Source organism: Methyloceanibacter sp. (assembly GCF_035650995.1).
Lineage (GTDB): Bacteria > Pseudomonadota > Alphaproteobacteria > Rhizobiales > Methyloligellaceae > Methyloceanibacter.
Map to the genome: position 1 here is coordinate 1 of NZ_DASRGO010000142.1, position 40,961 is coordinate 40,961.

The 40,961-nt window shown below is 65.3% G+C and carries 41 protein-coding genes; 19 read left to right on the plus strand and 22 right to left on the minus strand.

Annotation, left to right across the window (positions count from 1 at the left end; all coding sequences use genetic code 11):
• From VFB18_RS10655 to VFB18_RS10695, 9 genes are all read right to left on the minus strand, one after another.
• A partial coding sequence (locus tag VFB18_RS10655) for a CoA ester lyase (protein ID WP_324974718.1) occupies positions 1 to 764 on the minus strand: 764 nt, incomplete at its 3' end.
• A 123-nt stretch (positions 765 to 887) separates the two neighbouring features.
• Entirely contained in the window at positions 888 to 3,653 is a 2,766-nt protein-coding gene (locus VFB18_RS10660) for a phosphoenolpyruvate carboxylase (RefSeq protein WP_324974827.1), read from the minus strand.
• 250 nt (positions 3,654 to 3,903) lie between these two features.
• Positions 3,904 to 4,812: a succinate--CoA ligase subunit alpha gene (gene sucD / locus VFB18_RS10665; RefSeq protein ID WP_324974720.1), complete on the minus strand. Its 909-nt coding sequence runs from the start codon at positions 4,810 to 4,812 to the stop codon at positions 3,904 to 3,906.
• A 21-nt stretch (positions 4,813 to 4,833) separates the two neighbouring features.
• Positions 4,834 to 6,015, minus strand: a complete 1,182-nt coding sequence (locus VFB18_RS10670) for a malate--CoA ligase subunit beta (RefSeq protein WP_324974722.1) — start codon at positions 6,013 to 6,015, stop codon at positions 4,834 to 4,836.
• A 43-nt stretch (positions 6,016 to 6,058) separates the two neighbouring features.
• On the minus strand, positions 6,059 to 6,691 hold the full coding sequence (gene fchA, locus VFB18_RS10675; protein WP_324974724.1) for a methenyltetrahydrofolate cyclohydrolase: 633 nt from the start codon (positions 6,689 to 6,691) through the stop codon (positions 6,059 to 6,061).
• Positions 6,691 to 7,548 carry an NADP-dependent methylenetetrahydromethanopterin/methylenetetrahydrofolate dehydrogenase gene (locus VFB18_RS10680; RefSeq protein WP_324974727.1) on the minus strand — a complete coding sequence of 286 codons (858 nt, stop codon included), beginning with the start codon at positions 7,546 to 7,548 and terminating at the stop codon, positions 6,691 to 6,693. Before VFB18_RS10680 ends, fchA begins: the two co-directional genes overlap by 1 nt.
• Before the next feature lie 15 nt (positions 7,549 to 7,563).
• Entirely contained in the window at positions 7,564 to 8,505 is a 942-nt protein-coding gene (locus VFB18_RS10685; RefSeq protein ID WP_324974729.1) for a D-2-hydroxyacid dehydrogenase, read from the minus strand.
• 145 nt (positions 8,506 to 8,650) lie between these two features.
• A complete protein-coding gene (locus VFB18_RS10690) occupies positions 8,651 to 9,862 on the minus strand; it encodes an aminotransferase class V-fold PLP-dependent enzyme (RefSeq protein ID WP_324974732.1) in 1,212 nt (403 codons plus the stop codon).
• A gap of 109 nt (positions 9,863 to 9,971) precedes the next feature.
• Positions 9,972 to 11,711 carry a formate--tetrahydrofolate ligase gene (locus VFB18_RS10695; protein ID WP_324974736.1) on the minus strand — a complete coding sequence of 580 codons (1,740 nt, stop codon included), beginning with the start codon at positions 11,709 to 11,711 and terminating at the stop codon, positions 9,972 to 9,974.
• A 142-nt stretch (positions 11,712 to 11,853) separates the two neighbouring features.
• Between VFB18_RS10695 and VFB18_RS10700 the strand changes: the two genes are divergently transcribed.
• Positions 11,854 to 13,113 (plus strand): glycerate kinase, encoded by a 1,260-nt coding sequence (locus VFB18_RS10700; protein WP_324974739.1) that lies wholly within the window; start codon positions 11,854 to 11,856, stop codon positions 13,111 to 13,113.
• A gap of 218 nt (positions 13,114 to 13,331) precedes the next feature.
• On the plus strand, positions 13,332 to 14,054 hold the full coding sequence (locus tag VFB18_RS10705) for an SDR family NAD(P)-dependent oxidoreductase (protein WP_324974742.1): 723 nt from the start codon (positions 13,332 to 13,334) through the stop codon (positions 14,052 to 14,054).
• 70 nt (positions 14,055 to 14,124) lie between these two features.
• Here the strand turns inward: VFB18_RS10705 and VFB18_RS10710 are convergent, their stop codons facing one another.
• Positions 14,125 to 14,532, minus strand: a complete 408-nt coding sequence (locus VFB18_RS10710) for a hypothetical protein (protein WP_324974745.1) — start codon at positions 14,530 to 14,532, stop codon at positions 14,125 to 14,127.
• 166 nt (positions 14,533 to 14,698) lie between these two features.
• Between VFB18_RS10710 and VFB18_RS10715 the strand changes: the two genes are divergently transcribed.
• Together VFB18_RS10715 and VFB18_RS10720 are read left to right on the plus strand one after the other, a co-directional pair.
• Positions 14,699 to 15,142, plus strand: a complete 444-nt coding sequence (locus VFB18_RS10715) for a hypothetical protein (protein ID WP_324974748.1) — start codon at positions 14,699 to 14,701, stop codon at positions 15,140 to 15,142.
• Between the two features lie 101 nt (positions 15,143 to 15,243).
• Positions 15,244 to 15,558, plus strand: coding sequence for a hypothetical protein (locus tag VFB18_RS10720; RefSeq protein ID WP_324974751.1), 315 nt, complete (start codon positions 15,244 to 15,246; stop codon positions 15,556 to 15,558).
• Between the two features lie 21 nt (positions 15,559 to 15,579).
• On the opposite strand, the gene VFB18_RS10725 is transcribed toward VFB18_RS10720, so the two are convergent.
• Positions 15,580 to 15,957, minus strand: a complete 378-nt coding sequence (locus tag VFB18_RS10725; protein WP_324974754.1) for a hypothetical protein — start codon at positions 15,955 to 15,957, stop codon at positions 15,580 to 15,582.
• A gap of 364 nt (positions 15,958 to 16,321) precedes the next feature.
• Here VFB18_RS10725 and VFB18_RS10730 point away from each other — a divergent pair, with 364 nt between their 5' ends.
• Positions 16,322 to 16,585 (plus strand): hypothetical protein, encoded by a 264-nt coding sequence (locus tag VFB18_RS10730; protein ID WP_324974757.1) that lies wholly within the window; start codon positions 16,322 to 16,324, stop codon positions 16,583 to 16,585.
• Here the strand turns inward: VFB18_RS10730 and VFB18_RS10735 are convergent.
• The 4 genes from VFB18_RS10735 to VFB18_RS10750 all read right to left on the minus strand — a co-directional run bounded on the left by VFB18_RS10735 (position 16,582) and on the right by VFB18_RS10750 (position 19,667).
• Positions 16,582 to 17,385 (minus strand): ion transporter, encoded by an 804-nt coding sequence (locus tag VFB18_RS10735; RefSeq protein WP_324974760.1) that lies wholly within the window; start codon positions 17,383 to 17,385, stop codon positions 16,582 to 16,584. The two genes, VFB18_RS10730 and VFB18_RS10735, sit on opposite strands and share 4 nt — an antisense overlap.
• Positions 17,386 to 17,582: 197 nt before the next feature.
• A complete protein-coding gene (locus VFB18_RS10740) occupies positions 17,583 to 18,155 on the minus strand; it encodes a fasciclin domain-containing protein (RefSeq protein WP_324974762.1) in 573 nt (190 codons plus the stop codon).
• 241 nt (positions 18,156 to 18,396) lie between these two features.
• A complete protein-coding gene (locus VFB18_RS10745; protein WP_324974764.1) occupies positions 18,397 to 19,113 on the minus strand; it encodes an anti-sigma factor in 717 nt (238 codons plus the stop codon).
• A complete protein-coding gene (locus VFB18_RS10750) occupies positions 19,110 to 19,667 on the minus strand; it encodes a sigma-70 family RNA polymerase sigma factor (RefSeq protein ID WP_324974766.1) in 558 nt (185 codons plus the stop codon). The genes VFB18_RS10745 and VFB18_RS10750 overlap by 4 nt, the downstream gene beginning before the upstream one ends.
• A gap of 372 nt (positions 19,668 to 20,039) precedes the next feature.
• On the opposite strand from VFB18_RS10750, the gene VFB18_RS10755 reads away from it, so the two are divergent.
• On the plus strand, positions 20,040 to 21,152 hold the full coding sequence (locus VFB18_RS10755) for a D-alanyl-D-alanine carboxypeptidase family protein (RefSeq protein ID WP_324974768.1): 1,113 nt from the start codon (positions 20,040 to 20,042) through the stop codon (positions 21,150 to 21,152).
• 38 nt (positions 21,153 to 21,190) lie between these two features.
• Entirely contained in the window at positions 21,191 to 21,634 is a 444-nt protein-coding gene (locus VFB18_RS10760) for a hypothetical protein (protein ID WP_324974770.1), read from the plus strand.
• Positions 21,635 to 21,643: 9 nt separating this feature from the next.
• Here the strand turns inward: VFB18_RS10760 and VFB18_RS10765 are convergent, their stop codons facing one another.
• On the minus strand, positions 21,644 to 22,114 hold the full coding sequence (locus tag VFB18_RS10765; RefSeq protein ID WP_324974772.1) for a TlpA disulfide reductase family protein: 471 nt from the start codon (positions 22,112 to 22,114) through the stop codon (positions 21,644 to 21,646).
• 269 nt (positions 22,115 to 22,383) lie between these two features.
• Here VFB18_RS10765 and argH point away from each other — a divergent pair, with 269 nt between their 5' ends.
• From argH to VFB18_RS10780, 4 genes are all read left to right on the plus strand, one after another.
• Complete coding sequence (argH, locus tag VFB18_RS10770) at positions 22,384 to 23,790, plus strand: argininosuccinate lyase (protein ID WP_324974775.1); 1,407 nt, start codon at positions 22,384 to 22,386, stop codon at positions 23,788 to 23,790.
• 43 nt (positions 23,791 to 23,833) lie between these two features.
• Positions 23,834 to 24,019, plus strand: coding sequence for an LPS translocon maturation chaperone LptM (gene lptM / locus VFB18_RS15810; protein WP_414675682.1), 186 nt, complete (start codon positions 23,834 to 23,836; stop codon positions 24,017 to 24,019).
• 15 nt (positions 24,020 to 24,034) lie between these two features.
• Positions 24,035 to 25,318 carry a diaminopimelate decarboxylase gene (lysA, locus tag VFB18_RS10775; RefSeq protein WP_324974778.1) on the plus strand — a complete coding sequence of 428 codons (1,284 nt, stop codon included), beginning with the start codon at positions 24,035 to 24,037 and terminating at the stop codon, positions 25,316 to 25,318.
• Between the two features lie 104 nt (positions 25,319 to 25,422).
• Positions 25,423 to 28,176, plus strand: coding sequence for a TIGR02302 family protein (locus VFB18_RS10780; protein ID WP_324974781.1), 2,754 nt, complete (start codon positions 25,423 to 25,425; stop codon positions 28,174 to 28,176).
• A 127-nt stretch (positions 28,177 to 28,303) separates the two neighbouring features.
• On the opposite strand, the gene VFB18_RS10785 is transcribed toward VFB18_RS10780, so the two are convergent.
• Positions 28,304 to 28,483, minus strand: a complete 180-nt coding sequence (locus VFB18_RS10785) for a hypothetical protein (protein ID WP_324974785.1) — start codon at positions 28,481 to 28,483, stop codon at positions 28,304 to 28,306.
• A 243-nt stretch (positions 28,484 to 28,726) separates the two neighbouring features.
• On the opposite strand from VFB18_RS10785, the gene VFB18_RS10790 reads away from it, so the two are divergent.
• A complete protein-coding gene (locus tag VFB18_RS10790) occupies positions 28,727 to 31,051 on the plus strand; it encodes a S8 family serine peptidase (protein WP_324974787.1) in 2,325 nt (774 codons plus the stop codon).
• Here the strand turns inward: VFB18_RS10790 and hpt are convergent.
• Both hpt and VFB18_RS10800 read right to left on the minus strand, forming a co-directional pair.
• Positions 31,048 to 31,584, minus strand: a complete 537-nt coding sequence (gene hpt / locus VFB18_RS10795; protein WP_324974792.1) for a hypoxanthine phosphoribosyltransferase — start codon at positions 31,582 to 31,584, stop codon at positions 31,048 to 31,050. The two genes, VFB18_RS10790 and hpt, sit on opposite strands and share 4 nt — an antisense overlap.
• A 2-nt stretch (positions 31,585 to 31,586) precedes the next feature.
• The gene (locus tag VFB18_RS10800; protein WP_324974795.1) at positions 31,587 to 32,651 is read right to left on the minus strand and encodes a zinc-ribbon domain-containing protein; all 1,065 of its coding nucleotides are present in this window, start codon (positions 32,649 to 32,651) and stop codon (positions 31,587 to 31,589) included.
• A 138-nt stretch (positions 32,652 to 32,789) separates the two neighbouring features.
• Between VFB18_RS10800 and ftsE the strand changes: the two genes are divergently transcribed.
• The 5 genes from ftsE to VFB18_RS10825 all read left to right on the plus strand — a co-directional run bounded on the left by ftsE (position 32,790) and on the right by VFB18_RS10825 (position 36,544).
• The gene (gene ftsE / locus VFB18_RS10805; RefSeq protein WP_324974798.1) at positions 32,790 to 33,446 is read left to right on the plus strand and encodes a cell division ATP-binding protein FtsE; all 657 of its coding nucleotides are present in this window, start codon (positions 32,790 to 32,792) and stop codon (positions 33,444 to 33,446) included.
• 10 nt (positions 33,447 to 33,456) lie between these two features.
• The gene (locus VFB18_RS10810; protein ID WP_324974801.1) at positions 33,457 to 34,461 is read left to right on the plus strand and encodes an ABC transporter permease; all 1,005 of its coding nucleotides are present in this window, start codon (positions 33,457 to 33,459) and stop codon (positions 34,459 to 34,461) included.
• Positions 34,462 to 34,558: 97 nt separating this feature from the next.
• A complete protein-coding gene (locus VFB18_RS10815; protein ID WP_324974803.1) occupies positions 34,559 to 35,251 on the plus strand; it encodes a YdcF family protein in 693 nt (230 codons plus the stop codon).
• Between the two features lie 12 nt (positions 35,252 to 35,263).
• Entirely contained in the window at positions 35,264 to 36,007 is a 744-nt protein-coding gene (locus VFB18_RS10820) for a lysophospholipid acyltransferase family protein (protein ID WP_324974806.1), read from the plus strand.
• Positions 36,008 to 36,133: 126 nt separating this feature from the next.
• A complete protein-coding gene (locus VFB18_RS10825) occupies positions 36,134 to 36,544 on the plus strand; it encodes a hypothetical protein (RefSeq protein WP_324974809.1) in 411 nt (136 codons plus the stop codon).
• A 123-nt stretch (positions 36,545 to 36,667) separates the two neighbouring features.
• Here the strand turns inward: VFB18_RS10825 and phaR are convergent, their stop codons facing one another.
• Entirely contained in the window at positions 36,668 to 37,282 is a 615-nt protein-coding gene (phaR, locus tag VFB18_RS10830; RefSeq protein WP_324974812.1) for a polyhydroxyalkanoate synthesis repressor PhaR, read from the minus strand.
• Between the two features lie 230 nt (positions 37,283 to 37,512).
• Between phaR and VFB18_RS10835 the strand changes: the two genes are divergently transcribed.
• Both VFB18_RS10835 and phbB read left to right on the plus strand, forming a co-directional pair.
• Entirely contained in the window at positions 37,513 to 38,694 is a 1,182-nt protein-coding gene (locus VFB18_RS10835) for an acetyl-CoA C-acetyltransferase (RefSeq protein WP_414675683.1), read from the plus strand.
• A gap of 149 nt (positions 38,695 to 38,843) precedes the next feature.
• Complete coding sequence (phbB, locus tag VFB18_RS10840) at positions 38,844 to 39,566, plus strand: acetoacetyl-CoA reductase (protein ID WP_324974818.1); 723 nt, start codon at positions 38,844 to 38,846, stop codon at positions 39,564 to 39,566.
• 98 nt (positions 39,567 to 39,664) lie between these two features.
• Here phbB and VFB18_RS10845 read toward each other — a convergent pair whose 3' ends face one another.
• Together VFB18_RS10845 and gloB are read right to left on the minus strand one after the other, a co-directional pair.
• Entirely contained in the window at positions 39,665 to 40,090 is a 426-nt protein-coding gene (locus tag VFB18_RS10845; RefSeq protein ID WP_324974821.1) for a cupin domain-containing protein, read from the minus strand.
• 130 nt (positions 40,091 to 40,220) lie between these two features.
• On the minus strand, positions 40,221 to 40,961 hold a 741-nt coding region (gloB, locus tag VFB18_RS10850; protein WP_324974824.1), incomplete at its 5' end, for a hydroxyacylglutathione hydrolase.

The following is a 40,961-nucleotide window of genomic DNA, read 5'->3' on the forward strand; positions in this document are numbered from 1 at the left end:
GCCCACTTGCCCTCGAAGCCGAGCACGGCGGCGCGCTTGGCCGCGGCCGTGTAGCCGTCGGGATCGGAGAAATCGCCGAACGGCCCGTCGATCGGGCGAAGCCCGTAGGCGCGGCAGGCGACCATCATGCGCGACAGCGCGAAGTGCCAGGGATCGTTCCAGTAGTAGTGGCGCTTGCCGTCAGCGTCCTTGTCGGTGAGCACGCCGTAATCGGGGTGCGGGCCGCCGATGCCGACGGTGCGCGCCCGCGTCGAGGCGGCATAGTCGGCGACGCCGAAGGACAGCGCCTCGAGCCGCTTCGAGCTTTGCGCGATGCGCTCGACATTGGCCATGCCGAGCGCGGTCTCGATCAGGCACTCGAAGCCGATCCGCTTGTCGCGCTTCTTGTATTGCTCGATCTGGGTGACCAGCATGTCGATGGCGTAGACGTCCTCGGGCACCCCGGTCTTGGGGATCAGGATCATGTCGAGCCGCGGGCAGTTTTCCACCACGTCGACCACGTCGCGATAGGCGTAATGGGTGTCGAGACCGTTGATGCGGATCATCATGGTCTTCGAGCCCCAGTCGATCTCGTTGAGGCCCTGAATGATGTTCTTGCGCGCCTGCTCCTTGTCGTCGGGCGCGACCGCGTCCTCGAGGTCGAGGAAGATGACGTCGGCGCCGCCCTTGGCCGCCTTTTCGAACAGCGAGGGGTTCGACCCCGGCACGGCAAGCTCGGAACGGTGAAGGCGGGGGGTCGCCTGTTGGATCAGGGTAAAGCTCATCTTCCTCTTCCTCTCTAATGGGCTGAACGAAAACAGGACGCGTCGTTGCCGGATCCGTCCTCGGGCTTGACCCGAGGATCGACCCGGTGATGACGTGAAATTTCCAGGAGTGCCAGCATCGTCTTAGCCTGTGGCGCCGAGACCGGCGGCGACGGTGTTGATGGATAAGAGCAGCGCGGATTTGAAGCCCTCGCGCTCGGCCTCGCTTTGAGCTCCGCGGAAACGGCGCAAGAGCTGGACCTGCTCGCGATTGACCTCGTTGATGGTGGGAAGCCGCGCGGAAAGCGCGGCGCGGTGCTCAGCGAAGCGCTCGGCGACGAACGCTCCGCCGCTCACCTTCAACACCATCTCCGTGGTGCGGGCAAGCTCGCTCTCGATCAGCGCGAGGATGTTCGCGCGTACGCCCTCCTCGGCGACCAGACCGGCGTAGCGGCGGGCGATGTCGATATCGACCAGAAGCAGCGTCTTCTCCACCTCGTCGATGATGAGGCGGAACAGGCGCGAGGAGGAGAACATGCGGCGAAGCAGCTTGAGCCCCTCCTCGCCCCGCACTTCGAGGAAGCTCTGAAGCGCGCTCCCCACCCCGTACCAGCCGGTGATGACGTGGCGGTTCTGCGCCCAGGCGAACACCCAGGGGATGGCGCGCAGGTCCTTCAGCGAGCGAGCGCCGAAGCGCCGCGCCGGGCGCGAGCCGATATTGAGCAGCGAAATCTCCTCGAGCGGGCTCGCCGCCTGGAAATAGGGAACGAGGTCGGGATGGCCGACGAGGCCCGAATAGGCGGCGCGCGAGGCGCCGGAGAGCGCCTCCATGGCGTCGTCGAACTCGCGGGAGGGCTGAAGCGCCTCCTCGCGTTCGGACTTCAGCGCATGCTCGAACACCGAGGCGGCGAGCAGCTCCATCTGATAGAGCGCCGTGCCCTTGTTGGCGTATTTCGACGACACCACCTCGCCCTGCTCGGTGACGCGGAACCGTCCCCTGATCGAGCCCGCGGGCTGGGCGGCGATGGCGCGGCCCGTCGGCGCGCCGCCGCGCGATACCGAGCCGCCGCGGCCATGGAAGAAGGCGATTGCCGTGCCGGCCTCGGCGCCAACGCGGGTGAGCTGAACTTGCGCCTTGCACAGTTCCCAATTCGAGGCGACGAAGCCGCCGTCCTTGTTCGAGTCCGAATAGCCGAGCATCACCTCCTGCACCCCGCCCTGCCAATGCGTCGAGCGGCGGATGAGCGGGATGTCGAGCGCCTCGCGCATGATGGCGGGCGCGGCCCTCAGATCGGTGATGGTCTCGAACAACGGCACGATCGGCATGGCGCAAATCTCGGTGCCGGTCGCATCGAGGAACAGGCCGCCCTCCTTGGCGAGCAGGTAGGCGCCGAGGATGTCGTCGACCGAGCGCGTCATCGACAGGATGAAGGTGCCGAGCGCGTCGCGATCGAGCCCGCGCCTCACCTCCCCCGCCTGGCGGAACATGGCGATCAGCTCGGCCGTCTCGGAAGGCAGATCCGGCACGAGCCGCGGTGCGGTGAGCGGGCGCGACAGCTCGCGCAGGAGCCATGCGCGCCACTCGCGGCTGCCGAGCTCGGGCGGGTTGGCATCGCCGTGTCCGGCCGTCGCCCACCACAAGGATTGCAGCGCTTCGGTGGTGCGCGTCGTGTTCTCGCGGAGATCGAGCCGCACGGTCGAGAAGCGGAAGATCTCGACTGCGCGGCGCACCGGCCTCACCAGGTTCTTGGCGATGGAGGCACTGTGCGCCGCGATGAGCGCGTCCTCGACGATGCGGAGATCGACGATCAACTCGTCGGCGCCTTCGTAGGCGGCGCCCGGGCCGCCGATCTTGAGCCCCTGCACGCGGGCGAGCGTCGTATCGAGCTTGCGCAGCACGAGCGACAGGAACTGGCGGTAAGGCTCGCCCGGATTGCGTGCCGCGATCTCCTCCCCCTCGCCGCTCGCGGCAAGCTCGCGGTCGAGTTCGGCGCGGAAGCCGGCCGGCACCGGAAGTGCGCGCTCGGTGATCGACAGCGTCTTCGCCAGCTCTTCGATGCGGTCGCGATAGTGGCGGAGCGAAGCGAGCGCGTTCTGCCGCAAGGCCCACGCGGTGACCTCGGTCGTCACCGATGGGTTCCCGTCGCGATCGCCTCCGATCCACGAGCCGAACTGAAAGAACGGCGCAAGCTCGAAGCGCGTGCCGGGATAATATTGCTCGAGCGCGCCGTCGAGCAGGGCGAGCATCTCCGGCGCCTTCTCGAACAGGGTCTCGTGGAAGAAGTGGAGGCCCCTGGACACTTCGTGCTGCACGGTCGGCTTCTGCAAATGCAGCTCGCCCGTCATCCACACGAGCTCGATCTGATCGCGCAAGGCGTCGATCACCGCCGTGCGCTCGCGCTCGGTCCAGCGCGGCAGCTCGAGTTCGCGCAAGAGGAGATAGATGCGCCGGTATTTCTCGAGCACCGTGACGCGCTTCGACTCGGTCGGGTGCGCGGTGATGACCGGGCGGATACGCAGGCCCGACAAGAGGTGCTCGATCACCCGCGCCGGCACGCCCTCGGCCGCGGCCTCGGCCAGCACATAGTCGAACGTCCCGCGCAAGCTCGCCCGGCCGCGCGTCCGCTCGATCTGCCGGCGGTTGCGCATCGCCGCGTTCTGCTCGGCGATGGCGAGCAGCTGGAACCAGATGCCTTGTGCCTGAAGCGCGCGGGCCATCAGCTCGGGCGAGAAGCTCTCGGTATTGGCGCCGCCCTTGAGCACCGGCTCGATCTCCGGCTGGTGCTCGCGCACCACCTCGATGAGCAGGTTGAACAGAAGCTCGGCTGCCTCCTTGGCGGAAGTGCCGCTGAGGAGCGCCTGCGGCGTCTCGCCCGCCGGTCGCGGCGTCTGTCTCAGGTCCTCGTTCATGGCAGGCTTGTGCATTCCCGATCGCCCTGATCGGCTTGAAAAATGGACAATCCTCAATGGCACCCAGGGTCGCGGCCAGGAGGCCTTATAACGCAATATCGTCGGCGAGGATCGTCATTCCCGCCTCACCACGGGCATCCGACCATCTCCCGATGAAACAAAGACGTGCATGACCGGGACAAGCCCGGCCATGACCCGCCCGAGAAAACGCGCCGTTTGCGCTTCGCGTCAGCCCAACGGCTAGGCGAAGCTAGGCGAAGGCCCGGCGCTCGGGGCGCTTGGCAAGGACGGCCGCCACCGTCGAGCCGAACTCGCTCGGATTGGGAGCGACCGTCAGCCCGCACGACTTCATGATCTCGGCCTTCTCGGCCGCGCTGTCGCCTGCCGCCGAGATGATCGCGCCGGCATGGCCCATGCGCCGGCCCTTGGGCGCGGTGAGACCCGCCACGAACCCGATCACCGGCTTCGACATGTTGTCCTTGATCCAGGCCGCCGCTTCCGCCTCTTGCGGACCGCCGATCTCGCCGATCATCAGCACCGCGTCGGTCTCCGGATCCTCCTCGAACAGGGCGAGGTGATCGAGGAAGGAGGAGCCGTTGATCGGATCGCCGCCGATGCCGACCGAGGTCGAGATGCCGATGCCCTTGGCCTTCATCTGCGAGGCGGCCTCGTAGCCGAGGGTCCCTGAGCGCGAGATCACGCCGACGCGTCCCTGGAGATAGATATGGCCGGGCATGATGCCGAGCATGGCCTTGCCGGGGCTGATGATGCCGGCGCAGTTCGGTCCGACCATCATCGGCCGGCGGTCGCGCGGATAACGCATCAGATAGCGCTTCACGCGCATCATGTCCTGCGCCGGGATGCCGTCGGTGATCGAGCAGATCAGCCTGATGCCGGCGTCGGCCGCTTCCATGATGGCGTCGGCGCAGAAGGCGGGCGCCACGAAGGTGATCGAGGTGGTGGCGCCGGTCGCCTTCACCGCTTCCTTCATGGTGTTGAACAGCGGCAATCCGAGATGGGTGCCGCCGCCTTTGCCGGGCGTCACGCCGCCGACCACGTTGGTGCCGTAGGCGACCATCTCCTTGGTGTGGAAGGTCCCCTTGTCGCCGGTCATGCCTTGCACGAGGACCGGCGTAGTTTCATCGATCAGAATGCTCATGACGTCTCCTTCCCGGCCGGCCTACGCCGCCTTGCCCGCCACGCTGCGATAGGCCGCCACGGCCTTTTCGGCGGCTTCGGCAAGCGTATCGGCGGTAATCAGCTTCAACCCGCTCTCGGCGAGAATCTTGCGGCCCTCTTCCACATTGGTGCCGGCGAGCCTCACCACGAGCGGCACCTTGACGTCGACCGTATTGCAGGCCTGCACTACGCCCTTGGCCACCCAATCGCAGCGATTGATGCCGGCGAAGATGTTGACCAGGACGGCGCTGACCTTGGGGTCTGACAGAACGAGCTTGAGCGCGGTCGCGATGCGCTCCGGGCTCGCGCCGCCGCCGACGTCGAGGAAGTTCGCCGGCGTGCCGCCCGCGTGCTTGATCATGTCCATGGTCGCCATGGCGAGCCCCGCGCCGTTGACGATGCAGCCGATCTCGCCGTCGAGACCGATGTAGTTGAGATTGTGCTCGGCGGCCTGCGCCTCGCGCGGGTCCTGCTGCGAGGGATCGTGCATGTCGGCGACGTTGTGGCGGCGGAACAGCGCGTTGTCGTCGAACGACATCTTGGCGTCGAGCGCGAGCACGCGGTCGCCCTGGGCCACGACCAGCGGATTGATCTCGAGCATGGTCGCGTCGCAATCGCGGAACGCGCGATAGGCGTTCATGATCGTCGACACGGCGCTCTGCGCCTGCTTGATGTTCAAGCCGAGCTGGAAGGCGAGCTCGCGCGCCTGGAAGGCCTGCAAGCCCACGGCCGGCTCGACCAGCACCTGGAGGATGGCCTCAGGCTCGGTCCGGGCGATCTCCTCGATCTCCATGCCGCCCCTCTGCGAGGCGATGACGCGGATACGCTCGGCTTTGCGGTCGAGCACGTAGCCGAGATAGAGCTCGCGGTCGAACGGCTCGGCCACCTCGATATAGACGCGCTGCACGGGTTTCCCTTCCGGTCCGGTCTGAATCGTGACCAGCCGCTTGCCGAGCAGGTTGGCGGCGGCGTCGCGCACCTCGTGGTAGGTCTTGCACAGCTTGATGCCGCCCGCCTTGCCGCGCGCGCCGGCGTGGATCTGGGCCTTCACCGCCCAATTCCAACCGCCGAGCTCGGTTGCCGCATACACGGCCTGATCGGGGCTGAAAGCGACGGCGCCTTTCGGCACCGGCACACCGAAGGAAGCGAGCAATTCCTTGGCTTGATACTCGTGAACGTCCACGTCTCTCCTCCTTATCGATAGCGGCGGTCGCTTGCGTGAGCTTCTAGCTCACCTTGTTCTTGACGACGCCATAGGCCCTTTCCGTTGCTCCTTCGGCCCCGGCCAAAAGCTCGTTCAATTCCTTGAGCTTGGCCTCGGCGAAAGTCTTGTCGGTAATCATTCTTGCATTGGTGAAAACATTCAAGGCGGCGCTTCGCAGTGCAGCATAACCGGCGAGCACGCCGACGCCCGCATCCGAGATCACGTTGAGATTGCCCTTCTCGGAGGCGATCGCGGCAAGGTCGATCACCTCGCGCGCCGCCCGAGCGCAGGCGAGCGGCACGTCGGTCGCCTGCTTCAGCGCGGCCTGGATCGCCTTCTCGCGTGCGGCCTTCTCGGCGTCGGTCTCCTTCGGCATGCCGTAGGCGCTCATCACCGTGTCGAAGGCCTTCACGTCATCCTGGATCATGCCGGTGAGCCTCAGGCGGACCGCTTCGGCCTTGCGGAGGACCTCTTTCATGTCGCCCTCCACCTCGGCGTACTTCTTCTTGCCGATGGTCAAGTTGCACACCATGCTGACGAGCGCGGCGCCCATGGCGCCGATGATCGCAGCCGCGCTCCCGCCGCCCGGCGTCGCGCTTTGGCTGGCAAGCGCATCGAGGAACTTCTCGATCGGCGTGTCCTTGATCTGGGTCATCAAGCCATCTCTTTTGCCAACGCGTAGATTTCCTCGGCATCGAACACGCCCTCTGAGCTGTCGAACAGCTTGCCGATGCAGGCGCGGTGCAGCTTGAGTTTCAGCCCGCCGATGCCGAGCGCGCCGAAGGCGATCTTGCCGTTACGCTCCTTGCCCTTGTCGGTCGCCTCGATGCCCTCGATGCCGAGCGGCGGCTGGGCGTTCACGTCCGCGAGAAGCTCGATATTGGGGTTGTCCTTCCACGCCGACAGCGGCAGGAGCTGGAAGCCGATGGCGCCCGCGGCGAACACGACATTGGCGTCCTTGACCGCTTCCGCGCGGGTCTTGTCGTCGGGAGCCGCGACCGCCTTCACCTTGACGTTGAAGCGCTGCTCGATCGCCTTGGCGGCCTGATCGCCCTTGTCCTTGGTGCGCGAAGTGATGGTCACGTCGGCGCCTTCTTGCGCGAGGAAAGCCGCAGCGCGCATGCCGACCGGTCCGGTTCCGGCAAGCACCACCGCTTTCTTGCCCTTGAGCTTCTTGGCCTTGGCGAGCAGCGCCACGCCCGCCGCGGCCGTCGTGTTCGAGCCGTTCGAATCGAGCATCACCGAGACGCGGAACGGCCCGAAGAAGCGCTTCTTCACCGCCGCGAGCACGGCCTCGCCCTTGGTCATGTCGCCGCCGCCGACGAAGATTGCAGTCGACTGCTTGTCCTTGCCGCCGCGCGTGTAGATCGTGCCGTCGACCAGCGCCCCGACATTCTCGGGCGTGACGTTGGCGTAGCCGGTGACGCGGTCGGCGCCGCCGTCATAGGCGACAACGGTATCGAACACGCTCGGCATTGGATCGGTGTCGAACAAGAACAGAAGCTTCTTCATGGCCTTTATCCTAACTTACTCGACGACGTTCTGCGGCTTGCCCGCGACGAACGCCTCGATGTTGTCGATGAGCTGATCGGCAAGAATCTGCATCGCCTCCTGGCTCGCCCAGGCGACATGCGGCGTCACGATGAGATTGGGAATGGTGGGGTCGAGCAGGATGTTCCCCTCCTTCGGCGGCTCCTTGGTGAGCACGTCGAAGCCGGCGCCGGCGATGGTGCCGTTCCGGAGCGCCTCGGCAAGCGCTGCCTCATCGACCAGGCCGCCGCGGGCGGTGTTGATGAGGATCGCGCTCCGCTTCATCTTGGCGAGCTCCTTCGCCCCGATCATGTTCTTGGTCTCGGGCGTGAGCGGTACGTGCAGCGTGATGATGTCGCTCTCGCGCAGAATCGTCTCGAAATCGACCAGCCCCGGCTGCGGCACCACGTCGAACGGAAGCACCTTCATGCCGAGCGCCTCGGCGCGCTTTCCGATCGACTTGCCGAGCGCGCCGTAGCCCACGATGCCGAGCGTCGATCCCGCGACGTCGTGGATCGGATGGGTAAGGAAGCAGAACTGGCTCGACTTGTTCCACACGCCATTCATGGTGTCGTGCACGTAAGCGAACAGATTGCGCCTGAGCGCGAAGATGAGCGCGATGACATGCTCGGGAACGGTGTTGAAGGCGTAATTGCGGATATTGACGATGGTGATGCCGTTCGCCTTGCAATAGGCCTTGTCGATGATGTCGGTGCCGGTCGCCGCCACCGCGATCAGCTTGAGCTTGGGCAGCGCCTTCAGCGTCTCGGCGCGCATCGGCACCTTGTTGATAATGGCGATGTCGGCGTCCTTCAGGCGCTCGACGATCTCATCGTGCGTCCACGTCGATTGATACTCTTGGTAGCTATGCGGGAAATTCGGCCGCCTCACCTTGGCGTCCACCGATTCCCGATCGAGAAACACGATCGCGTGCTGCACCGACTACTGCCCCTTACCACACGCCGCTCGAGCCCACGCCCTCGCGACACGCCTCAGCTTCCCCCGACACGAACCGGCGTCGGGCCGACCCACTCTTGAAATGAGGCGAGACCGGCTCTTCGCCGGGAACCCGCGCTCCTCCCACCTACTCGGCGGCGACCTTGGTTTCCCTGGCCGCTTGCGCCCCGCGGAAATGCGCCTGCGCGGCGGCAACGCCCGAGCCGAACTCGACCTCGATGCCGACATCGCGCATGGCCATCTCGGCGCCCGCGATTGCGCCGAGCAGCATCAATTCGTTGAGATCGCCGAGGTGGCCGATGCGGAACAGCTTGCCCGCCACCTGGCTAAGCCCCGCGCCGAGCGCGAGGTTGTAACGGCGATAGGCGCGGTCGATCACGTCCGCGCCGTTGAACCCCGGCGGCACCATGATCGCCGTCACCGTGTCGGAATGCCATTTCGGCTCTTTGGCGCAGAGCCTGAGGTTCCAGGCCTCGACCGCCGCGCGCGCCCCTCCGGCGAGATGATGATGCCGCGCAAATACGTTTTCGAGGCCCTCCTCGAGCAGCATGGCGAGCGACTCGCGTAAGCCATAGAGCAGCGGCAGCGCCGGCGTATAGGGGAAGTAGCCGGTGGCGTTCGCCCGCATCTGGTCGCCGAAATCGAAATAGGCTCTGCGGCACTTCGCGTCCTTCATCGCGGCGAGCGCCTTCTGGCTCGCGCACACGATGCCCAAGCCCGCGGGAAGCATCAGCCCCTTCTGCGAGCCGGTGATGGCGAGATCGACGCCCCACTCATCGAAGCGGAAATCGAGGCTCGCGATCGAGCTCACGCCGTCGACATAGAGCAGCGCCGGATGCTTGGCGGCGTCGATCGCCCGGCGCACGGCGGCGACGTTCGAGGTGACCCCGGTCGCCGTCTCGTTGTGCACCACGAGCACGCCCTTGATCTCGTGCCCCTTGTCGGCGCGCAGCGCTTCCTCGATGCGGTCGGGATTGACGCCCGTGCCCCACTCTTCCTCCTGGACGATCACCTCGAGGCCGTGGCGCTTGGCGAGCTCGATCCACAGATGGCTGAACTGGCCGAACCGCGCGGCAAGAAGCTTGTCGCCCGGCGACAGCGTGTTGGTCAGCGCGGCTTCCCACGCGCCGGTGCCGCTCGACGGATAGATGACGACCTGGCCGTCCTTGGTCTTGAAGATCTTCCTCAGGTCTTCGTAGAGCGGCTTGGTAAGTTTGGGGAAGTCGGAGGAGCGATGATCCTCCATGGGGACGTGCATGGCGCGCAAGATCCGGTCAGGCACATCGGTCGGTCCAGGCACAAAAAGAAAATTACGGCCTGGCCGTCTTGCTCCAGCCATCGTCTACTCCCTTGAATTTCTTGGGCCCGGCCATGGGTCCGGCCGGTCGAGAAGCTCGCGTGGAGAGGGTGTTAGCGTCACGCCCGCCCGCTTGCAACCCTTTTTGCCCTTAGAATAGGCCGGCGATGCGCCCGTCTGGCCCAAGCTGGATGGCGTTGGCCGCCGGCACTTTGGGCAAGCCCGGCATGGTCATGATGTCCCCGCAGATCACCACCACGAACTCGGCGCCTGCCGACAGCCTCACCTCGCGGATCGGGATGGTGTGCCCGAGCGGCACGCCTTTGGCGTCCGGATTGGTGGTGAAGCTGTACTGGGTCTTGGCCACGCAGATCGGAAACTTGCCGAAACCTTCCTTCTCGAGCTCGGCGAAGCGGTCGCGCACGCTCTTCTCGGCTGTGATGTCCTCGGCGCCGTAGATCTCGCGGGCGATGGTGCGCGTCTTCTCCCAGAGCGGCATGGTGTCGGGATAGAGGAAGTCGAAATCGGACGCCTTGGTCTCGATGGTCTTGACCACAATCTTGGCGAGATCGACCGCGCCCGCGCCTCCTTGCGCCCAGTGATCGGCGGGTACGCATTCGACCCCGAGCGGGGCGCAAAGCCGTCTGAGCAGCGCCATTTCGGCCTCGGTGTCGCTCGAGAAGCGGTTGACCGACACCACCACCGGCACGCCGTATTTCTGCAGGTTTTCGATGTGGCGCTGCAGATTGGCGAAGCCCTTCTCCAGCGCCTGGAGGTTCTCCTTCTTGAGATCGTCCTTGGCCACCCCGCCATGCATCTTGAGCGCGCGGATGGTGGCCACGATCACCGCGCATGAGGGCTTGAGCCCCGCCTTGCGGCACTTGATGTCGAAGAACTTCTCGGCCCCGAGATCGGCGCCGAAGCCCGCCTCCGTCACCACGTAATCGGCGAGCTTGAGCGCGGCCTTGGTGGCGATCACCGAGTTGCAGCCATGCGCGATATTGGCGAACGGGCCGCCATGGATGAAGGCGGGGTTGTTCTCGAGCGTCTGCACCAGGTTCGGCGCGAGCGCGTCCTTGAGCAGCGCCGCCATCGAGCCCGCGGCCGAAAGGTCCTTGGCGGTGACCGCCTTCCTGTCGCGCGTCTGGCCGATCTGGATCTGGCCGAGCCGCCGCTGGAGGTCGGCGAGATCGCTCGCCAGGCAGAAGATCGCCATCACCTCGGAGGCCACGGTGATGTCGAAGCCCGCTTCGCGCGGGTAGCCGTTGGCCGCGCCCCCGAGCGAGGTCACGATCGAGCGGAGCGCGCGGTCGTTCATGTCCACGGCGCGGCGCCAGGTGATGCGGCGCGTATCGATATCGAGCTTGTTGCCCCAATAGACGTGGTTGTCGATCATCGCCGCGAGCAAATTGTTGGCGGCGCCGATGGCATGGAAATCGCCGGTGAAGTGGAGGTTGATGTCCTCCATCGGCACGACCTGGGCATAGCCGCCGCCGGCTGCGCCGCCCTTCACCCCGAAACAGGGCCCGAGCGACGGTTCGCGGATGCAGACCATCGCCTTTTTGCCAATGGCATTCAGCGCATCGCCCAAGCCCACCGTGGTCGTAGTCTTGCCCTCGCCCGCAGGCGTCGGCGTGATCGCGGTGACGAGGATCAGCTTGCCGTCGGGCCTGCCGGCGAGCGAGGCGATATAGTTGAGCGAGACCTTGGCCTTGTAATGCCCGTAGGGGATCAAGTCTTCGGCGTCGATGCCGAGCTTGTCCTTGGCGACCTCGACGATCGGCCGCATCTGCGCGGCTTGGCTGATCTCGATGTCCGATTTCGGGGTCTTGTGCTGGTCGTGCAAACGCTTGCCCGCTTTTTCGGCATCGTCACGCGGCTGAACTGACATTACTCTTTGGCCCCCAACTGGTTAGCCTCACGAAGGACGCGGGTCGTCTCTGCACCAAGGGTGAGCAAACTAATTCATTCGCTTGCCTTATTGCAATCGTCTGTGCGAGGTCAGGCCCCATTTGGAGAGGGACGCCAACAAGATGAAGCCTGACGTTCTGCTCAAGGCCATGTTCAAGGCCGCGGTCGATGCGGCGCTGCCCTCGCTCTGCGTGCCGGCACACCTGCCGCCGAAGCCCAAGGGCCGCACGATCGTCATCGGCGCGGGCAAAGCGTCGGGCGCCATGGCCAAGGCCCTCGAAGACGCCTGGGACGGCCCCCTCGAAGGCTTGGTCGTCACGCGCTACGGCTATCGCGTGCCGACGAAGCGTCTCGAAGTGGTCGAGGCCGCCCATCCCGTCCCCGATGCCGCCGGTCGCGAGGCGGCGAAGCGCATCTTCGAGATGGTGCAAGGACTGACCGAGGACGACCTCGTGCTTTGCCTGATTTCCGGCGGGGGCTCGGCGCTGCTCGCGCTCCCGCCGGAGGGCCTCACGCTGGAGGACAAGCAGGCGGTGAACAAGGCGCTGCTCAAGTCGGGTGCCACCATCTCCGAGATGAACACGGTGCGGAAGCACCTCTCAGCCATCAAGGGCGGACGGCTTGCTACCGCTGCCTACCCGGCGCGCGTGGTGGCGCTGATGATCTCGGACGTCCCGGGCGACGATCCGTCGATCATCGCCTCGGGCCCCACCGTGCCCGACCCCTCAACCAATGAGGATGCCCGTCGCATTCTCGCCAAGTACGGAATCGAAGTCACTGCAGGAATGGTGGCGCATCTTACGGACAACGACACCGAGACGCCGAAGCCCGGCGACAAGCGCTTCGCGCGGGTCGAGAACATCATGATCGCGACCCCCCAAGCCTCGCTCGAAGCCGCCGCAGAGGTCGCGCGCAAGGAGGGCGTGACGCCCGTGATCCTGGGCGACTCGATCGAAGGCGAGTCGCGCGACGTGGCGCTGGTGCATGCTGGCATCGCGCGGCAATGCAAGCTGCGCGGCCAGCCGGAAAAGCCGCCATGCGTCCTGATCTCGGGCGGCGAGACCACCATCACGCTCAAAGGCAAAGGCAAAGGCGGGCGCAACACCGAATTCCTGCTCGCGCTCGCCATCGCGCTCGATGGGCTTCCGGGCATTTACGCGCTTGCCGGCGACACCGACGGCATCGACGGCAGCGAGGACAATGCCGGCGCGCTGATCTATCCCGACACGCTTCAGCGCGCAGCAAAAGCCGGAATCAACGCCAAGGCCATGCTCGCCGACAATGACCCCTGGACCTTCTTCAATGCCATCGGGGATCTGCTGGTGACGGGCCCCACCCTCACCAACGTCAACGACTTCCGCGCTGTCCTGATCGAGAAGTAGCTCCGTTTCATCCCTTCCCTTGATAGGGAGGGTGGCCGACATCTTCAGTTGGCCGGGTGGAGCGACATACGATCATCCCCCACCCCGGCGCCGCAAAGCGGCGTCGGACCTCCTCGCGCGGGGAGATATGGCAAACCGGCCGCGCCTTGACGCACAGAAGCCCGCGTCACTAGCTATTCGTCAGGCCTCACGAGGGGCGCGAGCTAGGAGCAAAAGTCATGGCAGCGAGACTCGAAGGCAAGGTCGCCGTGGTGACCGGCGTCAGCGGCGACGGACAGGTCGGACAGGCGGTGGCAAAGGCGCTGGCCGACAACGGCGCGGCGCTGGCGATTTGCGCGCGACATGAGGACAAGGTGGAAGCCCGAGCCAAGGAGCCGCGCGAGGCAGGAGCTCGCGTGCTCGCCGTCGCAGGCTCGCTGACCGACGAAGCCGACGTGAAGCGTCTGATCGACGGAGCAATCGCCGAATTCGGCCGTATCGACATCCTGGTCAACCTCGCCGGCGGGCTCACCAAATATAAGCCGGCCGTGGAGCACACGCTCGAAGACTGGCGCGCCGAGCTCGACAACAACCTGCTGAGCGCCTTCCTCACCTCTCGCGCTGCCTTCCCGCATCTCAAGGCGGCAGGCGACGGCGTCATCATCAACTTCGCGCGGGCCGGCCAGGCCCAAGCGAACATGGTGGCCTATAACTGCGCCAAGGCCGGCATTGAGGCGCTGACCCGCACCCTCGCGCTCGAGGGCCGCGATCTCGGCATCAGGGTCAATGCCATCGCGCCGGGGCTGGTGGACACGGCCTCCAATATCGCCGCCATGAAGCCGAAAGACACGAAGCGCTGGGCCAAGCGCGACGACATCGCCGCGGCGGTCGTCTTTCTCGCCTCGCCTGCCAGCGAAGGCATCACCGGGCAGACCATCGCCGTCACGGGTTGGGGCCTGTAGCCGTCGCCTCTCTAGCAGGTGGAACGAAACAGGCCGCCTACCGGCATCGTTTCGGTTCAAATGCGGCCCCCTAGATGGCCGTCTCGGGCACTTGCACTCTCTCGATCGAGGCCCGCGATCCGGGCGGCAATTGCAGCACCGTCGCGCGCTGGCCTTCGCACAACTCCGTCAGCAGAACGATCTGACCGTCGGGAAATTCGAGCGCATCGTGATGGGTGTTTGGCTCATCCATGTGGACCTGTCGGAATTGAGCCACCTTGTGCCCGAATGGACGTCTTGGGCGAAACAGACCTCTCGGCTCGGCGAGAACTTCCTCCTCGAAGGCGAGCTCTGTGCCGGGCAGCAGGCATACGGCCACGTTCAGGTTATCGATCGAAGCGAAACCGCGCGTGGCAGAGGTCGGAAACCGCGTCGATACCAGCTTCTCGCCGAGCCTTGCCGGGCGAGATGCGATGAGCTGCAGGCTGTAGTCACACATTGAAGCTCCTCCAATGCGAAGGGTCGATGGTGCTCCCCGCCAACGATATTGTATCCCGGTAAAGTGGTAATCGTTTGTCCGGCCGAGCAATAAGGCGTCTGCCGTAACCGACGATTTCCGCGCCGTCCCCATCGAGATGGCTGGAGGGTTCGAGGCGATGACAAGAGTGGGTTTGACGTTGATTGGCGCTTTGCTGGCCGGCGCCACGGGCATGGCGAGCGCGTTCTCAGCCGAGGAGCAGACCGCAGTGGCCTACATCACCGAGCGCTATGCCGATGCGCCCGAGCCCGGCGCGCAGGCCCGCTACTCGCCGCGCATCGAGAAGCTTTGGGCGCAATGCCGAAAGCGCGAGAAGAAGACCGGCGACCCGTGCATGGATTTCGACATCTGGGTCAATGCCCAGGATTGGGAGATCAAGAACCTCAAGGTCGATCTGCTCAAGAATGACGGCGCCGCGACCACCGTGCTCGCGAGCTTCGACAATTTCGACCGTCGTGAGAACATCAATTTCCGCCTGATCAAGGACAAGAAGGGCTGGATGGTCGACGAGATCGCGACGGGCTGCGACTTGCTGTCCAACGTGCTCCAAGGCAAGCCGTCGAAGTGTTGAGCTCCGGCCGCTACGTCCTGTCGCGCGCTTCCGGGCGAGCTTCCCTTCTAGAGAGACTCGGTGTACCTCTTTAGGCGCGGGGGCTGAAACGGAGTGAAGTCGTGTCGCGGTCCGAGCCAGCCGCCGATCAAGGCGAAGTCGAAGACATGAAGGCGATCGCGCATCTGCCCGGTCTCGACATCGAGATCCTCCACCGCCCGTCGCCCGACGGACGGGGCGAGCAGATCGCGATCATGCTCACGGCCGTGCCCTCCTTCGAGGCCTGGGCCAAGAGCTTCGAAATGCTCAACCCCTTCGCCCTTTGGGCCGAAGCCATGCGGTTGGCCTGGTCGCCTTGGGTCGAAGCGATGGAGGCCATGCTGCCCGCGCCCTTGCCCAAGCTCGGCTCCGGCCGCGCCCGATCCGATCGTCGCTAGCGCGAGCGCGGATCGGCCTCGCTAAATCTCCGAATCGTTCTCGCACACCACCGTGTCGCGATGTCCGCATTCGGGGAGCTTGTAGCCGATCAGCGCACCGGTTTTGAGATCGACGATCGGCGTGGGGCAGCCGATGCGCCATACGCGCCATGGCGTGCGGCGGTGAGCCTCATCCCATTGTATGGCGAGCGACAGCCCGGCTCTTGCGCATTGTCCGCGGTCCGTGAAATTGGGGTTCAGCGGGGGCGCCGGATCGTCGACCGGGCCGAGCTGCATGCCTTCTGCCGGATCGTAAAGCTCGACCTCGTGCCGCTGGCACGTCATCATCGAGTTCTGCGTCGCCCAGTCGAAATTCTCGACATGGCTATAGGCGGCATTCGGGTCCGCATTCGCGGACATGACAACCTTACAGGCAATCACTACCAGGATTGGGGGGACATGTACCGACATCCTTCAAACCTCTCGATTGGCGTCCTCCCAACGCTGAACCCGGCAAGTCGAGCTTAACCAGGAACGGAATGGGGAGCGCGCGGGTTCCCTTCAGACGACCCTGCCCGGCGAGGTTTTGTGGCGCAGGCGCAAGGTCAGTGCCGTTAGGACGCCGCCGCTGCGACATCACCATCTCGCACCGCTCGCAGGCGCGGAGCGATTTCGCCGCAAATTCGCCCGCCTCGCGGCAATCCGGCAACAGTGTCCCGCCGCCGGCGCGACACCTAATCCGACGCTCCTCATCACGCCGGTTCATGCTGAAGGAGCCTTGGCAATGAGATGGGCGCTTGCCGCCATCCTGTTCGCTTTCCTCGCCGGGGCCGTGTTCGTCGCCCATTACGGGTGGATCTCGGCAGGCGATGTGGCGATGCCTCCGTGGGGCTGGCTGATGATGGGCCTCGGCATCCTCTTTTCGCTTGTGGTCGGCTGCGGCCTGATGATCCTCGTCTTCTACAGCAGCCGTGCCGGTTTCGACGAGGGCCCCACGATCAAACGACAGCCGGAACCCGAGCCGCGACGGCGCGCATCCCGAAACTAGCGGCGCTTGCTGCTTGAGACGTCATCGCGCAGCGAAGCGATCTCGGCCCTCAGCGCCTTGATCTCCGCGGCGAGCGGCGCGGTCTCTTCGTGCATCATTTCGCGCTCCGCTTTCTCCACCGCCGCATGTTCCTCGCTGATGGCGTTGACGATGATGCCGATGATGAGGTTGAGCACGGTGAAGGTGGTGACCACGATGAAGGAGATGAAGAAGATCCAGGCGTAAGGGTGCGTCGCGAGGATCGGCTTGACCACATCGTCCACCCAGCCTTCGAGCGTCATCACCGTGAACAGAGTGAACAGCGAGCGGGGAAGCGTGCCGAACTGCTCGGGGAAATCCTGGCCGTAGAGGTTCACCGCCATCACCGCCGCCACGTAGAAGACGAGGCAGATGAGAAGAAGGATGGAACCCATGCCGGGCAGCGCCCTGATCAGCCCGCCGACCACCCGCTGCAGCGCCGGCACCACGGTGATGAGCCTGAGCAGGCGCAACACGCGGAGTGCGCGCAACACCGAGAAGGCCGCCGTCGCCGGCGCCACCGCGACGCCGATCACGACCGCATCGAAGACGTTCCAGCCGTCGCGGAAAAACGAGGCGCGCTGCACGGCGAGCCGCGCCAGGATTTCGGTCACGAAGATGGCGATGGCGATGCGGTCGACGGCGATCAAGAGCGTGCCGTAACGCTCCATCGCGCTTGCGCTCGTCTCGAGCCCGAGCGTGACGGCATTGACGAGGATGAGCGCCATGATGATGCGCTCGGTTGCCGGATTCTCGTCGATTCTGCGCAGCCACTCGAGCATCCGGCCTTTCCTCCCGCCCAATCTTATTGTCCAGATTGCCGCGGCGCCGCAAGCCGCGGGCGCGGCCGCTCCTCGATTGGGCAGGCGCCACGAGGTTAAATTGGCAAAGTTCCTTGCAAAAAAGAGAAGCCCGCCGGGGTTAAGCCGGCGGGCTTTTGCTTGATCCGAGCTCCCATGGGGGGAGGGATGGGGAGGGCTTAGCTCGGCAGCAACACGGTATCGATGACGTGAATCACGCCGTTCGACTGCATCACGTTCTTGATGGTGATCTTGGCGGCGTCGCCTTTGCCGTCCCACACCCAGATGGCGCCGTCCTTCATCTCGAAGGTGAGCTCGGCGCCTTCGACGGTCTTGAGCGTGGCCTTGCCGCCGCCCTTCTTGATCATGTCCATCAGGTCGTTGGCGGTGATGCGGCCGGGAACGACGTGATAGGTCAGGACCTGGGTGAGCTGGCCCTTGTTCTCGGGCTTGAGCAGCGTGTCGACCGTGCCGGCCGGTAGCTTGGCGAACGCGTCATTGGTCGGCGCGAACACGGTGAAGGGGCCTTTGCCCGACAGCGTGTCGACGAGACCCGCGGCCTTGACCGCGGCGACGAGCGTCGTGTGGTCCTTCGAGTTGACCGCGTTCTGGATGATATTCTTTGACGGATACATCGGGGCGCCGCCGACCATCACCGTGTCCTCCTTGGCGAAGGTGGGAACGGTGGAAAGGGCAACGAGCGCAAGACCGGCGGCAGCCGCGCCGGCGACGGCGAATTTAACGAACTTCATGTCATCCTCCTGTTGGCTTCATGTCCCGTTGGGGGGTACGGGCTGAGTTACGGGAGGCGCGTTCGGACGGATGCAGGGACCTTCGAAAATTTCGCGATGACGTTTTCGTGATCGACGGACCGCCGTCGTTTTTGGTTCGCGACGCAAGGCACATTTCCGCGGCGCCTGCCGGAGCCTTTCAGTCGCAACATGGACAGGGACGGGATCGGCCGGAGCCGACGACCAGGAATGGACGCCTAACCTAAAGCAGGGCGAGCTTGCCGTTGGCGATGACAGGGCCCGTGGGCTGACCGGTTGGCGAGCCTCCCGGCGGCTCGACCGACACGGCGAGCACCGAATCCGCCGTGACATGCGGCCTGAGTTCGGCCGGGATCTCGACCTTGATCGGCTTTTCCGGATCGATGAGGCCGAGCGAGTGCGGCTTGTCGCCCGCGGGAATGAGCCAGAGCTCGAGCGCGTGCTGCTGCTCGCCGGTGAGCGCCACCGCGGGCACGATGGTGAGGGTGCCGTCCGACGGATTTGCCGCGGCGAAGAAGCCCGATTTGCCCGGCCCTTCGTCGAGCTTGGCGACGAGCGGCGGCTCGAGGCCCGGCGCTTGCGCAAGATAAATCAACCCGGCGAGGCATGCGGCGGCGAGCGCGCTTGCGCCGATGGCAAGCGTCCGCCAGAAGGCGAGGCTTTGCCACAACCCCCCGCTTTGCGCGGGCCGCGGCCTCGCGCCGCCGAGTCTTGCCTCGATGCGCGCCCAAGCGTCGGCAGGAGGGGCGATCGGGGGCACCAGCGCGGCAAGACCGCCGAGCCGCTCCTCCCAGAACGCGACCTCGGCGGCAAAAGCGCTGTCCTCAGCGATACGGCGCTCGGCCGCGCGCCGTTCGGCAGCGTTCAGCACGCCGAGCACGTACTCGGCGGCGACAAGCGCCCCGTGCTCCTCAAGACCTGTCGTGCCGCTGTCGCTCATCGCTCAAGACATGCTCTCAATTTGGCGAGGCCGCGCCGGATCAGGCTCTTCATGGTGCCGAGCGGGACGTTCCACGCCCGCGCCAGTTCCTCATAAGTCGAACCACCGATGAACGCTGACCGGATCGCCTTGGCAGTCCGCTCATCGAGCTCCTCGAGACACGAAGCAAGACGCGCCTGCTGTTGGCTGCTCACCAACATCTCCTCGGCGAGCGGGGCGGGATCGGACACCGTCTCGGCCGCCTCGATCGGCTCGGCGCGCCGCACTAGGCCGCTGCCGCGCAGCCGGTCGATGGCGCGATTGCGCGCGATGGCCACGAGCCAAGTGATCGGGCTCGCCTTCGTCTCGTCGAACGCTCCTGCCTTCTGCCAGACCGCAAGGTAAACCTCTTGCAACACGTCCTCTGCCTCGCTTCTGTCATTCAATATACGAAGGCAGATGCCAAAAAGCTTCGCGGCGGTCTCATCATAGATGAGGCGCAAGGCCGCGCGGTCGCCGGCGGCGGCGCGGCGGATCGCGGCGGAAAGTTGTTTGCGCCTCGCGCTTGCGTCCATCGCCGGCGAAAACCCGGAGAAATTGCCTAGGAATGCGCCAATCACTAGCGCGGATTGCCGATCCTGTCTGTAGTCGCGCGCGCGGGCAAGTCCAGCCCTAGGTCAAGTGAATTTTCGCAGTTGCGAATTGGGGCGAGCGCGCTACTCTCCCGGCGGGTTCTGGCTCATCCTAACCATGACCCCGTGATTCGGCTGCTCGGCGCTCACGTCGGCAATATTCAGCGCCACGGAACAGTCGAAATTCGAAGGACTATGGGGGGCTCGGCCGTTCCTGGGGGTGGGGGTGGCTGATTTTCTTACGACGGCGCGAGCGCACGTCTTGTGCGGATGGGAACGGACGCCACGGCAGCGGCTTGGTGAGGGATCGGAATGATGCTGAGGCGCGTGGGTCTTGGCCTCCTCGTGGGAGCGATTCTGTCCGCTCCTTCGGCGGCAACCGCAGGGCCTGCCCTCGTCTTCGAGCCGTATAACGGGACGGTGTTCTACGCCGAAGATCCCGACGTCATGTGGTTCCCCGCCTCGCTCACCAAGCTGATGACCGCCTACGTCACCTTCGAGGCGCTGCGCGACGGAACGGTCAAGCCCGACACCAAACTCATCTGCTCCAAGCTCGCCACCCAACAAGCCCCGAGCAAGCTCTGGCTGAAGGAGGGAGAATCGATCACCGTCGACGTTGCGCTCAAGGTGCTGATCGTCAGATCCGCGAATGACGTCGCGGTGATGCTCGCCGAGGGCGTGGCCGGCAGCCAGGAAGCCTTCGTCGCCAAGATGAACGAGGCGGCGCAGCATCTCGGCATGACGCGCACGCATTTCGTCAACGTGAACGGCTTGCCCGCCGAAGGCCAGTACACCACCGCCCGCGATCTCGCGCGGCTCGCCCGCGCCCTCATCATCGAGTTCCCCGACCATCTCGACATCTTCACCACCACTCAGGTCCAGGTCGGCAAGCAGGTCATCCGCACCCATAACGGCCTCCTCGTGAGCCTGCCCGGGGCCGACGGCATGAAGACGGGATTCATCTGCGAGTCTGGCTTCAACATCGTGGCGAGTGCGACCCGCGACGGCCGGAAGCTCGTCGCCGTGGTTCTCGGCGAGCAATCCGTCGCCTCGCGTCGCGTGCGCGCCACCGACCTGCTGGAGAACGGCTTCAAGCGCTATTTCTGGAAATCGTTGTTCGGCACGAGCCTCGACGGCCTCGCCATCCAAGCCTCGTTGAACGACTCGCCGGTCCACATGGCCGATAGCATTTGCGGCGCCAAGGTCGCCAAGGCCTCCCGCAAGAGATACGGCACCGGCGCCAACGGACAGAAACCCATCCTCGATCTCGACGCCGAAGAAGCGGTCAACGCGACCACCGACGCGGCAGCGACCGTCGCCAAGGGGGCGGTCAACGCGACGACCGGTGCGGCGGCGGCGGTGGCCAAGGGCGCGGTGAAAGCCACCAAGAAAACGCTGCGCAAGACGGTGAAAACAGGCGCCAATTGACCGTGTCCCGCCTTTTGCGCATTGGCCGTCTTTCATTCGTGACAACGGTCCTCTGCTTGGGCGTCGGCGCCGCCCGTGGCGCCGAGCCACCCGACAACGTGGCGCAGGCGATCGCCGACGCGTCGCAGTCTTGCAAGGATGAAGCGGGCAAGCCCAATGCCGACGCTGTCTTGAGCGTGCAGGATTTGAACGGCGACGGCGGCGAGGACTGGATCGCCGACTACAAGAAATTCAAATGCGACGGCGCGCCCAATCCGCTGTGCACCGCCTCCGGCTGCACCCTGCAGATCTATTTCTGGGACGGCGAGACCGCGTGGGACCTCGTCTATGAGGATCTGGTGCAGAGCTACAAGTTCGACAAATCGGGCGGCAAGCCCATGATGTACGTGACGACCGCAGGCGACCCCTGCAACAAGCCGACCGCCGATCACTGCACCTATACTTATCGCCTCGATAAGGACGCCGTTACCCCGGTGAAGTAGCGCGCTGCCTCAGGACGCGTCGGACGCTCTCGCCGCGACCGCCGCCTCCACCACGCGCCTGGCCTCCGGCGCGCTCCAATCGGCTGGACCGACGAGGCGTCCGATCTCCTTGCCGTCGCGGTCGAGCACGAGCGTGGTCGGCATGCCGACCGCCTTCAGCGCCGCGAACAACTTGCCGGTCGGGTCGGTGTAAAGGCCAAGATGGGTCACGCCGGTCTCGGCGAGGAAGGCGCGCGCTTTGTCGGCACCGCCCTTGTCGATATTCACCGCGACCACCGCGAAGTCCTTGCCGCCGAGTTCGGCCTCGAGCTTGTCGAGGGCCGGCATCTCCTCGCGGCAGGGCACGCACCAGCTCGCCCAGATATTGAGGAGCACGACCTTGCCCTTGAAATCGGCGAGCGACTTGGTCGCCCCGTCGCCGTCGAGGAACTCGACCGCCGGGACATCGAGCGGTTTTGCCCTGACGAGAAGCGGCGCCATGGCGCCCGTGTTGAGGCCGGCGAGAGCCCCTCCCCCTCCCCCCTGATCGGCAGGGGGCGCCCCCGGCGCCTCGGCGGCGGGAACGGATGCGCCCGGCTCAGACGGCCCATTGTCAGGAGGGGCGAAACTCAAATATACCGTCGCGAATCCGGCAATCGCCGCAAGCGCTCCCGCGACGAGAAGCCTAGCCGGTGGCGCGGCACGCTTTGTTTCACTGCGTTCGCTCACGTCTTCCCGCTCACTTTCGTCTTGCTTTAGGTCAGACAGCGATGACCAACACCATGTGGGGCGGCCGCTTCGCCGCAAGTCCCGCCGAGATCATGGAGGAGATAAACGCCTCCATCGGCTTCGACAAGCGGCTGTGGCGCCACGATATCCGGGCCTCTAAGGCCCATGTCGCCATGCTCGGCGCGACCGGCATCCTCAGCAAAAAGGAAGCCGAAACCATCGCGCGCGGGCTCGGCAAGATCGAGGCTGAGATCGAGGCCGGCACCTTCAATTTCTCGCGAGCGCTCGAGGATATTCATCTTAACGTCGAGAACCGCCTGCGCGAGCTGATCGGCCCGGTCGCGGGTAAGCTCCACACCGCGCGTTCGCGCAACGACCAGGTGGCGACCGACTTCAAGCTCTACGTCAGGGACGAAATCGGCGCGATCGATGCCGCGCTCGCCGCGCTTCAGCTCGCGCTCGCCAACAAGGCGCTCGCCCATGCCGGCACGGTGATGCCGGGCTTCACCCATCTCCAGACGGCGCAGCCGATCACCTTCGGCCATCATCTGCTGGCTTACGTCGAGATGTTCGCCCGTGACCGCGGGCGATTCGCCGACGCCGGGGCGCGGCTTTCCGAGTGCCCGCTCGGGGCCGCCGCGCTCGCCGGCACGAGTTTCCCCATCGACCGTGACATGACGGCAAACGCGCTCGGCTTCGACCGGCCGGCGGCGAACTCGCTCGATGCCGTCTCCGACCGCGACTTCGCCCTCGAGACGCTCGCCGCAGCCTCGATCGCCGCCATGCATCTGTCGCGGCTCGCCGAAGAGATCGTGATGTGGACCTCCCCGCAATTCGGGCTCGTCCGCCTGTCGGACAAGTTCACCACCGGATCCTCGATCATGCCGCAGAAGCGGAACCCCGACGCCGCCGAGCTCGTACGCGCCAAGACTGGCCGCATCGCCGGCGCCTTGCAGGCGCTGCTCATGGTGATGAAGGGCCTTCCGCTCGCCTATGCCAAGGACATGCAGGAGGACAAGGAGCCACTATTCGATGCGCTCGATGCGCTGAAGCTTGCGCTCGCCGCCATGGCCGGCATGGTCGAGGATCTCGCGCCGGACGTCGAAGCGATGCGGAAGGCCGCGGGCCTCGGCCACTCGACCGCGACCGACCTCGCCGACTGGCTGGTGCTCAATCTCAAGATGCCCTTCCGCGAGGCCCATCACCTGACCGGGCGAATCGTTGCCCTGGCGGACGCCAAGGGAGTCGAGCTCAAGGCCTTGACTTTGGCCGATTTGCAGTCGGTCGAGCCCCGGATCACCAGGGAAGCCTTTAAGGCGCTCGACGTCGCAGGCTCGGTCAAAAGCCGCACAAGCTACGGCGGGACCGCCCCCTCAAATGTCAAAACCGCGGCAAAGCGGTGGATAAAGCGTTTGGCGAAGAAGCCCTTGTCGCGTAAAAAGGGGTAGCTGAAGGGCCTCGCAAAAGGCCCGCGCGACAGGGGCACGACCAATGGGACGCGCATTGCGCATCCTGATAGCTTTTCTGCTCGTGGTGTCTGTGGGTCTTGCGGCCTGCGGCCGCCGCGGCTCACTTGAACGGCCGACGCCCGCCTATCCCGAGACGAAAGCAGACCCGTCCACCAAGATGTCGAGGGCTCCGGCTCGCAGCCTCTGGATCGACCGCCTGTTGCAATAGACCGACTCTTCTTCAATGCACCATTTCGCCTACCGGCGCGGCGTGTCCCACGAAAACGTGCTCCACGCCGAGGAGGTCGACCTTGCCGGCCTCGCTGCCGAAGTAGGAACCCCGTTTTACTGCTATTCGACGGCAACGCTCGAGCGCCACTACCGGGTGTTCGCCGACGCTTTCGCCGGCCTGGACGGCGCTCTCGTCTGCTATTCGGTCAAGGCAAATTCGAGCCTTGGCGTGCTCGACACGCTTGGCCGCCTCGGCGCCGGCATGGACGTGGTGTCCGAAGGGGAGCTGCGCCGCGCGCTGGCCGTCAATGTTCCGCCCGAGCGGATCGCCTTCTCCGGCGTGGGCAAGACCAAGGCCGAGATGGCCTTTGCTCTCGATGCCGGCATCTTCGCCTTCAATGTCGAATCCGAGCCCGAGCTCAGGGCGCTTGCCGAGGTGGCGGAGGCCAGGGGCAAGACCGCGCGCATCGCGCTGCGCGTCAACCCCGACGTCGACGCCAAGACCCATGACAAGATCGCGACCGGCAAGGCCGAGAACAAATTCGGCGTGCCCTTCGCCGAAGCGGCGGCGCTCTACCGTCTCGCCCGCGAGCTTTCCTTCATCGAGCCGGCCGGCGTGCACATGCACATCGGCAGCCAGATCACCGACCTCGAGCCGTTCAGGAACGCCTTTGCCCTGCTCAAGGAGCTGGTCGGTACGCTGCGCGGCCAAGGCTTCGCCATTTCCTTCGTCAATCTCGGCGGCGGCCTCGGCATCCCTTACCGCCGCGACGAGCCGGTGCCGCCGGCGCCCTCCGACTACGCGCGCCTGGTCAGGGAGGAAATCGGCGATCTCGGCGTGAAGCTCCTGTTCGAGCCGGGGCGCCTGATCGCCGGCAATGCCGGCATCCTCGTCTCGCGCGTGCTCTACGTGAAGAAGGGCGCGGCGAAGACCTTCACCATCGTCGACGCGGCGATGAACGACCTGATCAGGCCGACGCTCTACGAGGCGTATCACGAGATCTGGCCGGTGATCGAACCGATGCCGGGCACGCCCGCCATCATCACCGACGTGGTCGGCCCGGTGTGCGAGACCGGGGATTACCTCGCCCTTGCCCGCCCCCTCCCCGCCCTTCGCCCCGGCGATCTCATCGCGGTGATGACGGCCGGCGCCTATGGTGCGGTGCTCGCCTCCGAGTATAACTCGCGGCTGCTGGTCCCCGAGGTGCTGGTGACCGGGAGCCGCTATGCCGTGACGCGGCCGCGGCCGAACTACGACGACATGCTTGCGAGAGAGCTTAGGCCCGGTTGGCTGTGATGCGCGTTGATTGCACGCGGAGCCTCCATTTCGCCCGCATCGAGCCCCACATTAACTGAACGTAACTTACGAGCAGCCCCCGCTCCCGTGCTAAAGAAGAGCGCATGAAAGCCGTGTTCCGGCCAAAACCGACGCCGCCCGAGACGCACGAAGATGGCGCGCTCGCCAAGAGCTTCGAACGCAAGGTGCGCCTGAGCCTTCTTGCGCTCCTTGCTGAGCGCATCTGGGAAGCTCTTCTGTGGCCGTTCTTCGTCGTCGGCACGTTCCTCGTCGTCACCCTGCTCGACCTGTGGAGCATCACCCCGCCGCTCGCCCACCGCATCCTGCTCGGCGCCTTCGGCGTCGCGCTTGTCGCCTCACTCCTCCCGCTCATCCGCATCGCCTTGCCCACACGCGAGGAGGCACTGCGGCGGCTCGAGACCAAGGCGAACGTCAAGCACCGCCCGGCGACCTCCTACGAGGACCGGCTCGGCGGCGCCCCGGTCAAGGACACCGCATTGCTTTGGGCGGCGCATCGCGAACGCCTGGCGCGGCTGATCGCGAGGCTGAAGCCGACCTGGCCCGAGCCAAGGACCGACCGCAAAGACCCCTACGCCATCCGCGCGCTCCTTCTCGTCGCGCTGATTGCCGCCCTGTTCGCCGCCGGACCGAACGGGCTCGATCGGCTGCGGCTTGCCTTCTCGCCGGCCGCGAGCGGCGCCCCATCGCTCATCCGCCTCGATGCCTGGGTCACGCCCCCCGTCTATACCGACGTGCCGCCCATCGTCCTTGCCGACGGCAGCGAGACGATCGGCGCGGGCGCCGAGACCTTCCGCGCGCTCTCCGTGCCCGAGCGGAGCGAGCTGATCGTGCGCGCGCATGCGCCTAAGGGCGAGAAGGTGAGCCTCGTCACCAGCAACGAGGAAGGCACCATCGCCAAGGTCGCCGAGCCCAAGACCGGCCGCACCGAGGGTCTCACCGAGTTCACCGCGACCCTCAACGAGCCGGGCAGCGCCGAGGTGAAGATCGACGGCTACGTCGTCGCCAAATGGCGCTTCGAGCTGATCAAGGACGAGGCGCCGACCATCAGCCTGATGGGCAATCCCACCACCACGCCGCGCGGAGCCTTGCGCCTTCTCTTCCGCGCCGACGACGATCACGGCGTCGCCAACGCCGAGGCGAAATTCACCCTCGCCGAGGGCGAGGATGCGGGGCTTGCCGCACCCGATCCTTTCCCCGTCAGCCCCGCCGACGCCAAGGGCAAGGACGCGAATGCCAAGGACCAGGCCGATCCGCTGCTCGATCCGCCGGCCATGCCGTTGCAATTGCCGCGCGCCAACGCCAAGCACGTCGAGGGTCGTTCCACCCAGGATCTTACCGCCCATCCTTGGGCAGGCCTCAAGGTGCGCATGACGCTCGTCGCCCGCGACCAGGCCGGCCAAGCCGGGCAGAGCGTCCCTTACGAGTTCGTGCTGCCCGAGCGCGTATTCTCCAAGCCGCTCGCCAAGGCCGTGGTCGAGCAGCGCAAGAAGCTCGTACGCGATCCGGGCGCCCCCGAAACCGTCGCCCGAGCGCTCGACGCGCTTACCATCGGCGCTGACAAGCTCGATGACGACAGTTTCATCTATCTGTCGCTGCGCGATGCCTATTGGCGGCTGATGAGCGATTCCTCGCGCGAGGCGATCGGCAGCGTCGTCGATCAGCTCTGGCAGATCGCGCTGCGCATCGAGGACGGCGACCTGCCCGAGGCCGAGCGCGACTTGAAGTCGGCGCAGGACGCGCTGTCTCAGGCCCTGCAGAAGAACGCCTCGCCCGAGGAGATCAAGCAGCTTGTCGACAATCTGCGCCAGGCGCTGTCGCGCTACATGCAGGCGCTCGCCCAGCAGGCCCAGGACAAGGGCAACATGGCGAAGCAGGAAGAGCAGCAGAAGAACGGCGATCAGCTGCTCTCCCAGCAGGACCTCGACAAGATGCTCGCCAACATCGAGAAGCTCGCCCAGGCCGGCTCCAAGGAGATGGCCGAGCGCATGCTGTCCGAGCTCAAGGACATCATCGAGCGCATGCAGGCCGGCAACATGCCTGAGAATGCGCGGCAGCAGCGCGCAAGCCGCATGATGAAGGACCTGAACGACGTCATCTCCAAGCAGCAGAAGCTGCTCGACGACACGTTCGCGGCCAAGCGCAAGCAGGGCGAGCAGGGCGGCCAGCAGAGTCAGCAATTCGAGATCAGCCCGCCCGGTCAGCCGATGGACTTCGGTCCCGGCATGGGCATGGCACCGTTCATGGACCTGCCGGGAGAAACCGAGCAGGGTCAGCTCAAGAGCCAGGGCGAGTCCGGCAAACAGGGCGGACGGCCGGGTGAAGGCAAGCTGGAAATGGGCCAACAGCCGCAAGGCGGCCAGCCCTCGGGACAGCACGGCGACCTCGCCAAGCGCCAGCAGGAGCTCAAAGACAAGCTGCAGAGCCTGATCGACCGCTTCCGCATGGAAGGCGCCGACGCGCCGGAACAGTTCGACGGCGCCGGCAAATCGATGGGCGAGGCGCAGAACGCACTCGGCCAGGACGATCTCGACCGCGCCACGCAGGCGCAGAACGAGGCGCTCGACAGTCTGCGCAAAGGCGCCCAATCGCTCGCCGAGCAGATGATGGAGAACGGAGAGATCCAGGCGGGACAGGGCCCGGGCAATAACGGGCGCGACCCGCTCGGCCGTCCAGACCGCTCGAACCGGCCCGATCTCGGCCTGTCGGTCAAGGTTCCCGACGAGATCGACATCCAGCGCGCCAGAGAGGTGCTCGAGGAGATCAGGCAGCGGCTCGGCGATCCGCAGCGGCCCGCCTTCGAGCTCGATTATCTCGAGCGCCTGATCAAGCCGTTCTAGCCCGAGCGGGAATGTTTGATCTTCCCCACCTGCGTCATCGCCGGGCTTGACCCGGCGATGCAGCGGCCGCTCACTCCGAGTTCTGTTGCCCCTGGATGCCCGGCCCGAGCCCGGGCATAGCGAGCCATCACCAGAAGAAATAGGCGAGCAGCGCGATCACGCTGATCGAGCCGAGCACCCCGAGATAGACACCGACCAGCACGCCCTCGGGCCAGCGGTCCATCGCCTTGCTGCGGAAGGCCTGCACGATCACCACCGGCGGAATGGCCGCGCCGACGAGGGCGAAGATCAACTCGATCGTAGTCATGGCCTCATCTCACCAGTCGGGGTGCCTCTAGGCTAGCCCTTTTGCCGCCGGTCTCGCCGGCGGAGAGGCGCTCAGGGCAGCGGCGGCCGAGGCCCATCGCGCAGCCAAGGAGTTCTGAGCCGGCTTTTGCCTGCGCCATTAAGTAGTAGCCATGCCTGATATACAGCTGGTGCTAGACGAATTCAGCCCAGGAGTGCAATTCTACACTCATTACACGTAATAGCTGTATCCAGGGAGGAGATCATGGCGCGGGTGCTGAAAATCTACGACTCCGGTGCGCCGCTCGATTTCGACACCAACGGGCTCAAGCTGATCGCCAAGTACCCGGCCTTCACGGTTGTGGAGGCCCCTGACGACGCGGCGGAGCGACTGAGTCGCACCTATCTGCTCGAAGACATCACCTCCCAATATGCCATCGACGCGCGCAAGAACGAGATTCCCACATCGATTGCGCAAGTCGATGCGAAGACCAAGAGGAAGTCTGCCGAGGCCGCGCGAAAGCGCGCCAAGCGCCTGCCGCCTGGTCCGCATCACTATGTCGTACAGTTTGTTGGGCCGATCAAAAGCGCCTGGCTCAACCAAGCGCGCAAGGCGGGAGCGCAGCTGGTTCAGCCGTACGAGGGCTTCTCCTACATCGCCAATATGGCGGAGGGCGCGGTCGAAAAGGTTGCCGAGCTGCCGTGCGTGCTTTGGGTCGGTCATCTGCCGTACGAACTACGCATAGCCAGCCATGCCCTCGCGGGCGCAGGCCGCGATCCGGGAGAGCCGCTGCCTAACGTGCCGCGCACTCGCATCCGTCCCGGCGTCTACACGGTTCAATTTTTTCTGCCTGAGCAGGCCGCCAAGGCTGCCGGCAAGATCAAGAGGCTGGGCTTTCGCGTTCTTAGCGACCAAGCAAAGTCGGGTTTGATCATCGTGCAAACCGACAAGACCGCGCGGCGCAGCTTGCTCAAACAACTCGATGCGCTTTCGCGTGTCCACGGCGTCAGTCGAATCAGCGAACGACCCATCAAGCGCAGCTCCAACAATCAAGCCGCGGTGATCATGGAAGCCGCAGCGGCGTTGGGTACGGCGCATGGCGGCCTGCAGCTGAGCGGCGCGGGCGAGGTGATCGCCGTTGCCGACACAGGTCTCGACAGCGGCGATAAGAACAATCTCCACCCCGATTTCGCCGGGCGGGTTCTCTCCATAAAGAGTTATCCCATCACGCCCGACTTCGACGGCGATGTCTACAATCCGGGGGCAGACGACGGCGCGGCCGATATCGACAGCGGTCACGGCACCCACACGAGCGGATCGGTCCTCGGCGCGGGCGTCGGCGCCTCGAACCTGCCGAATCTTAACGGTCCCATACGCGGCTTGAGCTATCGCAGCCAGCTCGTGTTCCAAGCGATCGAACAGGAGATGCATTGGCGCAATCCTCGAGGACAGCCCCGCTTTGTCCTCTCGGGAATACCAAGCGATCTCAAAACCCTGTTTGCCGACGCCTACGCCAAAGGCGCGCGGATTCACTCGAATTCCTGGGGCGGCAGCCACCCCGGTGAGTACGATGAACAATGCAGACAGGTCGATGCCTTCGTGTGGTCGAAACCCGACTTTTGCGTTCTCTTCGCAGCGGGAAATGACGGCACGGATCAGGATCGGGACGGGATTGTCGATCTCGGCAGCGTCACCGCGCCTGGAACGGCCAAGAATTGTATTACCGTCGGCGCCTGCGAAAGTCGCCGTCCTGAATTCACGCAGCGCTATGGATCCACTTGGCCCAACGACTACCCGGCCGAGCCGATCCGTTCAAATCGCCTGGCGGACAATCCAGACGAAATTGCCGCCTTCAGCAGTCGGGGCCCGACCCGCGACGGCCGCATCAAGCCCGACGTGGTCGCGCCCGGAACCTTCATCCTATCGACGCGCTCGCGCATGATCGCTCCCAACAATTTCGGCTGGGCGCGATTCCAAGCAAGCGATCTCTACATGTACGACTGCGGAACCAGCATGGCGACGCCACTTACCGCCGGGGCTGTCGGCATCATTCGCGAGTTCTTGCGCAAGAAGTGCCGGATCGCCTCGCCCTCGGCGGCGCTGCTCAAGGCGGCTCTTATTGCCGGGGCGCAATATCTCAAGGGCGTTTCCACCGACAACAATGCGCAGCCGTTCGACTACCATCAAGGCTTCGGCCGCGTGAATGTCGATGCCGTCGTCTCGGCAAAACCGCCGATCAAGCTCCTGTTCATCGAAGGCGCTGGTCTTTCGACCGGAGATATGACGGAGCGCGTGATCCGTCTCGGATCGAGCTCACACCCGCTGCGCATCGTGCTCGCTTATTCCGACTATCCCGGCCCGCGCCTCGTCAACAATCTGAACCTGATCGTCAAGACTCCCGACGGTCGTGTCTTGGCCGGCAATGGCAGTTCTCCAAGCGGGGAAAGTCTGGACGCGGCCAACAATGTGGAGATCGTACAGCTGGAACGAGCCCCGAAAGGCGAATATCGCGTGCAAATCGTCGGCTCGAATGTGCCTCGCGCGCCCCAACCCTTCGCCCTTGTCGTGCGCGGTGCCGTCGCCGACTAAGTGACCTCGCCGATGAACGGAAGCTCGCGATAGTGGTGGGCGAGGTCCATGCCGTAGCCGACCACGAACACCGGGGGACAATGGAAGCCGGTGAAGTCGGGTTCGATCTCGGCGGCGCGCCGCACCTCCTTGTCGAGGAGCACGCACGTCCTGACCGAGCGGCTGCCGCGCGCGGCAAGCAGCGCCTTGGCGAAAGCGAGCGTGCGGCCTGAATCGAGTATGTCGTCGACGATGACGACGTCGCGGCCTTCGAGCGCGCTCTCGACGTCGCGCAGCACCTTGACCTCGCCGGAGGACGAGGTCCCCGCGCCGTAGCTTGCGAGGAAAATGAAATCGATCTCGGGATGGAGTCCCTTCCGCTGCAGCGCCCTGATCAGGTCGGCGGCGAAGATGAAGCTCCCCTTCAGGATGGCGATGATGATGAGGTCATGCAGGTTGAGCGAGGCGATCTCTTGCGCGAGTTCATCGACGCGCCTTGCGATCGCCTGTTCGCTGTAGAGCGGCGTGATCGAGGGCGCCGCGGCCGCGGTCATGCTCACTCGGCCTTGGCCAGGCGTACCTTGACGCTGCGGATATTGCTCGGCGGCGAGGGGATCTGCCGCATGAAGGCCGCATGCTCGCCGGGGGCAAGCTCGTCAGCTCCCGCGTCGGTGGTCCACTCGGAGATCTCGTTACCCTTGTCGTCGCGGAGCGCGATCACGACCTGCGGCACCGAAGCGGGTGCCGAACCGGAATTCACCACCTCGCCCTGGATCTCGAGGACGGTCTGGCCGCCGTCGTTCGTCCAGCCGTAGCGCACGCCCTCGAAGGTCAGCCCGCTCGCGGCGCCGCCCCCGAACAGGCCGTAAAGCTTCTGCGCGCCGGGGAGGACCGAAAGCACGGTATCCTTGGCGAAGACGAGCATTCCGGCGATCAGCCCGACGAAAAGGAGGAGAGCGAGCCAGCCTATGGCGACCGCGCGCGAGGGAGCCTCAACCGGAGGGTGCTCGCCGGCGACAACCGCCGCAAGCTCGGCCTCTGCCGGGGGCACGTCGCCAAAGGCCGGTTCCTCGGGAGGCTCCGCCACCGCTGGCGGCTCGGGCGGAAGCTCGGGAGGCTTGACGGGCGCCGGGGCCTTTTTCGAGCCCCGCAGCCTGGCGAAGATTCCGCCGCTCGAAGGCTTCTCGTCGGGGAGCACGCCTTCGGCGGCCATCGCCGCCTCGGTGTTCATGCGCTCCACCTGGGCGGCCAAGTCCTCGTCGGCGGTGAAATCGGCGTCGAGCCGTGCCTCGGGCGCCGTTGCCGCGGCCATCTTCTGGGCGAGGCTCGGCGCGGGCTTGGCCGCTGCGGCGGCCAGTCTTGCCAGGCCGTCCGTGCCGGTCCCCACCACGGCCGGCTTGGGCTTCGGCCTCTGCGCCGGCGCCGGCGAGGGAAGCGGCTTGGGCGACGGAGGCGCCTTGGAAACGACCTTGAGCCCCGCCGCCGGGGCTTCCGGCTGCGCCACCGCCTTGGCCTGCCAGACATGGCCGCATTTCGAGCAGCGCACCTTCCGGCCTTCAGGCGGGAAAACCGCCGCGGTCTCGTAGCGCGTCTCGCAAGAAGGGCAGATAATGAGCGTCATCCAAGAAGCCAAAAGCGGCCGCAACCCTTAATCCTGCGGCAGCCCCCATGTCGTTGCCCAATTCCATTGATACCGGACAGCGAGTTCAGCATAAAGAGCGAAAGTCGGGGCCAATGTTAAGAGGCTTTAGGAAGACGGGTGATTCGCTTTGACAATGTCGGGCTACGCTATGGCGCCGGCCCGGAGATTCTGCGCGACGTCACCTTCCACGTGCTTCCCGGGTCCTTCCACTTCCTGACCGGACCCTCGGGGGCCGGAAAGACGACGCTTTTGCGCCTCCTGTTCATGTCGCTCCGGCCGACCAGGGGGCTCGTCTTCGTTCTCGGCGAGAACGTCTCCGCCCTGTCGCCCGAGGGCCGCGCCGAGCTGAGGCGGCGGATCGGCATCGTTTTCCAGGATTTCCGCCTTCTCGACCATCTGACCACCTGGGAGAACGTGGCGCTCCCCTTGCGGGTCATGGGCAAGCGCGAGCAGGACTACGGCGATGACGTGACCGACCTGTTGCGCTGGGTCGGCCTCGGCGACCGCATGCACGCTTATCCCGAGGTCCTGTCCGGCGGGGAGAAGCAGCGCGCGGCGATCGCCCGCGCGGTGATCGGCCGGCCCGAGCTTTTGCTCGCCGACGAGCCGACCGGCAACGTCGATCCCGTCATCGCCAACCGCCTGCTCCGCCTGTTCGTCGAGCTCAACCGGCTCGGCACCTCGGTCATCATCGCGACGCACGACCATGCCCTGATGGACCAGCTCGACGCGCCCCGCCTCACTCTCTTGAACGGCCATCTGCAGATTCGCTAAGGCCAGCCCGGTGACCTTCCTCTCCGACATCCGCGAATACCCCTGGACGAGCCTCATTGCCGGACTCCTGCCGCGGCGCGTCGTGACCTGGCTTCCGGCCCGCTTCCAGGCCTCGCGCTCCTCGCAGATCGTTCCCTCGGCCTCGATCGCCGGCAACGCGCTCACCGTGGTGATCGCCATCATGACCTTCCTCGCCTGCCTCACGGCCGGGGCCGTGTACATGATCAACCGCTCGGCCCAGGCCTGGGTGAACGACATCACGAGCGAGATCACCGTCGAACTCGATCCGATCAACACCGCCGACATCGAGAAGAAGATGACGCTGGTCTCGCTGTTTCTCGCCAAGCAGAAGGGCATCACCAAGGTGAAACCCTTGACCGCCGAGGACAGCGCAAAGCTGCTCGAGCCCTGGCTCGGCGAGACCACCGCGCTCTCGGCGCTTCCGATCCCGCGCCTGATCGCCGTCGAGATCGACCGCTCAAATCCCCCCGACATCGGCGTGATCAGAGACGCGCTCACCCAGAATTTCGAGGGCGTCACGCTCGACGATCACCGCCGCTGGCAAACCGAGATCAAGACCCTCACCCGCTCGGCCGCACTCGGCGGCCTGGCCGTGCTCGGCCTCGTCGCCGCCGCCACCATCGCCGTCATCGTCTCGGCGACGCGAAGCGCCATGGCCACCAATCGCGAGATCATCGAGGTGCTGCATTATGTCGGCGCCAACGAGCGCTTCATCAGCCGCGAGTTCGAGCGGCATTTCCTTGGGCTCGGCATCAGGGCCGGGCTCGTGGGCGCCATCGCCGCCGCGATCGCCTTCCTGCTGTTCCCCGTTCTCACCCACATGCTCGGCGGCGGCGGCGTCGTGACCACGGCTGAGACCGAGCGGCTGATCGGCACCGGCGAGCTCGATTTTACCGGCTACCTCCTCTGCATCCTCGTGGTCTTCGTTGTCGCCTGCCTGTGCATGGTGACCTCGCGGCTCGGCGTGATCCGCGTCCTGAAGTCCTACGAGTGATCCACGGGTTTTTCACATTGCTGTACGCCAAAGCCTGCTACATGGGCCGCGCATTTCAGCCTATTCTTGCGCCCGCCAGAGGGGGGTGGAGCGACCGGTGAGCGAGGAGAGGATCGAGGAACGGGACGAGAGGCCGGGCCGGTTCAGCGGATTCCTGGGCGGGGTGCGCCTCCTCTTCGACGGCGTGCTGTTCCTCTTCGTTCTGTTCTTCATCGGCTTTGCCGTATTCGCGAGCGGGATCGAGCGCGAGCCGCGCGAGACCGTGCGGGAGGCCGACGGCATCACCGTGCTGACCGGCGGACCCGACCGCATCGACCAGGCAATGAAGCTGCTCGCCGAGGGCAAGGGGAAGCGCGTGCTGATCACCGGCGTCTATCGCGCCACCACCAAGGAGGAGCTCAAGAAGCTTGCGAGCGAAGGGGGCCAGTATTTCGCCTGCTGCGTGGACATCGACAAGGAAGCGCGCAACACCATCGACAACGCCACCGAGACTGCCGAGTGGGTCGCCCAGCATCGGTTCCGCTCGGTCATCGTGGTGACCTCGAACTATCACATGCCGCGCGCGCTTGCCGAGCTCGGCCGCGTTATGCCGAGCGTGGTGCTGATCGCCTATCCCGTCATCGACAAAAACGTCTATCTCGAGCGCTGGTGGACCTACCCCGGGACCACCAAGCTCCTGATGAGCGAATATCTGAAATATCTCCCGGCGCTCGGCCGGCTTGGCCTGACCAGGCTCGCCAATCTCCTGTTGGGACGCGACAAGGTCGCCGAGACCGCGCCCGAGCCGTAAACTGTTCGCCTGATGGCGCGCTCGCTCCTGTTCAATCTCCTGTTCTACGTGACGACGGCGCTGTTCGTCGTCCTCGGCAGTCCGTTGCTGTTCGGTCCGCGCAGATGGGCGATGGCGGCCCTTGCCGTTCACGGCCGCTTCGAGCTCTGGCTGCTCAAGGTGATCGTCGGCCTCAAGCTCGAAGTGCGGGGGCATGAGAAGCTGCCCGGGGGCGCCTGCCTCGTCGCCTCGAAGCACCAATCGGCGTGGGAGACCTTCGGCCTCATCCCCCTCTTCCGCGACCCGGCTCTGCTCATGAAGCGCGAGTTGTTCTGGATCCCGTTTCACGGCTGGTTCTCGCGCAAGTTCGAGATGATCCCGGTTGATCGCGACAAGGGCCCGTCTGCGCTCCGCGCCATGCTGCGCGAGACCAAGAAGCGCGTCGCCCAAGGGCGCGAGATCATCATCTTCCCCGAAGGGACCCGTAAGCCGCCCGGCGCCCCGCCGGACTACAAGACCGGCATCGTCCTGCTCTACGAGGCGCTTGGTATTCCGTGCGTGCCGGTCGCGCTCAACTCGGGTGTGTTCTGGCCACGGCGGAGCCTTATGCGACGCCCCGGGACGGTGGTCGTCGAATTCCTCGATCCCATTCCCCCCTGCCTGCCTAAGGCCGAGTTCATGGCTCGACTCACTTCCGCCATCGAGACCGCCTCGAGCCGGCTTTTGGCCGAAGCAAGGGCCAAGGAATCCGCCAGTATGCACGGCGTTAACCTTTGAGTGCTTGACTGTCTTGGGGCGAGAGTTCTATTTTTGTTCCACGGAATCGTAACGAGTACTGTCTTGAATTCGTCACCGACAGACCCATTTGAGGGTTCAGATTTAGGATTAACGGACGGGACCCCCATGTGGATGCGCAAAGTAGAGGCCGAGTTCGACTCCTTCGGCCCGGCCGATGAGCCGGCGCTGGTCTGCTCGGAGGCGGCCTTCGCGCAAGCCTTCCACTATTGGCGGGGGGCCTCGGGCCGGCGCTATCTGCATAGCGTCTACAGCCTGATCGGCTGCCCCGCGCTCCCGCGCGCCAACTATATTCTTGTCCGCCGCTCCGACGACGGACGCCGCCTGGCGCTTGCCTTCGGCCAGACCAAGGACGATGCCGTCTCGCTCAACCTCGCCCATCTTCGCCACGAGGGGGCGAAGATCGGGGCGAATGAGGTGCACATCCACCTCCTCGCCGCGGATGCCGACGAGCGCGCCGGCGTCGAGGCCGACTTGACCGCGGCCCATTCCCGCCGGCTCCAGGCCACCGCGGCTTAGGTTATTTCACTGTCCAGCGATTGGTCATGGCCGGGCTTGTCCCGGTCGTGCACGATTCTCTCGTGGCGACATCAAATCGTGGATGCTCGGCCCAAGGCCGGGCGTGACGAGGTTTCTAGAGGGCTACCGCCGGGAGAGCTGATCGAGGCGCTCTTGCATTGCCGATAGCTCGGCCTTCAGCGCCGCGATCTCATCCTCGGACTTAGGCGAGGCTGCTTGCGTCTCGCTTTGCTGAGCGCCCGGCTCGACATGAGAGTTGCCGTCCTCGCCCGCACCTTTGGCGAAGGGCGTGAACAGGCCGAGCGCCTTCTCGAAGGTGGCGAAGTTCTTGCGCACCTGCTCCTGCATCGCCTCGAAGGCGGCGGTGCCGAAGGCGTGCGCGAATCGCCTGCGGTATTGCTCTTGCTGGCGCGTCAGCGAATCGAGGCTGAACTCGAGATAGCTCGGCACGAGCTTCTGCATCGAGTCGCCGTAGAAGCGAATCAGTTGCCGCAAGAAGCCGATGGGAAGCAGGTTGGTGCCCCGGCTCTCCTGCTCAACGATGATCTGCGTGAGCACAGAATGGGTGAGGTCTTCGCCGGTCTTCGCGTCGTAGACGACAAAGTCTCGCTCGCCCCGCACCATTTCGGCGAGGTCCTCGAGCGTCACATAGGTGCTCGTGTCGGTATTATAGAGCCTGCGGTTGGCGTATTTCTTGATGATGACCGGCCGGCTCTCCTGCTCCGCGTCCCTTGCCACGTCTCTAGCGCTCCTACGCCTTGGGGCCGAGCCCCAAGACTACTTTATACCGCACCTGCGAGATCAGTAGCACGTTCCTTGTGCGCAGCACCAGAGGCTTTGCCGGGAAGCTTAATGGAGATCAAAGACTGGGGCTCCGCGTTGGACCATCCATTACCCCGGGGGGTGGGCTTCCATAGATGGAGTCACTACGTTATGACCTTGGTCCCTTCGGGAGTTTGGAGATGGGTATGAAAGACGAGGATATTGTCATCGTCAGCGCGGCGCGGACGCCCGTTGGCTCTTTCAACGGCGCTTTGTCGAGCCTGCCGGCGCATGCGCTTGGCGAGGTCGCCATCAAGGCGGCACTCAACCGCGCGGGCGTGGCTCCGGCCGACGTCGATGAAGTGATTATGGGCCAGGTCTTGACCGCGGGCCAAGGACAGAACCCGGCGCGTCAGGCCGCCGTCGCTGCCGGCATTCCGGTCGAGAAGACGGCCTTCGGCGTCAACCAGGTGTGCGGCTCGGGCCTGCGCGCGGTGGCGCTTGGCGCCCAGCAGATCACGAGCGGGGACGCCGACATCGTGGTCGCGGGCGGGCAGGAGAGCATGAGCCTTTCTCCGCACTGCGCCCATCTCCGCGCCGGGCAGAAGATGGGCGCCATGGAGCTCATCGATACGATGATCAAGGACGGGCTGTGGGAGATCTTCAACGGCTACCACATGGGTAACACGGCGGAGAATGTCGCCCGCCAGTGGCAGATCACCCGCGAAGACCAGGATAAGTTCGCCGTCGCCTCGCAGAACAAGGCCGAAGCCGCCAAGAAGTCCGGCCGGTTCAAGGACGAGATCGCCCCGGTCACGGTGAAGACGAGGAAGGGCGAGACCGTCGTCGCTGAGGACGAGTACATCCGCGACGGCGCCAACTATCCGGATGTCGCCAAGCTGAAGCCCGCCTTCGACAAGGAAGGCACCGTGACGGCAGGCAACGCCTCGGGCCTCAACGACGGCGCGGCCGCCGTCGTGCTGATGAGCGCCAAGGAAGCCAAGAAGCGGAAGCTCAAGCCTCTGGCCCGCATCGCCTCCTGGGCGACGGCGGGCGTCGACCCCAAGATCATGGGCTCGGGCCCCATCCCCGCCTCGCGCAAGGCGCTGGAGAAGGCCGGGTGGGCCATCAAGGATCTTGACCTGGTCGAGGCCAATGAGGCCTTTGCCGCCCAGGCGCTCGCCGTGAACAAGGACATGGGCTGGGACGCGAGCAAGGTGAACGTCAATGGCGGCGCGATCGCCATCGGCCACCCGATCGGCGCTTCCGGCGCGCGTATCCTCACCACCCTGCTGCACGAGATGCAGAAGCGCGACGCCAAGAAAGGCCTCGCCACGCTCTGCATCGGCGGCGGCATGGGCATCGCCATGTGCGTCGAGCGGGAGTGACGCTTTAGTAAGACCGCGTCATGGCCGGGCTTGTCCCGGCCGTTCATGATTGGTCCGGATCCGGTACGTGGATGCCCGGCTCGAGGCCGGCATGACGATGCCGAGTGTAGCAGCGGGCGCCGAAGAAGCGCCGTCCAAGGGAGGAAGGCATGGGAAGGGTTGCTCTCGTCACGGGAGGTACGCGCGGCATTGGTGCCGCCGTCGCTAAGGCACTGAAGACGGCGGGCTATAACGTCGCCGCCAATTACGGCGGCAACGACGAGGCGGCCAAGGCCTTCAACAAGGAAACCAAGATCCCGGTGTTCAAGTGGGACGTGGGCGACTACGCCGCCTCCGAGCAGGGGATCGTTAATGTCGAGAACGAGGTGGGTCCCATCGAGGTGCTGGTCAACAACGCCGGCATCTCGCGCGACGCCATGCTCCAGAAGATGACGCACGAGCAGTGGGAGCAGGTGATCCGCACCGATCTCGACTCGGTGTTCAACCAGACCCGTCCGGTGATCAACGGCATGCGCGAGCGGGGCTTTGGCCGCATCATCAACATCTCGTCGATCAACGGCCAGAAGGGCCAGCTCGGCCTCACCAATTACTGCGCCGCCAAGGCGGGGCTGATCGGCTTCACCCGGGCACTCGCGCTCGAGAGCGCGCGCAAGGGCATCACCGTGAACGCGATTGCTCCGGGCTACGTCAAGACCGAGCTTCTCGCCGGCGTGTCCGACGAGGTGATGAAGTCGATCGTGAGCCAGATCCCGGTGGGACGGCTCGGCGAGGCCGAGGAGGTGGCGCGCTGCGTCGTGTTCCTCGCCGCCGACGAATCGTCCTGGATCACCGGCTCGACGCTCACCATCAACGGCGGCCAGTTCATGGATTGATGGTTGAGCTCCGCTCAATCGGAAGCCAGAAATCAGAAACCGGAAGCCAGCAGGTGCCCTTTCTGACTTTCTGACTTCTGATTTCTGGCTTCAGCCCGTCAGGGCTCGAAGCCTTCCGGCGCGATCTCGAAGCCCGAGAAGTCGAAGCCGGGGGCGACGGTGCAGCCCATGAGCGTCCAGGCGCCTTCGCTTCGCGCCGTCTGCCACGCACCCGCCGGCACAAGCGCTTGCGGATGCTCGCCCGCGAGCAAGTTCGATCCGAGCCGGTATTCGTGGCGGGCGTCCTCGCCCTTGACCGTGAGCAGAAGCGGCGCGCCGCCGTACCAGTGCCAGATCTCGGCGGCATCGACCCGGTGCCAGCGCGACACCTCTCCCGCCTTGAGCAGGAAGAGGATCGCCGTCGAGTGCGCCCGACCGCCGTGTCCGCGCGCGTCGCGAAAGGTTTCGCGATACCAGCCGCCTTCCGGGTGCGGCTTGAGCCCGAGATGGGCGATGACTTCGTCAGCGCTTAGCGCTTCGCTCATGGCCTCTCCATACCTTGCGCGTAAACGCCCCTTACTCGGGCCTGCCTGCCAAGAGCAGCAGCAGTATAATTGCCCAGCCTGCCGAGACAGCTAACAAGAGTTGCGAGAGTCGCGGTTGTCATGACCCGAGCTAGAACCGGTCCTTGCGCTTCCTGATCTCGCCGAAGATCTCGTGGAGCGGCTTCCCTTCCATGCCGAGGCGCTTCTGGATCTCTGGACTCGACGGGCGCAGGAAGGGATTGGTGACAAGCTCCTCGCCGATCGTCGTCGGCAGCGTGGGCTCGCCCTTCTCGGTGAGTGCGGCCGCTTCCGCCGCGCGCGCTCGAAGCGCCTCGTTCTCGGGCTCGATGGTCAGCGCGAACTTGCAATTCTTGTCGGTATATTCGTGACCGCAATAGACCTTGGTCTCCGGCGGCAGAATCATGAGCTTCTGTAGCGAGCCCCACATGGTCTTGGCGTCGCCTTCGAGCAGCTTGCCGCAGCCGACCGAGAACAGCGTGTCGCCCACGCACACGACCTCATCCTCGGGAAAGTAGTAACTGACATGGCCTTTCGTGTGTCCCGGCGTCTCGATCACCGTCGCCTTGGCGCTGCCGATATCGATGGTGTCGCCCTCCGCCACCTTGACGTCGATGGCGGGAATCGAGCCCGCCTCGAGAGCCGGTCCGATGATGGTGCAGCCGGTCATGCGTTTGACGATGGTATTGCCCGCCGTGTGATCGTGATGATGATGCGTGGTCAAAATGTGGGTCAGCGTCCAGCCCTTCTCGTGCAGCGCCGCGAGCAGTTCCTCGGCGTCCGGCGCATCGATCGCGGCTGTCGCCTCGGTCTTGGGATCGTGGATGAGCACGCCAAAATTGTCGCTGCGGGT

What these genes read in the sequence shown, in the direction of transcription:
- VFB18_RS10740 (WP_324974762.1), bottom strand. Translation starts at nt 18,155, where the DNA reads ATGAAGTTCGTTAAATTCGCCGTCGCCGGCGCGGCTGCCGCCGGTCTT.
- lysA (WP_324974778.1), top strand. Translation starts at nt 24,035, where the DNA reads ATGCACCATTTCGCCTACCGGCGCGGCGTGTCCCACGAAAACGTGCTC.
- VFB18_RS10750 (WP_324974766.1), bottom strand. Translation starts at nt 19,667, where the DNA reads ATGGACGCAAGCGCGAGGCGCAAACAACTTTCCGCCGCGATCCGCCGC.
- VFB18_RS10755 (WP_324974768.1), top strand. Translation starts at nt 20,040, where the DNA reads ATGCTGAGGCGCGTGGGTCTTGGCCTCCTCGTGGGAGCGATTCTGTCC.
- fchA (WP_324974724.1), bottom strand. Translation starts at nt 6,691, where the DNA reads ATGACCCAGATCAAGGACACGCCGATCGAGAAGTTCCTCGATGCGCTT.
- VFB18_RS10825 (WP_324974809.1), top strand. Translation starts at nt 36,134, where the DNA reads ATGTGGATGCGCAAAGTAGAGGCCGAGTTCGACTCCTTCGGCCCGGCC.
- VFB18_RS10765 (WP_324974772.1), bottom strand. Translation starts at nt 22,114, where the DNA reads ATGGCGCCGCTTCTCGTCAGGGCAAAACCGCTCGATGTCCCGGCGGTC.
- VFB18_RS10780 (WP_324974781.1), top strand. Translation starts at nt 25,423, where the DNA reads ATGAAAGCCGTGTTCCGGCCAAAACCGACGCCGCCCGAGACGCACGAA.
- VFB18_RS10725 (WP_324974754.1), bottom strand. Translation starts at nt 15,957, where the DNA reads ATGTCCGCGAATGCGGACCCGAATGCCGCCTATAGCCATGTCGAGAAT.
- VFB18_RS10785 (WP_324974785.1), bottom strand. Translation starts at nt 28,483, where the DNA reads ATGACTACGATCGAGTTGATCTTCGCCCTCGTCGGCGCGGCCATTCCG.
- VFB18_RS10845 (WP_324974821.1), bottom strand. Translation starts at nt 40,090, where the DNA reads ATGAGCGAAGCGCTAAGCGCTGACGAAGTCATCGCCCATCTCGGGCTC.
- VFB18_RS10660 (WP_324974827.1), bottom strand. Translation starts at nt 3,653, where the DNA reads ATGAACGAGGACCTGAGACAGACGCCGCGACCGGCGGGCGAGACGCCG.
- hpt (WP_324974792.1), bottom strand. Translation starts at nt 31,584, where the DNA reads ATGACCGCGGCCGCGGCGCCCTCGATCACGCCGCTCTACAGCGAACAG.
- VFB18_RS10735 (WP_324974760.1), bottom strand. Translation starts at nt 17,385, where the DNA reads ATGCTCGAGTGGCTGCGCAGAATCGACGAGAATCCGGCAACCGAGCGC.
- VFB18_RS10680 (WP_324974727.1), bottom strand. Translation starts at nt 7,548, where the DNA reads ATGAAGAAGCTTCTGTTCTTGTTCGACACCGATCCAATGCCGAGCGTG.
- VFB18_RS10710 (WP_324974745.1), bottom strand. Translation starts at nt 14,532, where the DNA reads ATGTGTGACTACAGCCTGCAGCTCATCGCATCTCGCCCGGCAAGGCTC.
- lptM (WP_414675682.1), top strand. Translation starts at nt 23,834, where the DNA reads ATGGGACGCGCATTGCGCATCCTGATAGCTTTTCTGCTCGTGGTGTCT.
- VFB18_RS10820 (WP_324974806.1), top strand. Translation starts at nt 35,264, where the DNA reads ATGGCGCGCTCGCTCCTGTTCAATCTCCTGTTCTACGTGACGACGGCG.
- VFB18_RS10790 (WP_324974787.1), top strand. Translation starts at nt 28,727, where the DNA reads ATGGCGCGGGTGCTGAAAATCTACGACTCCGGTGCGCCGCTCGATTTC.
- VFB18_RS10745 (WP_324974764.1), bottom strand. Translation starts at nt 19,113, where the DNA reads ATGAGCGACAGCGGCACGACAGGTCTTGAGGAGCACGGGGCGCTTGTC.
- VFB18_RS10800 (WP_324974795.1), bottom strand. Translation starts at nt 32,651, where the DNA reads ATGACGCTCATTATCTGCCCTTCTTGCGAGACGCGCTACGAGACCGCG.
- VFB18_RS10705 (WP_324974742.1), top strand. Translation starts at nt 13,332, where the DNA reads ATGGCAGCGAGACTCGAAGGCAAGGTCGCCGTGGTGACCGGCGTCAGC.
- VFB18_RS10695 (WP_324974736.1), bottom strand. Translation starts at nt 11,711, where the DNA reads ATGTCAGTTCAGCCGCGTGACGATGCCGAAAAAGCGGGCAAGCGTTTG.
- VFB18_RS10690 (WP_324974732.1), bottom strand. Translation starts at nt 9,862, where the DNA reads ATGGCTGGAGCAAGACGGCCAGGCCGTAATTTTCTTTTTGTGCCTGGA.
- sucD (WP_324974720.1), bottom strand. Translation starts at nt 4,812, where the DNA reads ATGAGCATTCTGATCGATGAAACTACGCCGGTCCTCGTGCAAGGCATG.
- VFB18_RS10730 (WP_324974757.1), top strand. Translation starts at nt 16,322, where the DNA reads ATGAGATGGGCGCTTGCCGCCATCCTGTTCGCTTTCCTCGCCGGGGCC.
- argH (WP_324974775.1), top strand. Translation starts at nt 22,384, where the DNA reads ATGACCAACACCATGTGGGGCGGCCGCTTCGCCGCAAGTCCCGCCGAG.
- phbB (WP_324974818.1), top strand. Translation starts at nt 38,844, where the DNA reads ATGGGAAGGGTTGCTCTCGTCACGGGAGGTACGCGCGGCATTGGTGCC.
- VFB18_RS10700 (WP_324974739.1), top strand. Translation starts at nt 11,854, where the DNA reads ATGAAGCCTGACGTTCTGCTCAAGGCCATGTTCAAGGCCGCGGTCGAT.
- VFB18_RS10835 (WP_414675683.1), top strand. Translation starts at nt 37,513, where the DNA reads ATGAAAGACGAGGATATTGTCATCGTCAGCGCGGCGCGGACGCCCGTT.